46 protein-coding genes and 1 tRNA gene (1 of these 47 running past the window's edge) are annotated in these 57,671 nt (G+C 44.6%); 19 read left to right on the top strand and 28 right to left on the bottom strand.

Annotation, left to right across the window (positions count from 1 at the left end):
* The 4 genes from ACO1R6_RS12460 to ACO1R6_RS12445 form a co-directional block, all read right to left on the bottom strand.
* Positions 1 to 498, bottom strand: partial view of a deoxyguanosinetriphosphate triphosphohydrolase gene (locus ACO1R6_RS12460; protein WP_486265188.1) — the 5' end (the start) only. It extends 870 nt beyond the left edge of the window; the window shows 498 of its 1,368 coding nt (coding positions 1-498); it begins with the start codon at positions 496 to 498; the stop codon falls past the left edge of the window.
* Positions 499 to 684: 186 nt separating this feature from the next.
* On the bottom strand, positions 685 to 2,826 hold the full coding sequence (locus ACO1R6_RS12455) for a T9SS type A sorting domain-containing protein (RefSeq protein WP_486265187.1): 2,142 nt from the start codon (positions 2,824 to 2,826) through the stop codon (positions 685 to 687).
* Between the two features lie 724 nt (positions 2,827 to 3,550).
* Positions 3,551 to 3,676, bottom strand: coding sequence for a hypothetical protein (locus tag ACO1R6_RS12450; RefSeq protein ID WP_486265186.1), 126 nt, complete (start codon positions 3,674 to 3,676; stop codon positions 3,551 to 3,553).
* A 32-nt stretch (positions 3,677 to 3,708) separates the two neighbouring features.
* Complete coding sequence (locus ACO1R6_RS12445; RefSeq protein WP_486265185.1) at positions 3,709 to 3,882, bottom strand: hypothetical protein; 174 nt, start codon at positions 3,880 to 3,882, stop codon at positions 3,709 to 3,711.
* A gap of 407 nt (positions 3,883 to 4,289) precedes the next feature.
* On the opposite strand from ACO1R6_RS12445, the gene ACO1R6_RS12440 reads away from it, so the two are divergent.
* Positions 4,290 to 4,916 (top strand): DUF2939 domain-containing protein, encoded by a 627-nt coding sequence (locus tag ACO1R6_RS12440; RefSeq protein WP_486265184.1) that lies wholly within the window; start codon positions 4,290 to 4,292, stop codon positions 4,914 to 4,916.
* 72 nt (positions 4,917 to 4,988) lie between these two features.
* Here ACO1R6_RS12440 and ACO1R6_RS12435 read toward each other — a convergent pair whose 3' ends face one another.
* Positions 4,989 to 5,477, bottom strand: a complete 489-nt coding sequence (locus ACO1R6_RS12435; protein ID WP_486265182.1) for a DUF4112 domain-containing protein — start codon at positions 5,475 to 5,477, stop codon at positions 4,989 to 4,991.
* A 169-nt stretch (positions 5,478 to 5,646) separates the two neighbouring features.
* On the opposite strand from ACO1R6_RS12435, the gene ACO1R6_RS12430 reads away from it, so the two are divergent.
* A complete protein-coding gene (locus ACO1R6_RS12430) occupies positions 5,647 to 6,642 on the top strand; it encodes a lipid A deacylase LpxR family protein (protein WP_486265180.1) in 996 nt (331 codons plus the stop codon).
* A gap of 154 nt (positions 6,643 to 6,796) precedes the next feature.
* Here the strand turns inward: ACO1R6_RS12430 and galU are convergent, their stop codons facing one another.
* The 3 genes from galU to ACO1R6_RS12415 form a co-directional block, all read right to left on the bottom strand.
* Positions 6,797 to 7,678, bottom strand: coding sequence for a UTP--glucose-1-phosphate uridylyltransferase GalU (gene galU, locus ACO1R6_RS12425; RefSeq protein ID WP_486265178.1), 882 nt, complete (start codon positions 7,676 to 7,678; stop codon positions 6,797 to 6,799).
* A 145-nt stretch (positions 7,679 to 7,823) separates the two neighbouring features.
* Positions 7,824 to 8,819: a mevalonate kinase family protein gene (locus ACO1R6_RS12420; protein ID WP_486265177.1), complete on the bottom strand. Its 996-nt coding sequence runs from the start codon at positions 8,817 to 8,819 to the stop codon at positions 7,824 to 7,826.
* A gap of 353 nt (positions 8,820 to 9,172) precedes the next feature.
* Positions 9,173 to 10,213, bottom strand: a complete 1,041-nt coding sequence (locus ACO1R6_RS12415) for a DUF6929 family protein (protein WP_486265175.1) — start codon at positions 10,211 to 10,213, stop codon at positions 9,173 to 9,175.
* A 244-nt stretch (positions 10,214 to 10,457) separates the two neighbouring features.
* Here ACO1R6_RS12415 and arfB point away from each other — a divergent pair, with 244 nt between their 5' ends.
* A complete protein-coding gene (arfB, locus tag ACO1R6_RS12410) occupies positions 10,458 to 10,862 on the top strand; it encodes an alternative ribosome rescue aminoacyl-tRNA hydrolase ArfB (protein ID WP_486265173.1) in 405 nt (134 codons plus the stop codon).
* Positions 10,863 to 11,017: 155 nt separating this feature from the next.
* On the opposite strand, the gene ACO1R6_RS12405 is transcribed toward arfB, so the two are convergent.
* From ACO1R6_RS12405 to ACO1R6_RS12370, 8 genes are all read right to left on the bottom strand, one after another.
* Positions 11,018 to 11,230: a DUF5615 family PIN-like protein gene (locus tag ACO1R6_RS12405; protein WP_486265221.1), complete on the bottom strand. Its 213-nt coding sequence runs from the start codon at positions 11,228 to 11,230 to the stop codon at positions 11,018 to 11,020.
* Positions 11,231 to 11,353: 123 nt separating this feature from the next.
* On the bottom strand, positions 11,354 to 11,431 hold the full coding sequence (locus ACO1R6_RS12400; RefSeq protein WP_486265220.1) for a hypothetical protein: 78 nt from the start codon (positions 11,429 to 11,431) through the stop codon (positions 11,354 to 11,356).
* 201 nt (positions 11,432 to 11,632) lie between these two features.
* Positions 11,633 to 13,036, bottom strand: coding sequence for an NAD(P)(+) transhydrogenase (Re/Si-specific) subunit beta (locus ACO1R6_RS12395; protein WP_486265172.1), 1,404 nt, complete (start codon positions 13,034 to 13,036; stop codon positions 11,633 to 11,635).
* 14 nt (positions 13,037 to 13,050) lie between these two features.
* On the bottom strand, positions 13,051 to 13,344 hold the full coding sequence (locus ACO1R6_RS12390; protein ID WP_486265170.1) for an NAD(P) transhydrogenase subunit alpha part 2: 294 nt from the start codon (positions 13,342 to 13,344) through the stop codon (positions 13,051 to 13,053).
* Positions 13,345 to 13,559: 215 nt separating this feature from the next.
* Positions 13,560 to 14,699: a Re/Si-specific NAD(P)(+) transhydrogenase subunit alpha gene (locus ACO1R6_RS12385; RefSeq protein WP_486265168.1), complete on the bottom strand. Its 1,140-nt coding sequence runs from the start codon at positions 14,697 to 14,699 to the stop codon at positions 13,560 to 13,562.
* 167 nt (positions 14,700 to 14,866) lie between these two features.
* Positions 14,867 to 16,207, bottom strand: coding sequence for an MBL fold metallo-hydrolase (locus ACO1R6_RS12380; protein ID WP_486265167.1), 1,341 nt, complete (start codon positions 16,205 to 16,207; stop codon positions 14,867 to 14,869).
* A 239-nt stretch (positions 16,208 to 16,446) separates the two neighbouring features.
* Positions 16,447 to 16,683: a heavy-metal-associated domain-containing protein gene (locus ACO1R6_RS12375; protein ID WP_486265165.1), complete on the bottom strand. Its 237-nt coding sequence runs from the start codon at positions 16,681 to 16,683 to the stop codon at positions 16,447 to 16,449.
* A 191-nt stretch (positions 16,684 to 16,874) separates the two neighbouring features.
* A complete protein-coding gene (locus ACO1R6_RS12370) occupies positions 16,875 to 19,127 on the bottom strand; it encodes a heavy metal translocating P-type ATPase (protein ID WP_486265163.1) in 2,253 nt (750 codons plus the stop codon).
* Between the two features lie 260 nt (positions 19,128 to 19,387).
* Here ACO1R6_RS12370 and ACO1R6_RS12365 point away from each other — a divergent pair, with 260 nt between their 5' ends.
* On the top strand, positions 19,388 to 20,203 hold the full coding sequence (locus ACO1R6_RS12365; protein WP_486265161.1) for a cyanophycinase: 816 nt from the start codon (positions 19,388 to 19,390) through the stop codon (positions 20,201 to 20,203).
* A 1-nt stretch (position 20,204) separates the two neighbouring features.
* Here the strand turns inward: ACO1R6_RS12365 and ACO1R6_RS12360 are convergent, their stop codons facing one another.
* The 3 genes from ACO1R6_RS12360 to ruvX all read right to left on the bottom strand — a co-directional run bounded on the left by ACO1R6_RS12360 (position 20,205) and on the right by ruvX (position 22,027).
* Positions 20,205 to 20,660: a hypothetical protein gene (locus ACO1R6_RS12360; RefSeq protein WP_486265159.1), complete on the bottom strand. Its 456-nt coding sequence runs from the start codon at positions 20,658 to 20,660 to the stop codon at positions 20,205 to 20,207.
* A gap of 387 nt (positions 20,661 to 21,047) precedes the next feature.
* A complete protein-coding gene (gene def, locus ACO1R6_RS12355) occupies positions 21,048 to 21,614 on the bottom strand; it encodes a peptide deformylase (RefSeq protein WP_486265157.1) in 567 nt (188 codons plus the stop codon).
* Entirely contained in the window at positions 21,611 to 22,027 is a 417-nt protein-coding gene (gene ruvX, locus ACO1R6_RS12350; RefSeq protein WP_486265155.1) for a Holliday junction resolvase RuvX, read from the bottom strand. Before ruvX ends, def begins: the two co-directional genes overlap by 4 nt.
* Positions 22,028 to 22,239: 212 nt before the next feature.
* Here ruvX and ACO1R6_RS12345 point away from each other — a divergent pair, with 212 nt between their 5' ends.
* The 5 genes from ACO1R6_RS12345 (at position 22,240) to ACO1R6_RS12325 (ending at position 27,428) form a co-directional block, all read left to right on the top strand.
* Complete coding sequence (locus ACO1R6_RS12345; RefSeq protein ID WP_486265154.1) at positions 22,240 to 22,398, top strand: hypothetical protein; 159 nt, start codon at positions 22,240 to 22,242, stop codon at positions 22,396 to 22,398.
* 435 nt (positions 22,399 to 22,833) lie between these two features.
* A complete protein-coding gene (locus ACO1R6_RS12340; protein WP_486265152.1) occupies positions 22,834 to 24,489 on the top strand; it encodes a S41 family peptidase in 1,656 nt (551 codons plus the stop codon).
* A gap of 285 nt (positions 24,490 to 24,774) precedes the next feature.
* Complete coding sequence (locus tag ACO1R6_RS12335) at positions 24,775 to 25,209, top strand: DUF1801 domain-containing protein (protein WP_486265150.1); 435 nt, start codon at positions 24,775 to 24,777, stop codon at positions 25,207 to 25,209.
* A gap of 339 nt (positions 25,210 to 25,548) precedes the next feature.
* Positions 25,549 to 26,436 carry a hypothetical protein gene (locus ACO1R6_RS12330; RefSeq protein ID WP_486265148.1) on the top strand — a complete coding sequence of 296 codons (888 nt, stop codon included), beginning with the start codon at positions 25,549 to 25,551 and terminating at the stop codon, positions 26,434 to 26,436.
* A gap of 59 nt (positions 26,437 to 26,495) precedes the next feature.
* On the top strand, positions 26,496 to 27,428 hold the full coding sequence (locus ACO1R6_RS12325; protein ID WP_486265147.1) for a glycosyltransferase family 9 protein: 933 nt from the start codon (positions 26,496 to 26,498) through the stop codon (positions 27,426 to 27,428).
* 311 nt (positions 27,429 to 27,739) lie between these two features.
* Here the strand turns inward: ACO1R6_RS12325 and ACO1R6_RS12320 are convergent, their stop codons facing one another.
* Positions 27,740 to 29,128 carry a Coenzyme F420 hydrogenase/dehydrogenase, beta subunit C-terminal domain gene (locus tag ACO1R6_RS12320; RefSeq protein WP_486265145.1) on the bottom strand — a complete coding sequence of 463 codons (1,389 nt, stop codon included), beginning with the start codon at positions 29,126 to 29,128 and terminating at the stop codon, positions 27,740 to 27,742.
* Positions 29,125 to 30,234, bottom strand: coding sequence for a polysaccharide pyruvyl transferase family protein (locus ACO1R6_RS12315; RefSeq protein ID WP_486265144.1), 1,110 nt, complete (start codon positions 30,232 to 30,234; stop codon positions 29,125 to 29,127). The genes ACO1R6_RS12320 and ACO1R6_RS12315 overlap by 4 nt, the downstream gene beginning before the upstream one ends.
* A 579-nt stretch (positions 30,235 to 30,813) precedes the next feature.
* Between ACO1R6_RS12315 and ACO1R6_RS12310 the strand changes: the two genes are divergently transcribed.
* The 3 genes from ACO1R6_RS12310 to ACO1R6_RS12300 all read left to right on the top strand — a co-directional run bounded on the left by ACO1R6_RS12310 (position 30,814) and on the right by ACO1R6_RS12300 (position 38,193).
* Entirely contained in the window at positions 30,814 to 31,416 is a 603-nt protein-coding gene (locus ACO1R6_RS12310) for a histidine phosphatase family protein (RefSeq protein ID WP_486265142.1), read from the top strand.
* Positions 31,417 to 31,612: 196 nt separating this feature from the next.
* Positions 31,613 to 32,119, top strand: coding sequence for a hypothetical protein (locus tag ACO1R6_RS12305; protein ID WP_486265140.1), 507 nt, complete (start codon positions 31,613 to 31,615; stop codon positions 32,117 to 32,119).
* 248 nt (positions 32,120 to 32,367) lie between these two features.
* Positions 32,368 to 38,193, top strand: coding sequence for an alpha-2-macroglobulin family protein (locus tag ACO1R6_RS12300; RefSeq protein ID WP_486265139.1), 5,826 nt, complete (start codon positions 32,368 to 32,370; stop codon positions 38,191 to 38,193).
* 21 nt (positions 38,194 to 38,214) lie between these two features.
* Here the strand turns inward: ACO1R6_RS12300 and ACO1R6_RS12295 are convergent, their stop codons facing one another.
* From ACO1R6_RS12295 to ACO1R6_RS12285, 3 genes are all read right to left on the bottom strand, one after another.
* Positions 38,215 to 39,237, bottom strand: a complete 1,023-nt coding sequence (locus tag ACO1R6_RS12295) for an FAD:protein FMN transferase (protein WP_486265137.1) — start codon at positions 39,235 to 39,237, stop codon at positions 38,215 to 38,217.
* 194 nt (positions 39,238 to 39,431) lie between these two features.
* Entirely contained in the window at positions 39,432 to 40,772 is a 1,341-nt protein-coding gene (locus ACO1R6_RS12290; RefSeq protein ID WP_486265135.1) for a Gfo/Idh/MocA family protein, read from the bottom strand.
* A gap of 39 nt (positions 40,773 to 40,811) precedes the next feature.
* Complete coding sequence (locus ACO1R6_RS12285; RefSeq protein WP_486265134.1) at positions 40,812 to 41,834, bottom strand: formylglycine-generating enzyme family protein; 1,023 nt, start codon at positions 41,832 to 41,834, stop codon at positions 40,812 to 40,814.
* Positions 41,835 to 42,193: 359 nt separating this feature from the next.
* Between ACO1R6_RS12285 and ACO1R6_RS12280 the strand changes: the two genes are divergently transcribed.
* The 4 genes from ACO1R6_RS12280 (at position 42,194) to ACO1R6_RS12265 (ending at position 47,045) form a co-directional block, all read left to right on the top strand.
* Entirely contained in the window at positions 42,194 to 44,146 is a 1,953-nt protein-coding gene (locus tag ACO1R6_RS12280; protein WP_486265132.1) for a PAS domain-containing protein, read from the top strand.
* Between the two features lie 86 nt (positions 44,147 to 44,232).
* Complete coding sequence (locus ACO1R6_RS12275) at positions 44,233 to 44,508, top strand: ArsR/SmtB family transcription factor (RefSeq protein WP_486265130.1); 276 nt, start codon at positions 44,233 to 44,235, stop codon at positions 44,506 to 44,508.
* Positions 44,509 to 44,559: 51 nt separating this feature from the next.
* A complete protein-coding gene (locus tag ACO1R6_RS12270) occupies positions 44,560 to 45,603 on the top strand; it encodes an LLM class flavin-dependent oxidoreductase (RefSeq protein WP_486265128.1) in 1,044 nt (347 codons plus the stop codon).
* A 98-nt stretch (positions 45,604 to 45,701) separates the two neighbouring features.
* Positions 45,702 to 47,045, top strand: a complete 1,344-nt coding sequence (locus tag ACO1R6_RS12265; RefSeq protein WP_486265126.1) for an APC family permease — start codon at positions 45,702 to 45,704, stop codon at positions 47,043 to 47,045.
* 131 nt (positions 47,046 to 47,176) lie between these two features.
* Here the strand turns inward: ACO1R6_RS12265 and ACO1R6_RS12260 are convergent, their stop codons facing one another.
* The 3 genes from ACO1R6_RS12260 to ACO1R6_RS12250 all read right to left on the bottom strand — a co-directional run bounded on the left by ACO1R6_RS12260 (position 47,177) and on the right by ACO1R6_RS12250 (position 49,006).
* Complete coding sequence (locus ACO1R6_RS12260; protein WP_486265125.1) at positions 47,177 to 47,947, bottom strand: pseudouridine synthase; 771 nt, start codon at positions 47,945 to 47,947, stop codon at positions 47,177 to 47,179.
* A 157-nt stretch (positions 47,948 to 48,104) separates the two neighbouring features.
* Positions 48,105 to 48,638 carry a YceI family protein gene (locus ACO1R6_RS12255; RefSeq protein ID WP_486265123.1) on the bottom strand — a complete coding sequence of 178 codons (534 nt, stop codon included), beginning with the start codon at positions 48,636 to 48,638 and terminating at the stop codon, positions 48,105 to 48,107.
* Positions 48,639 to 48,934: 296 nt separating this feature from the next.
* A tRNA-Arg gene (locus ACO1R6_RS12250) sits at positions 48,935 to 49,006 on the bottom strand.
* 250 nt (positions 49,007 to 49,256) lie between these two features.
* Between ACO1R6_RS12250 and ACO1R6_RS12245 the strand changes: the two genes are divergently transcribed.
* Positions 49,257 to 50,420, top strand: coding sequence for a DUF2652 domain-containing protein (locus ACO1R6_RS12245; RefSeq protein ID WP_486265122.1), 1,164 nt, complete (start codon positions 49,257 to 49,259; stop codon positions 50,418 to 50,420).
* Between the two features lie 177 nt (positions 50,421 to 50,597).
* Here the strand turns inward: ACO1R6_RS12245 and ACO1R6_RS12240 are convergent, their stop codons facing one another.
* Complete coding sequence (locus tag ACO1R6_RS12240; protein ID WP_486265120.1) at positions 50,598 to 51,785, bottom strand: Pycsar system effector family protein; 1,188 nt, start codon at positions 51,783 to 51,785, stop codon at positions 50,598 to 50,600.
* A gap of 407 nt (positions 51,786 to 52,192) precedes the next feature.
* Here ACO1R6_RS12240 and ACO1R6_RS12235 point away from each other — a divergent pair, with 407 nt between their 5' ends.
* Positions 52,193 to 55,978 (top strand): metallophosphoesterase, encoded by a 3,786-nt coding sequence (locus ACO1R6_RS12235; protein ID WP_486265118.1) that lies wholly within the window; start codon positions 52,193 to 52,195, stop codon positions 55,976 to 55,978.
* Positions 55,979 to 56,090: 112 nt separating this feature from the next.
* Positions 56,091 to 57,158: a DUF6268 family outer membrane beta-barrel protein gene (locus ACO1R6_RS12230; RefSeq protein ID WP_486265116.1), complete on the top strand. Its 1,068-nt coding sequence runs from the start codon at positions 56,091 to 56,093 to the stop codon at positions 57,156 to 57,158.
* The last annotated feature ends 513 nt before the right edge of the window (positions 57,159 to 57,671 follow it).

Raw genomic sequence — 57,671 nt, 5'->3', positions numbered from 1 at the left:
CCGGAAGCCGGCCGCATTGCCTTCAAAATTTTGCAGGTCGGCTTTTTGAGTGGCGGTTAAGTTGTTTAAAAAAGGTTGCGCTGCCGTGCTCTGGAAATAAGCCGAAATGGCATCTTCGCCGGAGTGGCCAAACGGTGGATTGCCAATGTCGTGGGCCAGGCAGGCGGCGGCCACTATATCGCCAAAATTTGCCTCATTAATATAGTTAGAGGTTTTCAGGCCCGGGTAATTGTGTAAAATTTGTTTGCCCACCAGGCGGCCCAACGAGCGGCCCACGCAAGAAGTTTCGAGGCTGTGGGTTAAGCGGGTGTGTACAAAATCGCTTTCGGGCAAAGGCATAACCTGCGTTTTATTCTGAAGCCGCCGGAAAGCCGAAGAAAAAACAATCCGGTCATAATCGCGCTGGTACTCGCCACGGGCCCACTCATCCGAATCAGCTAAAAGCTGCCCCTGGTATCTTTTCCGGGAAAGCAGATTTTGCCAGTGCATTTGCGTCATAAAAAGCTATAATATTTTAGCGGGCAAGTAAAGCGATAATTTTGGAAAGTAAAACCGAAGAGAAAGAATAATCCAAAATAAATATACAACGCCACCCAATCCCAGCGGTGCCACAAAAGGGTAGATGGCGTTGCGTACTGATTAAAAATAAATTTTTAATCGCTTACTATTAAATACCGGGTTTAATTAATATTTAATAAATTTTACCTGTTTTGTGTTTTTGCCCTGCACTATTTGTAAGATATAAAAGCCTTTGTTTAACGGTGTAATATCTAAATTAAACGGATTATTCCCCGACGAAACATCGCGGCTGATAAAGGCATGTTCCCGGCCAATATAGTCGTAAACGGTAACCCACAGCCGGCCGCCGGTTGGCGTAAAATAATCGAAGTAGAGGTTGTTGTCTAATACCGGGTTGGGATATAATTTGATGTATGCGGTTAGGCTATTTTCGGAGCCGGTTTGCCGCACCGGCGAGTAAGCGTATTGTCCGTTGGTATTTACCAGCCGGAGCCGGTAATACGTAAAACCCTGGTTCGGCTGTGGGTCGGTAGTAGTGTAATTACCTTGGCCATTAGCCGTAACGCGGGCTATTTCGGACCACTTTACCCCCGATAAACTTTTCTCGACTACGTAATACGCCAGGCCGGTTTCGGGGGAAGTTGTCCAGTTTAGTTGGGCTGTGCCGTTGGTTTGCAAGGCTGCCACAAATGCGGTGAGTTGGGGCGGTAAATTACAATCGGTCGCAACTGCGGGTACCATGCGCGTAGAACCACAAAAATTACTCAGGAAACTGCTGCTAATAATGCGGGAACCGCCATCTACATCGTTGCGGCCGCTTAAAGCGCGGGTAGTTTGTCCGCGGGCAATAGAATAATGCATAACGGCCCGCGGCTGAATAATATGAGCCAATTGGTGGGCGTGGCCTAGTTCGTGCAGGGCAGTGGTTTCAAAGTCGAATTGCAGAGAAGTAGCGGTGGCGGGGCCAAATTGCCAGGTTACGGTATTGTTGAACTCCATATCAAATTCGCTTACCCAATAACTTTGGCTGTTGCCCAGCCGGCAGCCTTCGTAGCGGCTAATGGTGCGGCCCAATACATTGGCCGGTAAATCGGCGGAGGGTGCAAACCGGATCAGGTTTACTTTATCTTCGGCGGGGGCGGTAACGGTGGCTGTACCGCTGGCCTGCCAGTTAATGGCCGTATAACAAGACCAGGTTTGCATGGCGCGCATAAACGCATTGCGGGCCGCTGCCCCAACGTTGCCAGCAAATTGCAGCGTATAACCGCCAGCCTGGTTGGTGTTGGTGTGGTATGGCTGATACGGTAATCCTTCGCGTAAAACGTTAGTAAAAGCATAGTTTACTACCAGGCTTTGGGTGCTGGTTACTGTATTGGGGTCGTTGTTGGTTACCCGTATCTGGCCATTGCCGGCTACGCCGGTGCCTCCTTCGGTTAGCGACGGCACCTTTACCTGAATCATGTCGTCGCGCCACAAAACGTAATCCGATGCCAAAGGGCTGATATAGGAACTGCCCCCATCGTTGGAGTTCTTGAATTCTACAAAACCATTGCCGCGCGTAGCCCCAAAATTAGACCCGGTAATGGTTAAAATAGCGCCGGTTCCGGCTGTAATGCTATCGGGGCTAAAACCCAAAATGGCCGGTATACCGTAGGTGCGGGCTGCGGGGTGCGGCGTGGTAATTATTACCGGGTTATTTTTTTTTAAATCGGGGTTTTCTTTTACCGTGCGGAGGTTTATTTGTGGATAGGCTTGTAAAGCTGGGTAAAGCTCGTTGGGAATGCTGGTATACGTCCGGAACGGATCCCGGGCACCCCGGTGAGGTAACTGGTACTGAATAAAACCTTGCTGACTGCTGTAAACGCTGTAAACCGGCCGGTTGGCTAAGGCTTCGTTGGCGGCAGTTAACCGCGATGGTTCCAGAAAAAATATACCCTGCTGGCCGGTTTGCAAGCTTAAAGTAGCCGAAAAAACGTGTATTTTATTATCTAAAGCGCCGCCTTCGGTTATTACTTCTACCAAAGCCGGATTACTTATATTACCTTTAAATATTTTATATACTTCTAGTTTGTTAGAGGTATAAATATTTTGCCGTTTGGTGTCCCAAAACGCTTCCTGGGCAATTACTTTCCCTTCCAGAATTACCGTGGCTTGTTCTATACGTTGCGACAAGGGAGCCGGTACCAGCATACAGGGTTCCTGCGCAAAAACCGGATGTAGCCAAAACAATCCTGCTACTATAAAGGCTACATGTTTGTATCCCGGCCATCTTTTCTTTAACAGCTCTTTTATATTTTTCCAGTACATGCCAGGTTCGTAAATTTTAGTAAAGTAAATCTGTTTACGTACATTTTGTTATTGTTTTAATTTATTTTTTAGAAGCCGCTGGAAAATATTTTACCGGACCAATCAACCGGATACCTGCCCCACCATTTACCAAATAAATGAAAGAAAGGATTTAGAGCTATTGGGGAAATAAATAGAAATTTAGGCCATAATTTAAGTAAAAACTTCTGTTTGTTGTAACAGCAACCGGTAAATATTTGCGCTTAAAAGTTGTTTAGCGGTATTTAACTTATTCCAGTAGGAATTACCAGACAGCCCAATATTTAGGATAAGGAAATAGCTATTTATACTGGGTAGATAATGGGTAATGCCCTTATTTGATAGTTATTAGAGCTTAAACAGTAATCTTATCTGCATCCTGTTGCATAGTTCTGGCCTAAATTAACCGGATAGCTATAGTAAACGCAAAATTACTTAATGGCCAGGTAAAATGCTGGTGCTTGGTAGTGAGTTGAGAATTTTTTGGGTAGAGGCGGGAAGCAAAAAAAACGCTGCTCCCAATAGCTTGCAGCCCTGCATAGGCTACGTTCCAGAAAAAAGGATTCCGGGCTATTATAAAGAGCAGCGATTTCAAAAATTATATAAACGGGTAATTTTATTACCCAACGGGTATCTTTTAAATGGTTTTACTAACTACCTGAATTTTCACTTAGTTAGAAAAAAAGCCGTAATCTGGTTATAAATATCAATTATTGGCCTGGAAATAATTAAAACGGAAAGCTTTAAACCGCCGGAAAAAGAAATAGCAGCAGCCAAAAAGGGCCAGTTCCAGAATTGCTTCTAATAAAATGGTGATAATAATGGTAGACATGTTTTTTTATTAAATGGGTTAGGGCTTACTTTTTAGGAATTAGGGTTTCTGAAGATAGAGGTAGAAGCAGGAGAAACTGTTTGTTTGCTTAGGTAGGATGAGTTGCGCAGTGCGGCTAGTAAAGTAGCCGGCGTAAGAAGTAACCGGGCACCAAAAGTTAAAATGATTCGGGCCGCTACATAGTTGGTGGTAATAGTTGATTTCATAGTTTTAATAATAGGTCGGTAGTAATATTTAAATGGTTTTGCAAAGTTTCTCAAAGCTCATTTGGGTAACCTTACATTTCATTATTTTACAAGAACTAGGCCAATTTTATAATTATTGAATATTGGATATAATTAAAGTAATTTCGGGTATTCTGTTTATTAAAACTGTCCGGTTTTAGAACAAGTGTACGGTTTTAAGCTGTCCGGCTTTGATACACTTTACTAACCGGGTAAAAATGCTGTTCAACCTACAAGATTCAGAATAAATGAAAATGGTTGCGTGGTATCAGAAAAAAATAAAATATTTTTCTAAACAACTCACTTTTATGCCCTAAGACCAGTATTTGCTTTGCAAATGAAGACCAGTTAGGCTAGTTTTGCTGTGCAAAATTTGTTTAACTTATTTCATGAAAAAGGTTTTAATTATTGTTGTCCTGCTGGGTTTAATAGGTGGGTTCTTGTACTACCGTAACTTTGTGTCTTCGCCTAAATATTCGCTGCTGCAGGCCCATGAGGCTATGCAGGAACACGACCTGGAACAGTTTCAGAAGTACGTAGATGTAGAAAGCGTAACCGGCAGCCTGGTAGACCAACTGGCAGCTAACCAAAGTATTATTAGTGCCATCAATCCGGGAAGTTTGATAACCAAGCAGGTGCTCCGGTTTATGAAACCACAACTAACCCAGGTAGCGGGCAAAGAAATTCAGAAATACGTAGAAACCGGCGATTTTAAAAAAGATCCCAACGCGCCCCGGCGTAAAGTAGATATTTCGCTTTCGGGCTTATGGCACAAAGTTGTAAGCGATAGCGCTGATTTTAAAGGGGTAAAGTATGTAAATGAGCAAGGCGAGACCGCTTTGGTGGGCCTGGAGTTTACCCAGCCCCGCTACGATACTACCCTGGTACTGGAAGTTAAAATGCAGGATAAAGGCGATTATTGGCAGGTAGTGCAGCTTACCAATACCAGCGAATTGCTAAAACACACCTCACGGCTGCAAAAACAGCGTATTGCCCAAAAGCTGCACCTGCGCTAATATTCATTATAAAAACTACCTGCGCGTAGCACCTGGCAAAGCGCAGGTAGTTTTGTTTTAGGTATAAGGCAACTAATACAAGGCTATTAAATATTGGATTAGTTGCCAGGTGCCGTATACCACCAGGAAAAGCAGGGCCAGTATTACCAATACAATTAAGGCAATTAAACCGTTGCCGCTGCCCTGGTATTTACCCTCCTGGTAATGTTTGCGTAATAAATTTACGTTGCGCTGGTTGGCTTTAAAAGCAAAATCGAAGATGGTACCAATAACCGGAATACTCCCGAAAATAGCATCTAAAGCCAGGTTGCCCAGCATCATAATCCAAACTTTGCGGCTTACACCGTGCTTAATCATGGTTAAGAGTAAACCCGACGACACGGCAAAGCTGGCAATGCTGCCGCCAAACGGAATCAGGCCCAGAATGGGATCCAGGCCAAACCGCAGGTTGGTACCCGGTACTCTAAACTGGTTATCCATAAACCGCGAAATCAATTCGATCCAGCGGAGCCGCTCATCGGCCGCCAGGTTTTTAGGAGCGTCTATATTGTTATTAATCATATAAATAATTTCGGTTGTTAGCTGTAAATAATAAACTCTTGTTTTAATAAAGAGAAATATTGGCCTGATAAACAAATATTTACCTTGCTATATTCCTGTTGTTAAGCCTGCATACGTGCAGGAGCGGTGCCAGGGTATAAACTTTTCAATCGCTAAACTTCTTTTGGTCTTGCATAAATTATTCAATTACTTATTAAGCTATATTCTTTTACTGACGGTATTGCCTTTTCCCTTGCTAGCGGTCAATCCTACCGATAGTATAACTACCGTAAGTTCCGATAAAATATTAGCTGGTATTTTTGCCAATGATGCTACTTTCCGGACCGATTATTATTATACCCAGGGTTTAGGCGTTAACCTGGTGCACCCGGCGCTCCAAAAATCGCCGGTTACTAAAATATTGTTGCCGGCGGCGGTGGGTAGCACCCGCTTTTACGGTTTGCAAATCCGCTACGATGGCTTTACGCCCTTAAAGATTTTAGAAGCCAATATCCGCTACGGCGACCGGCCTTACGCGGCCTATGTATTTATAAAAAGTTACCAGGTTAATAACCAACCCCAAAAAAAACAACGCTTCACATCCGGCCTCGACCTGGGTTTTATGGGCCCCGGTGCAGGCGCTAAAAATTTCCAGATTAAAGTGCACGAGTGGTTAAATTCGCCGCGGCCTTTGGGTTGGGATAACCAAATTCAGAACGATATAATTCTGGGCTATACCCTCGACTACGAAAAACAATTGCTGGGTTTGGGCAGAATTTTGGAAATAATGGGTAATGCTGGTGCTTCGGCCGGAACATTGTATACCCATGCCAACACCGGTTTATTTATTCGGGCGGGCAAAATGAACCCATATTTCTGCAATCTGGGTATAACGGCCCGGGAAAACCGGAGCAGCTTACAAAAGTTTCAGTTTTATGCCCAAGGGCGATTAACCGGTAAACTGGTAGGCTACAATGCAACGCTACAAGGCGGACTTTTAAATCGGGATAACCCCTATACCCTGTCGGCGGGGCAAATTTCGCGGACGGTGCGGCAGGAAACAGCGGGTTTAGTTTGTACTTACGGTGGTATTAGTTTCGAGAGTTCCGTAGTATGGCAATCGCCGGAGTTTGAACATGCCCGCCGCCATAAATGGATGTTTTTTGAATTGCGGTTTACCTTGTAAGCTTTGGAATAATTAACTTAAAAGCTAAGTTAAGCGATAGTTTGTATTAAGAAGCCACCGGAACTAATCCTCATAAACATAAAGAAGGCGGAGCCGAAATATTATTTCGGCTCCGCCTTCTTTATACAAATAAAAATTGTTTTGGGTGTAGGTGCTATTTGTTGCCGTTGCTTTGGTGCGTGGCTATAATTTCCTGTAAAAACTGGAAAAAGGGTGCTGCAAATTCTTCGCGACGTAACGCAAATTCAACGGTTGTTTTCAGGAAATCGAGTTTATTGCCAATGTCGTAGCGCTGGCCTTCTATGGTATGCGAATAAATTTGCTCGCGTTTTAATAAATTGAGCATGGCATCGGTAAGCTGCAATTCGTTGTTTTTACCTTTGGGCGTTTCTTCAATGGCTTTAAAAATGCCGGGTGTTAAAATATACCGGCCGGCAATAGCCAGGTTAGAGGGCGCCGATTCAATGGCTGGTTTTTCTACCAGTTGGTCTAGTTGCAGAATAGAATCGCTTAGTTTTTTGCCGCCTACAATACCGTAACGGTTTACTTTGTCGGCCGGTACCGTTTCTACGGCAATTATCGTCGATTGGTATTGGTCGTATAAATCGCTGAGCTGTTGCGTTACCGGAATAACCGAACTCATAACGGTATCCCCCAGGAGGACCGCAAATGGCTCGTCGCCGGTGTGCTGGCGGGCGTAGTAAATGGCATCGCCTAAACCTACAATTTCTTTTTGCCGGATAAAGTAAATATTGGCCATATCCGAAAGCCGGCGCATTTCTTTATACAGCGCTTCTTCTTTTTGTTGCAGCCGTTCTTCCAGTTCAAAATTGCGGTCGAAGTGGTCTTCAATGGCGCGTTTGCCTTTACCCGAAATTATTAAAATATCTTCTATGCCCGAGTCTACCGCCTCTTGCACCACATACTGGATGGTAGGCGTATCTATAATCGGGAGCATTTCTTTGGGCTGCGCTTTGGTGGCCGGTAAAAAACGGGTGCCCAATCCGGCGGCAGGAATTACGGCTTTTTTTATCATAATATTGGTTTACGGTCTATGGCAAGTGGCCATAGAAATAGTAAAAAAGTTAATCTTAAAAGGGAAATGAGGTTCTTCGGTATTTATTATAAAGAATCCTTTAGGTTATGGCGCACAAGTAAATAACCGACTGAACGCTACAAAACTAAATAATTGTGGGTTTAATCACGCGGGCATTCAGCTTTTTAAATTCAACTATTAATTTATTTAACATGCTGTCGCCGTAATATAACCCAATAATAGAACCACCTGAGCCGGTAAAAGTTGCCGAAGCACCAGCCGCCCGCGCCGTATTTATTAATTCCATGTTGCTATCGCTTATTTTCATGATTTTGCAGCGCAGGTCAAAGTTTTCGTTCATTAAGTCATGCAGCAATTTATGATCTTTCTGCAAGATAGCGTCTTTTCCTTGCTCGGCCAGGGATGCAATATTGGCCAGGGTTTCTTTTACAAAGGTATCGCCTTGGTCGTAGCGGGTGCGCACATCGTTAAGTACTTTGCCCGATACTTTACTCAATTCAGTTTTGTAGGCAATAAATACATTGGGTAGCAACGTGGGGTCTAAGGGTTGGTAAATGCCGTGGCCCTTCGTTTTAATTTGTTCTTCGTTAAAATCCATGTAAACCAGGCCTTCATACACCTGAATTACGCGGTCTTGCAGACCGGCATTAATGCCTAATTCATCTATTTCGGCCGATAGGGCCAGACTGGGAAAAATTTCCTGCGGTATGGTTACGTTGTAAAACTGCGACAGCGCCCGCATGGTGGCAATAATAATAGCACTGGAACCCGCCAAACCCACCTGCCGCGGAATAGACGAACTGTACCGGATGGTAAAGTTTTTATTGGCCAGGGTAATATTACTTTTCTGACAGAATTCGCAGAACTTTTTAATAGCGGCTTTAATAAGGGGTATACCGCCGTGGTAACCCGTTAAACTTATTTGTTCGCAGAGTTCATGAATATTTTTGTATTGGTGGCAGTCTTGCTGCTGCGGCGCTATCTCCAGTTCGGGTGTTTGGTAAAGCTGAATGTGTGCACCATAATTTTTAACAATCAGCGAAATAGTCTTGCCAAAATAGCCATCCGAAGGGTTACCCAGAATAGCAGCTCGGGCATACGCCCGGGTTTCAATAATCATGTAACTAGTATTTAATTAGCCGTCCCAAAATAATCGGGTATCGGGCAAAAGTAAAAAATAAAACCAGAAAATTTATACCTTAACGGTGGAATAAATATTTAGTTTTCTTAATATTTATTTGGCTATATATTTTTTTACCTGATTACATTTTAAAGTTTACCCCCACGCCGGAAAAACGCCGGTCCCTATTAGGAATTGCAGCGCCAGGAATACCCGGATAACAGCAAAGTAAAACCGGTTGCGCATCATAAATACTGGTTTAAGCCCAAAGCTACCAACCATATATTAGGACACTTTAAAGCGCAGATTATTTTTTTGTGAATGTTGAGGTAATTACAACAGGCCGTGTGGTTTTATAAAGTAATTTGCAAGGTTAATAATTCCGATTCGCCGTTGTCGTTGTCGGTAATGGCTAGGGCCCGGAAAGTATGGCTGTTTTCGGCTGACTCAATTACAATCGACTCAATCTTGCCCTGGTAAGTAGCGCCATTAACTTCCTGTATTAAAGCTGTATAGAGGGTTTGCGGCGTAGCATCGGGTTCCATAGCCGCTGCTGGCACATAACCCACAAAGCTACCCAAAACTTCGCCGTCCTGAATAGCATCAGGTGTGTTTTCTACGGCGGCGGTAAAAAATAAGGTGTTTTTATAAGCAACTGCTCCCGAAAAGCGCGCGCTTAAACCTTTGATTTCAGGTAAATCGAACTGGGTAAGTGTATAGGCCGGTATTTGGTTTGTAGGTTTTACCAGGCTTTGCAAAAAATTGGCGGCATTAAACCGAAATACCACATTAGGACCGGTTACCGCCGAGCGTTGCCACAAAAACAAATCTCCGGCTGAGGTGGTAGCGGCGGCTTCCAGGTTTAATAAATCGCCGAGGAGCAGTTCTTTATTTTGTTGCAGGGCTTGGTAAAGCGGCGCGAGTGAAAATTCCTGTACTACGGCCGGGTCGCCGGTAACTTCGGGTAATTTAATCAGGTAGCCTTTTTGCCGGTTGGGTGCCGAGCCTGAGCCCAGGGCCAACAGGTGTTCTTGCCCGTTTATGGTAAGGGTGGTTAAACATTCCAGATCGGGTTTAATGGCTTTTGGAATTCGGCCGGTGTTAAAGTTGCTCGTGGCAAATAACGCAATGGTATCGGTGAGTTTAAAACTTGGTAAATCCAATACGTACAAATAAGGCGAATCGTCGCCGATAACGTAAACTTTGCCGTTTATAATTTCAATGCCGGAGGCCGACGGAATATTGGAAAAACGGATTTTATCCAGGATTTTAACTTGCATCTTAGCGGCTTTATCAGGGGTTTGCACCGGCGCTTGCTTTTGCCTTTGCTGGCACGAAAACACAACGGGAATAAAAAAGCAAAACAGGCCCAATTGCCAGAGTCGTGTAATCATTATGGGTATTAACTTTACAAATGCTATTATTTCAGGTTACTATAAAAGCAACCAAAATTATTAAGCTTGGTATTGTTACGACCAGGCTATTAAAAAGATTATTTTAACGAGCGGTTACCAGGCTAACCAATGACCAGGTTGCTTTTTAAGTAAGGCGTAGGTTTTATAATAAGGTACATTTTAATTTATTTAACCTGCCGTTTACTAGAGGATTGTACTAAATACTAAGGCTTGTAATATTTATATGATTGATTTTTCGAAAGAATTTGAATACCGTACCTCCCGCAGCGGCGGCCCCGGCGGCCAGAATGTAAATAAGGTTTCTTCTAAAGTAGAATTGCGGTTTCAGGTAAATAATTCGGAGTTGCTAACCGAAGAAGAGAAAGCATTGTTGCACGAAAAGTTGGGCAATTATATTACCCAGGAAGGTTACCTGCAGCTTACCTGCCAAACCGAACGCAGCCAGTTAGCCAATAAAGAACGCTGTATTCAGAAATTTTACGAGTTGCTGGGCAAAGCTTTTACAAAACAAAAAGCCCGTAAAGCCACCAAACCCTCCAAGGCCTCGCAACAGGAGCGCATTGCTTCCAAGAAAAAGTTATCCGATAAAAAAGCCAACCGCGGCCGCGTCCGCTCTTCTGATTATTAGGGTATACCGGCTAATTTTAGCAACACTAAGATTTATAAATCTGAGGGGAGTAAGCTAGAGAAACCAGAACTTACTGGCATTATGGCGCAAGTTTTATCAATTCCAAAATTTCGTTTTCTTCTGAATTTAAGAATTCCTGGATAGCTTCTATATTTTTATGAAGTAACTCTGCTATGGATTTGGTGTTTATAATTAGCAGTTCTTAACCAAATTATCTTTGAAGGAAAGCCCCTGATTACATTTAAATCAACAAAATCTGAGTCTAAGGTAACTATGGCAAAATTGTGCTTTTTTGCATATTCGAAAATTTCGATATCAAAGGCATTTTCTAAAGCAAGCTGCCGGACCTGCTTTGCTGCAGAAAATATGTCTGCTAATTGCTAACCAGCTTTGGTGAAATATTCTGGTCGAATAACAGGGTCAAGAGGCAATCTTAAGTTTATGTTCTTTATCCGCCGCAAAAGCAAGACAGGCATTAATCATCTCTTCGTTTAATTCTGCAAAATCTGAGATAATTTCTTTTTAGACATACCAGTTGATAGCCAATTTAACACGTCATAAACCGCTATTCTTGTGCCTTTAATGCATGGCTTGCCAAATATTTTATCCGACCGTATCTCTAAATACTCCTGATAATCTATAATTGAATAGACTATAATTCTGGATAAAATGGTTTTATGAAGGCATTAAAGGTGTAGTATTCTATTATAAAAAAATCCCGAATAACTTTCTAGCTACCCGGGATTTTACTTTATCAGATTGGATTGATATTACATCTCTTTCAACTCTCCTACCATTTTAGTGATAGTAGCTTTGGCATCGCCAAAAAGCATTAAAGCATTAGGGTAGCCAAATAATTCGTTTTCGATGCCGGCGTAGCCCGAAGCCATACTGCGCTTGCTGATAATTACGGTGCGGGCCTTATCGGCATTTAAAATAGGCATGCCGTAAATAGGGCTGGCCGGGTTGGTGCGGGCAGCCGGGTTTACCACGTCGTTCGCCCCAATAATTAAGCACACATCGGTGTTAGAGAACTCATCGTTAATATTTTCCATTTCAATGAGCTTGTCGTAGGGTACGTTGGCTTCGGCCAGGAGTACGTTCATGTGGCCCGGCATCCGGCCGGCTACTGGGTGAATGGCAAATTTTACCGAAATATTCTTTTTTTCGAGCAACTCGGTCATTTCCCGTACAATGTGCTGCGCTTGCGCTACGGCCATACCGTATCCCGGCACAATAATTACCGACGAGGCCGAATCGAAAATCATGGCAGCTTCTTCTACGCCCACTTCTTTTACCTGAATATCGGAAGCACCTCCGGCCGCGGCGGCAGCGCTGCCCTGGCCAAAACCCCCTAACAAAACACTTACCAAAGAGCGGTTCATGGCCTTACACATAATCTGGGTAAGAATAATACCCGATGCGCCTACCAGCGCACCCGCAATAATGAGTACCTGGTTGTTCAGCACAAAACCGGTGAAACAAGCGGCTACACCGGAGTAAGAATTCAGCAAAGAAATTACCACCGGCATATCGGCCCCACCAATTGGAATAACCGTAAGAATACCCAGCAGTAAACCAATGGCCAGCACCAGCATCATGTACAAATCGTTATTCGGGTCGAGTACCAGGAAAATACTGGCTACCAGCATGGCTAAGAACAAAATAGCATTTAAGGCGTGCTGGCCACTAAAAGTAATGGAATTGCCATTTACTTTGCCCGACAACTTGCCGTAAGCCACCATGGAGCCGGTAAAGGTAACGGCACCAATAATAACACTAAGCACTACGGATACACCAATAATGGTGGGCATAATTACCTCGGCATCGTGGGCCATACGCCAATATTCGGAGGTAGCTACCAACACCGAACTGATACCACCAAAACCGTTGAAAAGTGCCACCATCTCGGGCATTTGGGTCATTTCTACTTTTTTGGCCACGTACGTACCTGCCGCCGAGCCTACTAAAATGGTAACGAAAATTTCGGTATAGCTTAAAACATCGCGTACCAGTAAAGTAGCCACAATGGCAATAAACATGGCTACCGCCGAGTAAATATTACCCTGACGGGCCGTGTGGGTTTTACCCAGCATTTTAATGCCTACAATAAAGAGCACCGAAGCCACCAGGTAAGCTAACTGAATAATAATAGTGAGTAATTGCTGATTCATGTGGGGAGCCTCCTTTATTTCTTTTTCTTGAACATCTGGAGCATGCGGTCAGTAACCACGTAGCCGCCTACCACATTTAGGGTCGCAAAAAACAAAGCCACTATCCCCAATATTTTACTCAACGGGAACTCGCCGGGCAGCGGACCCGAACAAATAATAGCCCCTACAATGGTAATACCCGAAATAGCATTAGAACCTGACATCAAAGGTGTATGCAAGGTAGGCGGCACTTTGGCAATCAGTTCAAAACCTACGTAGCTAGCCAGTACCAGTACGTAAAGCAGTACAATTAAATTTTCTATCGACATGATTTGAATGTTGAAAAGTTGTAAGGTTATAAATTGAAAGGATTTTTCTTACAAAGAAAAAGGCGTATCAGGCTGATTTGTGCTCTTTACTGATTTTAATAATGAACCTGATTGTAAGTATTAAGTACTCTTTTGTGACAGATAGCCGTTAAGTAATGGTAAAACCATTTTTAAAACAAAATTTGATTATCACATTACCACATTACCACAATTATTTAAGCGGTGGCTTTTTCCAGGATATTTTTGGTAAAGGTATGTACCAGTTGGCCCTGATGGGTAATTAACGAGCCTTTCGTAATATCTTCGTCCATTTCCCACTTAAAGCCATCTTTGCTACCCAGGTGCAGCAGTAAGGTACTAATGTTGCGGGCGTAGAGTTCGCTAGCATTTACGGGCAGCAAAGCCGGTAAATTAGATTCACCGATAATGGTTACGTGGTGCTTTACTATTATTTGGTTTATTTCGCTTAAAGCGCAGTTACCACCCGATTCTACGGCCATATCCACGATAACTGAGCCGGGCTTCATGGCGCGCACCATTTCTTCGGTAACCAGCAACGGGGCTTTTTTACCAATAACCAAAGCCGTTGTAATTACCAGGTCGGCATCGGTAATGCGGCTTTTTATTAATTCCTGCTGCTTTTGTAAATATTCCGCCGATACTTCTTTGGCGTAGCCGCCTTCGGTTTTTACGCCTTCGTCGGATTTAACTTCCAGGAACCGGCCACCCAACGATTCTACTTGTTCTTTTGTTTCGGGGCGCACATCGGTTACTTCTACTACGGCACCTAAACGGCGGGCGGTGGCAATGGCCTGCAACCCGGCTACACCGGCACCAAATATTAAAACTTTAGCGGGGGTTATGGTACCGGCAGCGGTCATCATCAGCGGGAATATTTTGCCTAGATGGTTGGCCCCAAGCAACACGGCTTTGTAACCGCCCAGGTTGGCCTGCGAGCTGAGGGCATCCATTTTCTGAGCTCGCGAAATACGGGGTACCGCATCCATCGAAAACGCCGAAATTTGTTTTTCGCGCAGTACCTGTATTAGTTCCGGTACGGTGTAGGCATACAAAAAGGAAATAAGAATAGCCCCGTTTTTCATTAAGCGGGCTTCGGCAGGGGTGGGGGCGTTTACTTTCAGGACAACGTCGGCCTGGCCGTACACTAAAACCGGATCGGCTAGTACAGTTGCACCTGCCTGGGTGTAAGCTTCGTCCAGGAAGTTAGAATTGATGCCCGCATTGGATTCGACGGTACATTGAAAACCGGCTTTTTGCAGACTTTTTACCACATCGGGGGTTATGGCTACCCGGTTTTCGTACAGCTTGGTTTCTTTGGGGATAGAAATTTTCAAAGCTCTTATGCGTTAAAGATATAAAGCAATATTACTCTGTGCCCAATATAGATATATTAATTATAAATTTCCCAGCCCGGCAAACCGATAAAAGCAAATAATCACCCAATAGGCGCTTGTATTAAATTAAAAATGCCTGTGGAGGGTTATTAAATAGGTAAAAAACGTTAACTAAATTTTTTGATATCTTCGCCTAAGTCGTAAACCGGCTGATTTTTTATTTTTCGGGCCAGTAAGCTGCTACCCGCCGCCGACCGGTAACCACCGGCGCAATGTACCATAATGGGTTTATCGGTAGGTATTTCGGCAAAACGGCTCCGCAATTCGGGTAAAGGAATGGCCAGGCTATTCGGGAAAGGTTTGTGTTCTTTTACTTCGTTAGCATTGCGCACATCTACAATGGTAAATTTTTCCGGATCTTTTTTTAAGTTAGTAAAATTAGCGAAGTTGTTCCGGGCGCTGGTTTCGGTTGCGCCAACCGGGTTTATTAAAGTACCCAGAATATTTTTCTCGTACCCGATTTTGGCTGTTTTTGCGATTACTTCATTCTGGCTTTCCTCATCGGTGCATACCAGGTAAATTTTTTCGTCGGGTTTAATAACCGAGCCCAACCAGGTTTCGAATTTAAGTTCGTTTTGCAGGTTTATGGCGCCCGGTAAGTGCCCTTGTTTAAAATCAGCAGTTGGCCGGGTATCTATAATTAATGCGTTTTTTTCCAGGCTGCAATCTGGGGCCAAAAACGGTACCCGCGAGATACTGGCTTTATACTCGGGCGCACCGGTTTTATTTAACTTTACATCGAACGGAAAATAAGCCGGTACAAAAGGTTGGTCGGCCAGAATGTAGTTAATAAATTCCGCTTCAGTCATTGCCTGCAGGGCCGGGTTGCTTTCTTTTTCGGCACCCAAAGTGCTGTTCGGAGCATTGCTAATGCCTTTGCCGCACAGCGAACCCGCACCGTGCGCCGGGTACAGTACCAAATTATTGGGTAAGGGCATTATTTTTTCGTGAATAGATCGGTACAGGGCCTGGGCTAAAGCTTCGCGGGACGTGTTGATACTACCGGAATCGTGTAAATCGGGTCGGCCCACATCACCTACAAAAAGTGTATCGCCAGAAAATAAAGCATACGGTTTCCCTTTTTCGTCGTGTAAAAGCACACAAATGCTGTCGGGGGAGTGGCCGGGGGTATTCAGGGCGTGTAAAGTAACTTCGCCTAGGGTAAAAGAATCCCCATCATCGAAAGGAATATGGGGGTAAGTGGCACTGGCCTGTTTGCTGGTGTAAATGGTAGCTTCTTTGGTAGCGTTTATTTCAAAATGGCTGCTTACAAAATCGGCGTGGGCATGGGTTTCTATTACGGCCACAATTAAAGCATCGTGCAAATTCGCAAACTCATAATAAGGTCTGGGATCGCGGGCCGGATCAATCAAGGCAATTTTGCCTTCGCTCATAATGGCGTATGCATAATGGGCCAAACCTTCGTCTTTAAACTGTTCTATGATCATGGTGCTTGCGGTTAAAAGCCGGCAACCATTTTACCGGCAACAGTAACTACGAAACCCAAGGGGAAAAGTGATTTTTAGTTGTTAGTGATTAGTAGTTAGTTTTTAGAAAAATAATTTACCAGGCTTGATATGTGCCAGAATAAGCTTTGTGCAACGCACTTCCTTAATGATGCTTACTTATTTTCCATAACAGGAAATAAGCCAAGTGTTCCTAAAAACTAACTACTAACCCCTAAACACTAATTAAACAGGTTGCTTAGTAAGCCTTTCTTTTCTTCAATTTTATAACCGGCTTTGGTTACGTTCTGGATAATATTTTCGGCCGCCACTTCGTCGCCTTTTACCGTTAATATTTTATCCGGGTTTTTAGTATCTACCTCCCAGCCTTGTACATTTTTTACGGCATCAAGATATGGTTTAACGCTGGCTACACAAGAAGAACAGTTTATATTGGTTTTAAATTTTAGCGTTTTCATAATTGTTTAACTTGGTTTAAATGGTATGGTTATAACGGTTTATTTAAATAAAATGATCAGGTTAAAATAAATTTTTAGTCTACAAATTTTCTGCCTGGGGTTAACCGGGGTCAGAAAACGTAAGTTTATTTAAGGCAAAGGAGTGCGATTAAGGCAGTCTTTGCACTTGGTTTATGTTTGCTGGTAATATTTTACAGTTTAAGATTGCGCAACCGCAAACTGTTGGTTACCACCGATACGGAACTTAGCGCCATGGCGGCCCCGGCCAGCATAGGATTAAGCAAAAAGCCGAAGAACGGATACAGTACACCGGCCGCTACGGGTATGCCAATCAGGTTGTAAATAAATGCCCAGAATAAATTTTGTTTAATGGTGCGTACCGTGGCGTGCGATAACCGGATGGCCGGTACAATGTGCCGCAAATCAGATTGCATTAAAGTTAAGTCGGCGGCTTCCATGGCTATGTCGGTGCCTTTGCCCATAGCTATGCCTATGTCGGCCTGGGCTAGCGCCGGCGAGTCGTTTATACCATCGCCCACCATGGCTACCGTGTGGCCCTGGGCCTGCAGTTGCTGCACATAACTGGCTTTTTCGGTAGGTAAAACCTCGGCGGCAACGTGGGTAATATTTACCTGCCGGGCTACCGATTGGGCCGTTTGCTGGTTGTCGCCGGTGAGCAAGTGCACTTGCAAGCCCAAATTCTGGAGCGATTTTACCGCTGCTGCCGAGGTTTCTTTGATGGGATCGGTTACAGGTAGTAAGGCCAATACTTGTTGGTTATCGGCAATAAACAAGATAGTTTTGGCCAAAGCTGCCTGCGTTTGGGCCATTGTTTGCACCTTTTCGGGCACTATAATCTGCATTTCCTGCATTAAATGGCGGCTCCCGATGTAATACGTTGTGCCGGCTACCGTAGCTTTTACTCCTTTACCGGTCAGGCTTTCAAAGTTTTGAGTCACGGTCGGCAGCACGTTTTCAGCCTCTAATTTCCGGATTACAGCATCGGCGAGCGGGTGCTCCGATTGTAGCTCAATGGCCAGTACCGCGCTTTTAACGGCACTTTGGTTTACCTGCGGCTGCGCCCAAATAAAATCTTCGGCTTCGGGTTGGCCTTTGGTAAGCGTACCGGTTTTATCCAGCACAATTACGTTGGCTTTATGGGCTGTTTCCAGACTTTGGGCATCTTTTACCAGAATACCATTTTGGGCGCCTTTGCCCACCGCTACCATTATGGCCGTAGGCGTAGCCAAACCCAAAGCACAAGGGCAGGCAATAATTAAAACCGTAATTAGGGCTTGTAAAGCAAAAGTTAAGTTGTTCTCTACCCCCGAAAAATACCAAACAACAAAGCTGGTAAGGGCAATCAGAATTACGACCGGTACAAATATGGCCGAGATTTTATCGACCAGTTTTTGCACGGGTGGTTTACTGGCCTGGGCTTGTTGTACCGTTTTAATAATTTGGGCCAGCAAGGTTTGGTCACCGGTTTTTTGCGCCAGCAGCTCAAAACTGCCTTTCTGGTTTACGGTTCCGGCAAATACCTTGGCACCCGGCTTTTTCGGTTGCGCTACGGGCTCGCCGGTAATCATGCTTTCGTCTACAAACGACTCGCCCTGGTGCACCAAACCATCCACAGGAATTTTTTCGCCGGGGCGGATGCGAATCCGGTCTTGTGGCTGCACCTGCTCCAAAGGTATTTCTACTTCGGTGCCGTTGGGGTTAATAATTTTAACGGTTTTGGGTTGCAAGCCGATTAATTTTTTAAGTGCCGCAGAAGTACTGGCCCGGGCCCGCTCTTCCATTAATTTACCCGCCAGAATAAAGGCAATAATAGCCGCCGCCGATTCAAAATAAACCTGCGGTGCTAAACCGCGGCTAAGCATAAAGCTGGGGTACAACGTATTAAAGGCGCTAAACAAAAAAGCTACGCCGGTACTTAAAGCCACCAGGGTATCCATATTGGCCGATAAATGGCGCGCTTTTTTAAAACCACTGATAAAGAAATCGCGGCCAAACCAGAAAATAACTACACCGGTTAGCACCAGCATAATGTAGTTAGAACCCGGAAAGCCGTGGTGAAAAAACATGCCTATAACTATAACCGGCAAGGCTAAAGCAAAAGCAGCAATGGTCCTGGATTTTATGCTTTCATAATGTTTTTTTTCGGCGGCTTCCAGTTCAGCGGCCGCGTGGGCGGTATCGGGCAGCAGTTCGTAGCCAATCTGGCTTACAACCTTCTGCATGGCTTTTAAGTCAATTTTTGCGGGTTGGTATTCTACCTCGGCCGATCGGTTAGGGTAACTTACGTTTACGTTCTGTACTCCCGGTTGGGCCTTTAACATCGACTCCACGCTAACAGCACAGGCGGCGCAAGTCATGCCGCCCAGCGGAAAGGTAGCCTTTACCGTGGTGGGGGCAACAGCAAGTGTTTCGATAGTTTCCATAGTAAATTCTTTTACTTATTTTATCGATACAAAGATATTTGCGTATAGGCAGGTTCGTGTTACAGCATCCGGCTTAAATGTTATAAGATTTTGTCGGGGACCTTATCCCCAGTCCCTTCTCTACCAGAAGAAAGTAAGTCTGGCTAATGAATTATTTTAAGTAGATGTTTTTAGCTGAATTAAGTCCTCTGCCTGCAGGAGGAGGATTTAGGGTGAGGTAAACTGAAAAAAATAGATGGAAAAATATTTACATTAAACGCATGAAGAATCCAAAAGGAACCCTGATCGCTTTGGGTGGCGGCGGCGACGATGTGCTGATTAAGCTGATTCACTCAGAATATTGTCATCACAAATCGGTGGTGGAGGTAATTACCACGGCGGCACCGGAGCCGGAAGAATCGGGGCAGGCTTACGTAGAAGCTTTTGAGGAGTTTGGGTTGCCTAACGTGCGTTTTATGCACATCGACGAGCAAAACGCCGCCGACCAACCCGAATATTTAGAGCGAATTAAAAAAGCCGATGTTATATTTTTTACCGGCGGCGACCAGCGGCGGATTCTTAAATTTTTGAAAGGTACACAGGTGCATAAACTCATGAAGAGCCGCTACCAAACCGACGAAATATTAATTGCCGGTACTAGTGCCGGCTCGGCGGCCATGTCGGACCGGATGATTTACGAAGGCTACGGGCCGTACTCGCTGGAGAAAGGCCGTACCAAAACCAGCGCCGGTTTATCTTTTATCCGGAACATGTACATCGATACGCATTTTACTGAGCGGGGACGGTTTGGTCGGTTGTCTATTGCGGTTTCGCAATGCCCCGAATATATTGGTATTGGGTTGGGCGAGGAAACGGGTGTTATTATCCGGGAAGGTAGTTTGTTAGAGGTTTTTGGGATTGGTGTAGTAACCATTATTGATGGCGCCGAGATAAAATATTCGAATATTCATGAAGTGCCGCACGGCGCGCCCATTGCGGTAGAACACCTGGTAATGCATTTACTGGTAGAAGGTAACCAGTTTTGCCTGAAGACTAAGAAAATTAAGTTTGCACCAGCAACTGCGGCGCAACCTTAATTTATACTTTAAAATTTCTAATCCAAGTTTCAGCCAGCGTAGGATTGGTAAAGAAATGCTCGTTTTCTTTGCCAAACATACTTTCGTACTTCTCTATTTTGGTTTGGTCCTGATGTATGTGGGCGGCGGCTACGCATTGTATGCCCCGGGTATTTTTTAGTTGCATAGTAGCGCCTTCATCAAACAGGTTTACGTAGCCGGTTTTCCAGTTGTAATTAGCCAGGGTTGCCGGCACAATTACCCTGAATTTTTTATGCGCTGCTAAATCGGTAGCCGTAAAGCCGTGCAGGTTAATCAATATTTTAAAGTGCCCGTTCTCCTCTACCTGGCTCAAGGCCTGCTGGAGCGATGCTTCCCACTGGTCGACGGCAGCAGCATCTACATCGCCGCTTAACTGGGTAATTATTAGATGCTGTTCGGGGTACCACTTAGTCTGGGTAATATTTGTCTTTGCCATAATAGATAAGATAATTTATTAAACGTTATTCTCTGGCAAATGTAAGTTATATCGTGTATTTCTGAGCCTAGGTGATTATATATCAGAAGTATATACCAGGAAACCACCTGGCTAAAATTATGCAATCAATCCTTAATGTTTCAGATATATCCAGTGATTGCCGGAAGCGGATGCTGGCGGTGCTCTACCCAGGTCTGTGCCCTCACAGACCTGAAGCATAGCTTTAACCACCGGCTTTCTTTCGATTTGTAAGAGCAAAAACCGAGTACGGGGAGTAAGTAATTACAGAACTTCTCTTAATAGCATTATAACAGCTTGCCGAAAAAACCACAATCACTTATGTTAGTGGTTGTGGTTTTTTCGGCAAGCGCAGCACGGTCAGAAGTTTTACCGTTTGGCACCGGCAAATTTCATGCGGTAATCGGCGTCTACGTCGCCTTTGGTTATTTTGGTAAGCCGGCCTTTGAGCAATCGCTTTTTTAAACCCGATAAGTGGTCGGTAAATAAAATGCCTTCAATGTGGTCGTACTCGTGCTGAATAATCCGGGCTACCAAACCATCAAACACTTTTTCGTGTACTTGCCAATCCAGGTCCTGGTACCGGATAGTAACCCGCGCCGGGCGGTATACGTCTTCGCGCACGCCCGGTATGCTTAAGCAGCCTTCTTCAAAAGGCCACTCTTCGCCTTCTTCTTTGATTATTTGGGGGTTAATAAACGCTTTTTTTACGGCCAGTTTCTTTTTTTCTTCGTCGTCTTCAAAAGGAGCCGAATCGATTACAAAAAGCCGGATGCTTTTACCAATTTGCGGTGCCGCCAGGCCCACGCCGTGGGCGTTGTACATGGTGTCGTACATGTCGTCGATTAGTTTGGACAGGTCCGGGAAATTCTGCGGAATTTCTTTGCCTTTTTCTTTTAAAACCGGATCTCCGTAAGCTACAATGGGGTAAATCATAGGTTGTTCTGCGCTAAATAAGATTGCAAAATAATAGTGGCACTTACTTTATCTACGGTGGCTTTGTTTTGCCGGTCTTTCTTTTTTAATCCACCGTCTATCATCGCCTGAAAAGCCATGCGGGAAGTAAAGCGCTCATCTATGGTATAAACAGGAATATCCGGTATTTCTTTTTTCAGTTTCCGGACAAATCCTACTACGGCACTGGTAACATCGGTGGGGGTGTTTTCAAGCGTACGGGGCATGCCTACCACAAAGGTTTCTACGGGTTCTTGCTGCGCATAAGCTTTTAAAAAAGTTATGATGTCTTTGGCATGTACCGTATCCAAGGGGGTGGCAATAAGTTTAAGCGGATCGGTAACAGCTACCCCCACTCGTTTATTCCCGTAATCAATCGCAACAACTCGGCCCACCGTAATTATAATTTTTCCGCAAAGGTACGCAGTATTTTATTAGTTTTTGTAACCTGACCTTGATTATCGCAGTTTGGCTAGGGAAGCAAGTTCTTTAAGCCCATTTATAAACCATAAAAAAGCAGGCGCGCAAAAACAAAGAACCTTTACGGCTTGTTACCGAAACTTTTATAAATTTATTTAAGCCTTGCGGCAAATAATTTATACCGCAAATGGGTGAAATGATTTTTGGTTACAAGAACCCATTTATGCTGCCTAAAAGCCCTGTCCGCGGAAGTAAAAGTGGAACCGCCGCTTTTGCAGGAAAATTCAAAAAAGGTCTGCGCCAGCCCGTAATCTGGTGGTTTAAGGCGGTACGCCTTGTTACCTAAAAGTAAATTTAAACGTATTGACATTCTGCTTTTTACGTTTAAATAGATATATTATTGTAGTTAATTTTGGCCGTAGCGCACAGATTTATTTATTCGTATTTGTAATATTTTATAGAACAGGTAAGCTTGTTTTAATTAAAACACTTTGATTAACTATAAAAATTAGTATGTTTTTTAACTGCGGATAAATTTGGTTAGGTGTGTGGGTGTGTTGGTTATTTTACATTGTTGTTTCTTTTGTAGATTAGGTTAAATGTAAGGTGTGTTGTGTTATTTTGTGCATTAAAGTAAGAATAATATAGGATTTGTATGAATATTTACGTTTAATCCAAATATTTAAAAGATTTACTTGCTATAAATAATTATATTTTAGATATATTTGTCCAGGTAAAGGTTTTAACTGCCTCTGGGTGTGTAAAATTATATTTTTCTGGTATGAGTAAAAATTCTACTAATTCTATTTTTCAAGTACGATTACCGCTTTTCTTATCGGTTGCTTTGGCCGCCGGTATTTTAATTGGCTCCAGTAGTTTTAAAATATCAACGTATAATGCCCAGGCTACCGCCAAAGGTTATCTTAAATTCCGGGATATTTTAAGTTATGTAGACCGGGATTACGTCGACTCGGTAGATGTAGAAGAGCTCTCGGACTTTGCTATTTCTAAAATGCTGGAAAAGCTAGACCCCCATACTACTTACATACCAGCCAGCGAGATGGATATGGCCCGCTCTTATTTAGAAGGCGAATACGTAGGCATTGGCGTAGAATTTAATATTTTCCGGGATACCATTCATGTAATTGCACCTTTAAGTGGAGGGCCGGCCGCGGCGGCTGGTTTGCAGGCCGGCGATAAAATTTTAAAAGTAGATGGCGCCAATATAGCCGGAAACGGCGTAAACACCCAGCAGGTTTTTGAACGGCTACGCGGCCAGAACGGCACCAAAGTAAACTTAACCGTTAAACGGAAAGACAAAAAAGGCTTGCTTAACTTTGTACTTACCCGGCACCGCATACCCAACTCCTCGGTAGATGTAAGTTATATGGTAGATGATTTAACGGGTTATATTAAAGTAAACCGGTTTGCTGCCAATACCTTCGATGAGTTTAAGGCTGCTTTAACCAAACTGAAAAAAGCGGGTATGCAGCGCCTGATTCTGGATTTGCGCGGTAACCCCGGCGGCTACATGGACCGCGCCACCAAAATGGCCGATGAATTTATTCCGGGTAATAAAAAAATTGTTTATACCGATGGCAAAGGCACCAAGTACGATTCTGAGACCTACGCCCGCGTACCCGGCGAATTTGAAGAAGGCTTGCTGGTGGTGTTGGTAGATGAAGGGAGCGCTTCTGCTTCCGAAATATTGGCCGGTGCCCTGCAAGACAATGATCGGGCCTTGATTATTGGTCGGCGTTCGTTTGGCAAAGGGCTGGTGCAAATGCCCATTGCTTTAAACGATGGCTCGGAACTGCGCCTGACTATTTCGCGGTATTATACGCCTAGCGGCCGTTCTATTCAGAAACCCTACAGCACCGGTGCCGAAGATTACGAGTTAGACATATCTAAGCGGTACGAACGCGGCGAATATTTTCATCCGGATAGCATCCGGTTTGTAGACTCGCTCAAATACAAAACCGCTAACGGACGTACGGTTTACGGTGGCGGCGGTATTATGCCCGATGTTTTTGTGCCGCGCGACACCGCCCAGCTGACCAATTACCTGAACCAGTTAAACGCTAAAAACCTGGTACGTGAATTTGCGCTCAATTATTATCGCGACCACCAGAAAGAATTACAAAAAATGACTTTCCAGGCTTTTAAAGCTTCTTTTAACATAACCGATAATATGTTGCAAGGGCTGGTGCAAGAAGCCAATGCCTTAAAAATTCCTTTCCGGTCGCAGGAGTTTAATCGTTCTAAGAACCTGATTAAAAATAACATTAAAGCCTACGTGGCCCGCAGCGCGTTTGGTGCCGAAGGTTTTTACCCGATTATGCACGACCAGGATACCGAGTTTCAGCAGGCCCTGAAGCAGTTAAACCAGGCCGAACTGCAACACCGGCAATTTGCTCTTTTAAAAGATTATAAATAGCCCGCGTATCCCAGTAAAGTACAGCAGATTCAAAAACCAACCTGTTTCACTTACATGAGAAATAGGTTGGTTTTTTGATTAATGGACTATAATGAAATAATTAATCCTTATTCTTGAAACCCCAATTTTAATGAATAACCCGGTTAAAAATTTAAGGTCTAACCGGGCTGGTGTAGCGCAAATATTTTATTGCACTACGCTTGTAAGGCAATAGATTGGGCTTCCATGTAAATCTGCGGTAATTAGTTATATTGCTGGCGTATTACACCACCAAAGCGTATTCACATGACCGTTAAAGCTACTACAAGCCGCACCAAAGCAGGTAAATTATCGGGGCCGGAGAGCGTCAAACAGTTTTTAGACCAGCTGGAGCATCCTTTTAAACCCGAAATTTTAGCTGTACGGGAAATAATTTTAAACGCGAACAACCAGCTAACCGAACATATAAAATGGAATGCCCCTAGCTTTTGTTTAAACGGGGAAGACAGAATTACTTTTAACCTCTACAATAAGAATAATTTCCGGCTTATATTTCATTGTGGCGCCCGGGTAAAAAATGCGCAAATTCAGCCGCAATTTACCAGCGACGATGCCAGCAATCTCTTAAACTGGGTTGCTCCCGATAGGGCCGTGGTGCAACTTACCAACCAACAAGATATACGCGAAAAAGAGGCAGCCTTGGTACAAATAATAATTAAATGGCTGCAATGGGCTAATTAGCGCGTATTGTTTTTCATTTATCGGCAGCGCACTCGTACAATATCTATCCTGGGCAATTACCAGCAAGCTATCTGGCGTTCTCCGGCAAAATATTAAACCTGTTTTGTAATAGCTACCAGGCAAATATCTAAAGAATAGTAATGCAGATTGGTATGACTGGATTATGCCATACAAATGTGTACTTTTTTTAACCTGCCGATGGGCTACATGCCCCGCTTACCAGTAGTTAAATCCAAGCGCAACCAAAAAAAGTTATTATTATTTTCCTTCGTGCCCAACTGATGGGGGGTACTGCCCGTAAGTTTACCCGGCATAAAAAAATACATACACTCCTAAAATATGATTGAAGCAGTTAAGTTTTGGAACGAACCGAATAACAAATCGCATTGGGCTTTTGAAATTGACCCGGAATGGCAAATTTACGCAGCTATGGTTAAAATGGCTGCCGCTGCTGTTAAAGCCGAAAATCCGGGTATTTTGCGGGTACTCGGCGGTATATCACCCATCGACCCGCATTTTATTAAAACTTTACAAAAACAAGGCGCTCTTGACGATTTAAATGCCGTGGCTGTACACGGTTTTCCGCTCGACTGGAACTTATGGTCGATTCATGAATGGCCGGAAAAAATTGCTGAGATCGAAGCTGTTACCAATTTGCCGGTGTGGGTTACCGAAGTAGGGATTTCGAGTTTTGGGGCCGAAGAAGTGCAGGAATTTGGCTTGCGCCGCACCGCCGAATTATTATTGGGCCGGGTAGAACGGGCGCATTGGTACAGCCTTTACGATTTGCCCCACACCTGGGAAGCTACCACCCGCCACCGCGAAGCCGAAGGTTCCTCGTACTACCGGCATTTTCACATGGGCTTATTACGCGAAGATGGCACGCCCAAGCTGGCTTTAAAGCACTTTTCGGATTATACACCTGAGTTTGGCATTTGCCAGTGGTTTCATTTTGAAGATCACCGGCTCGATCAGGCCGTAGATTGGTTGCGCAAATTGGGCGTGAAACGGTTGCGTACCGGCCTGAGCTGGGCCGATTGGCTGCGCCCCGACGCCGATAAATGGTTTGACCACGTCATGAAAAAGCTGGAGGAATTTGATTTAACCGTAACGTTTTGCTTTACCCCCGAGTCTAAAGGTATTCAGCCGCACCACACCAGTCCGCCACAAAACATAGAAGAGTTTGCCGACTTTTGTGTAACCATGATGCGCCGTTACGCCAGATAACTAAATGTATAAATTTACCCAACTATCACCAACCCAATATTACGCCGCCTAAGTACTGTATGAGTGCTGATATGCCCGAAGAACCTGTTAATGGGTGGATGTACCACATGCGGCGCGGAAACTTTGCCGAAGCCTGGAAAATTACCGATGCGGATGTACAAGCCCGCGCTGGTAAACCGTGCTGGCATTGGCCGCGTCATTTGCAATATATCTGGGAAGGAACCCCACTAACCGGTAAGCGCGTGCTGGTACGCTGTTACCATGGGCTCGGCGATACCATTCAGTTTATCCGGTACGCGCCGCTGCTAAAAGCTATTTGCCCGGAAGTAATGGTATGGGCGCAGCCGCCTTTGTTGCCGCTTTTACAAACCGTAGCCGGTATAGACCAAATATTGCCTTTGCACGACGGCTCCCCCGATGTAAGCTACGAGGCAGATATAGAAGTAATGGAGGTACCGCATTATTTCCGGACCACCCTCGAAACCATTCCGGTGCAAATACCTTATTTGCACGTGGTACCCAAGCCTTTGGCTACCGGTAAAGAAAAATTGGCGGTAGGGTTGGTTTGGCAAGCCGGCGATTGGGACCAACGGCGCTCTATTCCTTTTGCGGTGCTGGCTCCGTTAGCAGAACTGGCAAATATTCAGCTTTACATACTGCAGGCCAATGCCACAGCGGCAGGCTGGCACGAAGGGTTTGGGATAAACCCCGGCGAATTTAGTTTAGCAGAATACGCACAGGTGGTAAAAGGCTTGGATTTATTAATTACGGTTGATTCTATGCCGGCACATTTAGCGGGTGCGTTGGGGGTACCGGTCTGGACGTTACTACACGCCCAAGCCGATTGGCGTTGGCTGGATAACCGATCCGACAGCCCCTGGTACCCAACCATGCGGTTGTTCCGGCAAACGCAGCCCGACGATTGGGCCGGCGTTATTTTCCAGGTGATTGCCGAATTAAAAGAATGGCGTAAACCCTTAGAAACAAAATAATGATTTGCGATAACCGGCATGCTCTTACCTGTTAACATCTGGTAAATAGCTTATGCTGATGGTTATAACCGAAACAAATATTTTAATGGCTATCGCAGGGGCTTAGCCGGCGATAGCCATTATTTAAGCATATAACTGTCTTATTTTAATACAGTCCGTACTGGAATTTGCGGCAAACGCACCAGGGTAAAACACGTTTTAAGAGGCATTTATTACTTAATGAGTTATATAATTTTTATCTCTTTACCCCAGTATTTAGCGACTTAAAAAGATGTACTGGGCCAGACCAGACCTTTCCCAATACTTTTTTTCTAACCACCTTTTAGTTGGGTTAAACGTTTTCGCATTTCACTTACTTTGCCTTGGTGGTAAGCCAAACCATGGTAAATGGCCGCTACCAAGCGGGCCCAGGTCAGGTAAAGCGCCGGCTTTTGTAATTGCCGGGCCAGCCTAAAAACCCGATGACTGCCGGCGGTAATAAAATTCCGCATCCGGTAAATAAGTTTGCGTTGCCGGGTAATTGTTTGGGCATCGGGTGCTACGCGTTTGCGGGGCTTTACGCCGCTTTTAGCCCACGTAAGCCGGTAAGCTAAGCCTTCGCGGCGTTGCCGGAAACCAGCGGCTTGCGTTTGCTCTACAAATTTGCTGTCTACTTCCTGTAATTGTAACCGGCCGGCCTGAATGGCATTGTCCACCAATTGTTGTACCAGCGGCGATCGTACCACCACCACGTTGGTTCCGCGTCCGTCCGACGAATAAGGTTCTACCCAGGCATCGCCAAAAGAAATATCTGATGTTTCGGCCACTACATCATCGCAATAGTTACAAGCGGAGTTCATGTAAAAGCCGGCACCCCAATCGCCGTCGGCCAGGTGCCACCAATCGCGGTTAACCTGGCTGCCGTCGCGCATGGTTAGTTGGGCATTATACCAGTTAGCGGGGCGGTTAGGGTCTTTCTGGCGGTATTCTACCCGCGAAATCTGGTTATCAGGCACTTGCATTTGCCAGGCAAAGCTTTGTACAAACCGGGCACTTTTCATGTGGCCGCAAAACAGCCCCAAGGTAAATTGAATGCGTTCCCGGAAAAGCGGGTCTTCCTGGCGCAGCAGGTGCACGGCTTTAATAAAACACGGAATACCTACTACGGCGTAACGGCCCGGCACTTCCCGAATGGTTTGCAAAATTTGCGATAACTCAATGGGGTAATAACGCGATTTGGCACCTTCCCGGATTTCTTGTTCGGTGCGGGCTATGCGGTAACGGAAATACCGGCCATCGGCTTGCGGATCCTGGGTGGCAACTACGTGGGCTACACCATCAATTAAGCCCTGGCGCAGTAATTCGGTAGCTACCCAGGTAACCATGCCCCCAGAGCTGCCCTGCATCCGGAAATCTTCTTCGCCCACGTGGCCCACATACGCCGCCTGAAAGCTGCCTAAAGCTTTATCGCGCTGTTCAGGTGCAGGAAAAAGCCTGGCCGCAATTTGGTCTTCGTTCTGGGTTTCCGGCGAAAAAGGGCAGGTACGGGTAAAGCCGGCCGAGGGCTGGCGAAACCAATCCGAAGGGCCTTGGGGCTTTAGTTGGCCGTAAGCATCAAACGCCATTTGGGTAGCCGGCAAGTTGGCTTGTGCCACGCAACTACCACAACCAATACACAACCCCGACCCAACAATATCTTTAGGACTTAGCAGCTTGCTCATGCCGATTCTAGTGTTTTGGTGGTTACTGCGCGATCTAAATAAATTTGCGAAGTCTGGCGCAGCGCTTCGATTTTTTGTAAAATACCTGGCTCTAGCGGCTCGCTTAATCGGGCCGTGTAAACCGCTGTAGGCGTGTCTTCGGGTAATAAATGTTTTTCGCCGCCTATTTTGGCCATTAAACCCTGGAGTTTATACCGCCGGTAAGGCGTGGTTTCGCACACAAAGGGTTTGGCGTTGCGCAGGGCAAACACACAACCATGAAAAAAGTTGGTAGCTACAGCCTGGGCTTTAGCCATAAAATGGGCAAAATCATGCGGATCGGCGGTTAGCCATTGTTCATCGGCCCAGTCGTTGCGGTACCCAATGCTAATAAGCGGCAAATTATTTGCCTGCGCATACTGCCTGATTTCGCGGGCAAAGGCAGCGGTAAAGTTATGCCCGTAAACGGCCATGTAAGCTTTGGGTAAATGGTCGAGGGAACGGGCATCGGGCATAACCGGAAATTGTAAACAAGGATCCAGCACCATTTCGGGCTGGAAGCCCAGCGCATTTTTAATAATATTTTGGGAGTTTTCGTCGCGTACCGAAATCATATCAAACTGCCGCAGCTTTTCGGCCCAGGCAGGCTCCAGCCCCCAGTTGGCATCGTAATTGCCAAAACTGGCCGCGTATGAAATTAGCTTTTTGGCTTTGAGACCATCGCCGTAAAAAATAGAACAGCCACCAAACCACGGGTGCGATAAATTCCAGACCTCATCGCTACCTACCACCACCACATCGTAGGGTTCCATTTCGGCCGGCTCTTCTAATGCGAAGCGCTTCGAAAGGGGTAACGTTTTAAACGTGCGGAAAAATTTTAAGATTTTTTCGCGGTAAAGCGGATAGTCTGATTTGGGTACGGGCGTGGGCAGCACCGGCTGGAAAGCACAGGTCCATTCTACTTTATTTACCCGTTCCGAATCGTGATCCAGGATAACAGCCTGGTGCCCGCGGGCCTGCAGCCCTTCGGTTAAACAGCGCGCCTGCCAATAACTTCCGTAGTTAATACAACGGTGAAATGTTAAAACCCCAATCTTTAAACTGTTTGGTTTATTTATGTGCTCCAAAGTATCTCTTAATTTATTTAGATAAATATTTTGCTTAAGTACATTTGTTGGCCAACCATAATATTTTTAAGGTTCACCAAAAGAACTTAAAGGTGGTTTCTGCCAACGGGATAAGCCCGGTTTAGGTTCTACTTTGTTCTACTGTTTCTGCCCACTAAAATTCCTTTTTAAAGGATTAAATAGTTGTTTTGTAATGATTTATATTTTAGAGAAACGACATATTATCTAAAATTTTTATATTTCTGATTTAACCGGGAAATTATTTGCCGAAGCCCTGAAGTGCGCATTTACCAAAAGTGACGACCTGAAGAGAAACGCAAGCGATTGCTATACCGTTAAAGGGCTCTGTTAAATGAAAGCATTTAGCAGCGTGTATTTCCGGTGCAATTATCAGAACCTCATTTGTATTTTTAAAAAGTTACCAGCGGCTCTTGCGGAATGTTTTTACGGGTAAGCCAAACAGGTATAGCAAATAACGGGCGGTAATAATATGAACGCCTACGGTGGTTTAACAGCTTTTTAAGTATGCTGTTAAACCCCGTTCTATTTTTAAACTAATAATATTTAGAAGAAAATTACATGACCAAGTTTTTACTTATACGCCACGCCACCACCGACGCGGTAGGCAAACACCTTTCCGGGCGAACGCCGGGAGTACCTTTAAACGCCGCAGGGCAGGAGCAGGCCCAACAGTTGGCCCACCAAATGGCTGGTTTACCTATTGCGGCTATTTATAGCAGTCCGTTAGAACGGGCGCTCCAAACGGCCCAACCATTGGCAGAACAACTGCAACTACAACCAATTATTAACAATAATTTTCTGGAAATGGATTTTGGTGATTGGACCAACCGCGCATTCGCCGACTTGCAAAACGAACCTGAATTTAAGCTTTTTAACTCGTTTAGAAGCAGCACCCGGGTACCCGGCGGCGAACTTATGCTGGAAGCGCAGGCCCGGATTGTGGCGGGGCTTCAGCAATTATATCGGCAACATCCAAACGAAACCATAGCCGTAGTCAGCCATTCTGATTTAATAAAAGCAGCCGTAGCTTATTATGCCGGTATTCACCTCGACCTGTTCCAGCGCCTCGAAATTAGCCCGGCATCGGTAAGCATTATTCAGTTTTACGACGAAACTGCCCAAATATTGCAAATTAATTATACCGGTAAGCTACTTATTTAACCGCAGCCGCAGAGCCATTTCTTACCGGCAATTATTTACAAGAAGCGCAAAAGAGTAGCCATCCGGCAGAATCTGGCCGGTAATACTATTTTTTACTAGAGCCTTTTAAAAATTAATGAGAAATATCTAATAAAGATTTATGTAATTTTTGGGTAAACGGCATCTGGCTGGTATAAGACTTTAAGAGAAGTATTCCATGAAAAATATTTTCTTGCTGGTGTGCTTGCTAACGGCCTGTAGCCACTTTGTTTTTAGTCAGCCCGGAGCCTTTTCTCCGGTTCCAAAAACAATAATCGGGATTATTTCGGTAAAGCAGCCTTTACTTTTAATTGGCCATTTAGAAACCAACATCAATTCTTTGATCATCCGGCCAGAGAACCTGCAAATATTAGCCAGGTACACCGACTCGCTGGCATTAGTACCTTTCGGCGATAAAGGCCGGCAAGGCATTGTAATAGCCAAATTAAAAGAACCGGTTCCGCTTTTCAGGCTACCCGAGGTGTTGGATTATTTTAAAGTTCCGGCCGAAAACCGGCATTTAAAAGTACTGGTAGATAACAGGCTCATTAACCCGGAGCTGTTCCTGGCCGATATAAGATTGATTAGAAAAATAGAAGTTACGCAGCAAGCCGTTACCAGTTTTATGCGGTACAGTTGGCAGGCAGATGAGCTGTTTTTAAATATCTTAACTGCGCAGGAATAAATATTTTCTATTGCTCCTGTAAGAGGTAATATTTAGCCGGTTAAAACAAACTTTCTCAATTGAGCTTAACCCATATTTACCGGTTTGCTGGTAATTGCCTTAACTAAAATAATAGCCTTGCCCGCCCTATAAGTACTTTAAATTTATTCTGACCCCAAAGGCAGCATTTTAGCTAAGATAATAGTGCCGGTTTAGGCTTAAAATAAATAATATAGTATTTTGTGAATTTATAAATTCTCGGTCCGGCTATGCTGAATAAATATGTTTTTTGCTGCACTTTATTCTTTTTCCTGACTTATAGCGGTCGGGCTCAAAGTAAATTAGCCAGATCTAAGCAACGAAGCCATTATACCTATATTTTTCAGGTAAATACCCAGGAAGCCCGGCAAATAAATGCTAAAGGACCTTTTGTAGTAAACCAAACTTTCTTCCACACCCTTATCGATTCTTTTGCGGTAAACACAAATTATAATAAAATATTACCCCAGGGTCACTACTTGTTTGTGCACAGCAACGGCCCGGATTTAGATTATAAGCTCCAAACTTACTCGGCTCTATCTACTAAAATATTAGTCGCCAAGCCCGGTTTAGACATTTTGGTACACGACACGCTGGGCAACCTGGTTACTGATGCCCAGGTACAACTCAGAAACAAGAAAGCCCGCTTTGAGCCGCTTACCCAAACTTACCGGTTTAACAAAGCGCCTAAAAAAGGTTTGCTTGCCGTACAGCACAAGAATTTTACTTTATTTGAATATTTAGAAACTGAAGATAATTATACTGCCCAGACCAGTTTTATAAAAAAGATGGTCTGGCTACCGCCGGTAAGTTATATCTGGCGGCCTTTTTATGATTCTTACCGTACCATTAAATGGCACCACCCCCAAGGGTATATCAGAAGTTTGTTTTCTTTATTTAGCAGCCAATATCGCAAAAACCGGATGCATCTATACCCAAGTTTCCTGGTTACTAATAAACCTAAATACCAGCCCGGCGATACCGTTAAATACAAAGCTTTAATTTTAAAAAATAATGGCAAACCAGTACGGGGCAATGCACTGCTGCAATTAAATAATTATGGCAAGCTAAAAAATATAGATACCGTGCAGCCTTTTAGGAGCGGAGCTTACGCGGGCTATTTTGTTTTAAATGATAGCTTAAAACTACAACTCGACCGCACGTACACGTTGAGTTTGCGCAAACCCGGCAAACGTTCGCATACTTATGTTAATGGTACTTTCTCTTTTGAAGATTACGAACTAAAGGAAAACGACTATAGCCTGACCTTAAAGCAGAAAGAACACGTTTGGGGGCAAGAGAATAGCTTAATGGTGCGGGGCACCAATGCTAGTGGTTTAAATTTGCTGAATGCCCGCGTGGAGGTAGCCGTAATTACCCGGAAGGTTGGGTTAAGCACGGAGCCGGTCTTGTTTGTACCCGATACGTTGTGGGTGCATCAGCAACCTTTAGATGCCGTAGGTGCAACTACCATTAATATTCCGGCCTCGGTTTTTCCAAAAGCCTCGCTAGATTATACTGTAAAGGCAACTTTCCTGGACGCCAGCAACGAACGCAGCACCCAAAGTATAAATGGGAGTTATATTTATCAGGAAAGCCATTTAAAGTTAACCTTGCTGCAAGATAGTTTGTGGGTGCAGTACCTGGAAAATGGCCAGGAAAAACCAAAGTTGGCAAAATTAACAGCGTTTACTCCTGATTATGATGATTTTGGCTCACTTAAACTAGCATTGCCGGCGCGGGTACCTTTAAACCCTTATGCTGCGGGTTACGATGTTACGGCTGGAGATTTGACCGCTGATCTGGATTTATCGGAAAAAGAAGCTTTGATCTCGCTTGATGCAGCACGTACGCCTGATTCGGTGACCTTTGCACTCCAGAATCCGCGGCGGCTGCTGTACTGGTATTATGTTTACCGCGGCGAAAAATTAGTAGCCAGTGGTAGCGGGAGAGAATCTTATTTTACTTTGCAAAAACCGGCTACAACAGAGCAGCCTTACTTTGTAAACGTACAGTACCTTTGGGCCGGCGAAGTGCACCAGTTAAACCAGGATGTTCCTCTACGTAAGCATTTATTAACCATAAACCTGGAGGCACCGGCCGTAATTTACCCGGGCCAAACCGCTAACCTGAAAGTGGCGGTCAAAAATGCCGCCGGCAAACCAGTACCCAACGTAGATTTAACAGCGTATGCTATTACCTCTAAATTTAAAAATCAGGTTATTCCCAGTATACCGGGCTGGGATAAGTATAAAAAGCAAAAGCCTTACCGCAAGCTTTTAAAAGAAGATAATAGCCTAAGCGGTAAAACTTCATTAGATGGCGCTTACTGGCCTCGTCGGATGGGACTGGATAGTATTACTTTTTACAACTTTTTGTACCCCTCAGGCGGTACGTTTAAAGAATATAGCCTTACCCAAAACAAGATAACGCAGGTGTCGCCGTTTGTAGTAAAAGCCGGCAAAGTAGTGCCGGTACATGTGGTATACCTAGATGAAGTGCCGGTTTACGTTTCCTGGACAGATGTTTTGCCCGCTTACGCTTTTGCCGCCGATAGTGGTTTCCATACGATTAAATTACGCACCGCCGATAAATTAATTACCCTCGATAGTTTATACCTGCAACACCAGCATAAACTTATTATTAGCGTGGATATTACCGACCAGAATAATTTGTTGGCGAAAGCCGCAGAAAAAGGCCGGTTAAGCCCTTACGAGCAAAATACTATTTCCCGCTATTTGCTCCAGGTAGAACAAAATACCAACGATGCTCCGGCTTACTTACAACAGGGCAACCGAATTCAGTTACTGCAGAAAAACCGGCCTGAACGGCTAAGCTATTACACTCCCAAACATACCCAAATAATTACCGCCGGGCCTTTTAGTCCGGACTGGTTGCAGTATGTTCGCTTCAATAGTTTTACAACTAACTTCCGGTTAGAGCCAGGTTACCTTTATTCTTTTGCGCCCGATTTGCTTAAAATGAAAGAATGGAAACTCCCGGCAAAACCAATTACACTTTCTTTGTACAACCATTGGGGGCCACAGGCCGCATTGTTGCAGCAGGAGGTACTAACCGATCAGAAAATTCAGAAAGATTGGGAAGCCGCACAATATAAACAATGGCTGGCCCGGTTATACGCGGTTAATAATATTCCTTCCCACCCGCAAAGTACGGGTAAAGTAGGCTGGCGTTTAACACCAGCTGTTAAAGAACCGGTAAACCTGGTGCTTTTACAGCCAGCTGATTATCCCGATTCGCTTTTGATTTATGCGCCGGAAAGCACTGTTTTATATAACCTCCAACCGGCCAACTACATTTTAACCTTAAGCTTTAAGAATGGCAGTTTTGCTACCAAACCTGTAAGAGTAAAGGCAAATAACCAAACGCAGGTGTTCTTTAATATGCCCGATGTTGCAGCACCAACCAGCCCAAATAAGTACCTGTTGCAGGTAATAAATAAAAAAATAGCCCAGCTTAAAAAAGCAGATAAAGATAAGGTGCAGAAGCAGCAACAGCAACTCCAAACGGCCAGAGAAATACCTTTCATTTTTACCGATGGCTCGGAGTTATACAACCATTTGGTTACTGGTGTGGTAACCGATGCTGCGGGAGGAGAGGCTTTGCCGGGGGTAACGGTGCAGGTAAAGGGAACTAAAATTGGCACCCATACAGATTCTGGCGGCGGTTTTAAACTATATGTACCCAGCGAAGGCGTACTGGAAGTTAGTTTTATTGGTTATATTAACACCGAAGTAAATATAAATAAACGCGATTTTGTTACTATAAAGCTCGCCCCCGATGCTAAAATGCTTCAGGAAGTGGTGGTAGGCTATGGCGTTCAAAAGAAAATGAGCCTGACCGCTTCTACTTCTACCGTATTGCAAGGACGTGTGGCCGGGGTAAATATACGGGGCCTAAACAGTGTAAAAGCCGAGGATGCCAGGCCGCTGGTGATAGTTGATGGTATGCTATACAGCGGCGAGCTATCGGCCTTGGCCGGAATATTATCGACGAAAACCTTAAAAGGCGCTGCCGCCACCGCCTTATACGGTGCGGCTGGAGCTGCCGGAGTAATTATTATTACCACTAAAAATGGTAAGTCTTTAGCTTCGGAATCCTTGTTCGCGTCGGCTAATACTATCCGGAATAATTTTTCGGATTATGCTTTCTGGCAACCACGCCTTCTGACCGATCATAAAGGAGAGGCCAGTTTTAAAGCTACCTTCCCTGATGATATTACCCAATGGAATACCTCTGTAATAGCAGTAGATTATAAAAAAAATAGTGGCTTTTTTAATACCCAGATAAAAGCCTTTAAGGCTGTTATGGCTACCCTGCACCTGCCGCGGTTTTTGGTAGAAGGCGACCAGACACAGGTTGTTGGCCAGGCTTTAAATTATTTAACCGATTCTACTACCGTAACTACTAAATTTGAGCTGGCCGGTAAGCCCCTAAAAGTAAGAAATAAAGCGCTGCAAAGAAGTTTTACCGATACCCTACAGATAACGGCTCCTACGGCTGCGGCTACAGATTCTTTAGCAGTACTCTTTAGCTTAAAACAGCAAAATGGAATGGAAGACGGCGAAAGGCGGTATGTGCAGATTTACCCCAAAGGAGTAGAAGAAAATATCGGGCAGTTTCTGGCGCTCACTTCCGACACCACCTTTACCCTGCATTTTGATCCAACAAAAGGCCCGGTTAGGCTGCAAACCCAAAGTGATTTATTACAGGTAATGCTCGACGAAATAAATTACCTGCATCAGTATCCCTATTGGTGTACCGAGCAGGCGGCGTCTAAACTAAAAGGTTTGCTACTGGAAAAACAAATTCGTGTAAAATTAGGGCAGCCGTTTGCGCATGATCTGTTGATTAAAAAACTAATCCACCATTTAGAAAAAGCCCAATTAAAAGAGGGTGCCTGGACTTGGTGGCAAAACGGACCCGCGTACACCTGGATTTCGGGCCACGTAACCGAAGCTTTAGTGATGGCCAGGAATGCCAGGTACCCGGTGCAACATCAGGAGCAGAAATTAATTGATTACCTGGTTTACGTTTTAGAAAAAGGGAATTATTACGATAAGTTAACTGCCCTGGAAACCTTGTACCTTTTACAAGCCAAAGTAGATTATAACCGCTATTTAAGTAACCTGGAAAAAAAAGTTAAACTTAACCTGGAAGAGCAACTGCGCATAACACGTATGCGGCAGCAACTTAAATTGCCGGTGCAGTTAGATACCATTCAGAAATATCAGCAACAAACTACGTTGGGTGGCATTTACCTGGGCAAGGAAAAAAATAGCTTATTTAACAACCATATTTCAAATACCTTGCTGGCCTATCAAATTTTAAAAACGGCTGGCAATCAAGAGAAAAATTTAAATCGCATAAGAACTTACCTGCTTAGCGAACGCCGCGCCGGCCATTGGCGCAATACGTACGAATCGGCCAGAATCCTGGAAGTTTTATTACCTGATTTGTTGGAAAACGCTACAGATAGAACCGGGCTGCCGGAAAATAATTTGCATTTTGCCGGACCTTTAAACTTTACGGCCAAAGAATACCGTATCGATACTACTTTTGCAGGGACTACACCGTTGCTGGTAAAAAAGAGTGGTAAGTTTCCGGTTTATTTAACAGCTTACCAAACAACCTGGAACCCAACACCGCTGGCGGTTAAAAAAGATTTTGTTGTAAGTAGCGCCTTTACTGGGTTAGGCAAAAACGCAATTTTTAAAGCCGGTACCCCGGTAGAAATGGTGGTAGCGGTAGAAGTAAAAGCCGATGCCGAGTATGTAATGATTACTGTACCTATTCCGGCCAGTTGTTCTTATGAGGCAAAAGCAGGAAGCGAAGCATACGAAGTACACCGGGAGTATTATAAAAACAAAGTAAACATCTTTTGCGACCAATTGCCCAAAGGGAAATACACGTATAAGGTAAAACTCCTGCCCCGATATTCCGGCTCGTATACCCTAAACCCAGCTAAAGCAGAACTCATGTATTTCCCTACTTTTTTTGGCCGCACCGACATAAAACAGGTTTTGGTAAAGTAAGTAGTTACATAATGCCTTGCGCTAGAGCAGTAACTTCTGCCGGGTATATTTTTTATGCTTACCAAATCGCCATTCAATCGGAGTGGGCTCACTGGCTTTCTGAATAAACGCGGCGGCCTTCTTTTCTTTTTTTAATAAGGCTTGTCCGGCGGCTGAGTCTAATACGCTCAGGGAAGTAGAGAGCCAATCGGCAACGGTAGCGTTTTTAGCAATAATACTAACCCGGCTACGGTCGGTAAGGCCTAAACCGGTAAACGGGTTAAGAATATGGGAGTAACGCAAACCATTTATCTCTACATATTGGTACAAATCGCCGGAGGTAGCTACGCCCCGGTTCTTTAATTTTATTTTTAAACTCTGGTTTAGGTTGGTGCCGGTAGCCGGTAAAAGCTCTATTCCCCAACCCTGGCCCCCGGGCGGGGCTTGGCTAACCAGAATATTGCCGCCGCCATCTATTAAAGCCGATTTTATTTTATAGCTTTTTAAAACTTTCATGGCTTCGTCTACGGCGTAGCCCTTGCCAATAGCGCCCATATCTAGTTGCATACCCGGTACCAATAATTGGGCGGTGTGGTTCTTGAGATCGAGCTGTACATGTTGGTAGCCCACTGCCGCCTTGGCTGCTGCCAGCGCCGCTGCTGGTGGAAGTTCGTGCTGGCGCCGCGCGCGACGCCACAACTGCACCAGCGGGCCCACGGTAACATCAAAAGCGCTGTTGGTTGCCGCCGAAATTTGCAACGACTTGTGCAGGAGGTACCACAAATCCGGGCTTAGTTTAACTACCTGTCCGGTACCGGCCGTAGCCGATAAGCGGCTAAGTTCGCTATGGGGGAGGTAATCACTTAAAATCTGGTTTAATTCGGCTACACGGCTAAACGCGGCATTGGCTGCATTATTGGCGGTTTCTTCATTATCAGCATATAATATAATCCGGAAGGTAGTGCCCATGTGGGGCTGGGCGTACGCATAGCGTTGGGGTGTGCCGCCCCCGGCAAAGAGCGGGAAAAACGAAAGTAGAAGAACAAAAAGTAGAGGAAACTTCAATATATTGTTAAGATGCGTACTGGTACTAATAATAGATAGACCATTTGCCTGTATTTTATTCTGATTAATTACAAAGGCGTATATCTTTTATCGGATTACATTATAAAGCTAAAAGGAGCCTAATAAATATTGGGGCGTTTATCTCTGTAACAGAAACAAACGCCCCAATAACACTTTCTAATAGTTAGTAAACCCTAGATTACTTTGGTAACGCCAGGCGTAGGAATCGGATAAAAGCCGTTCGCATCGGGTTTGGTTGGCGTTTCGGCATCCCAGGCAAATGTTTTCGGCATCAGGCTCAGGTCGGAGTTAAGGGCATCGTCCCATTTCACTACCTGACCAGAATAAGTTGCCATGCGGCCCATAATGGCGGTCATGGTACTCTTAGCCGCAATCTCGGCGTTGTTATATGGTTTATTTCCCCGGATAGCGGCAAATAAAATATCGTGCTCGGTTTGGTACGGATTCGGATCGTCTTTGCCGCGGTGGTTATAAATAACATTGCCTTTCAGGTCGGTAATAATGCCCTTGCCATCGCCGGAGAGGGTAGCCCGGCCTTTGGAGCCCGAGAAAGTTTCTTCTACGCGGTTCATGGTATTGGGTATGTGGCGGCACTGGCTATTCAGGATGGTGCCATCGGCGTAAGTAAACTCAACAAAGTGGTGGTCGTAAATTTCGCCGTGGTCTTTACCGTTACGTACCTGCCGGCCGCCCATACCCTGGGCACTTACCGGATAGCCGCCTTTTACCCAGTTTACTACGTCTATGTTATGAATGTGCTGTTCATTGATGTGGTCGCCGCAGAGCCAGTTAAAGTAATACCAGTTACGCATTTGGTATTCCATTTCGGTTTGGCCGGCTTGCCGCGGACGGACCCAAACGCCCGCATTGTGCCAATAAGCCTGGGCGCCCACAATATCGCCAATCGCACCGTCGTTCAGGCGTTTAATGGTTTCGAGGTAAGCATTTTGGTAGCGGCGTTGCAGCCCCATAACCACTTTCAGGTTTTTCTTTTTGGCTTCTTCAGCGGCCGCCAGTACCTGGCGAACCCCTGGCGCATCGGTGGCAACCGGTTTTTCTAAAAATACGTGCTTGCCGGCTTTTACGGCTTCTTCAAAATGCATGGGCCGGAAACCAGGTGGCGTAGTCAAAATTACAACATCGGCCAGGGCAATGGCTTTTTTGTAACCGTCAAAGCCGGTAAATTTATTTTTCTCCGGTACATCTACCCGGCCTTTATCGCCTTCAAATTTTTTGGAAATATTACTATAACTCTCGTCTAAACGGTCCCGGAAAGCATCGGCCATGGCTACCAGCTTTACACTGCCTTTGGTGCTTAATGCCTGAATAACTGCCCCGGTGCCGCGGCCTCCGCAACCTACTACAGCCAGTTTCAGGGTGTCGCTACCAGCCGCATACGCGCCCATAAAAGGCAATTGGCTGATAAAGGCTCCTCCCACCAACGCGGCCGAGCCTTTTACAAAATCGCGCCGGGTAAAGCCGGCTGGTAATAAAGAGTCTTTGTTCTCGCTCATAATCAGTACGTATTTAGGTTTTTATTTCTGGTGGATAAATTAACTTCCAAAATCTTTCATGGGCTCTGACCAATATTTAGCAATTTCTTCGGCCGATGGTTGCTTTAAGGGGCGTACTACCCGAAAACCAACAAACGGGGCATCGGTAAACCACCACTGGCTTTTGGGTATTTGCGGATCACGCTGTTTCCAGACCGGTTTAGAAAATTGCCGGGCGGCGCTGCGCAAAGCTTCGGGGTCATCGTCCCAGGATCCGCCGCGCAAAGCGTGTGGGTACAGTTGTGTAGGCTTTAACCAAGGGTTGGTAGCGGTACCTTTGGCGAATTTTGCGTAATAGTTGGCATCGTACTGATCTAAAGTCCACTCGGCTACGTTGCCGTGCATATCGTACAAGCCCCAGGCATTGGGTTTTTTGCTGCCTACTTTTTTAGTGCCCGCCTGGCTGTTGTTGTAGTGCCAGGCGTATTCATCTAGTTTGGCTTTGTCGTTGCCGAAGGCATAAGCGGTAGTAGAACCGGCCCGGCAGGCATATTCCCATTCAGCTTCGGTAGGTAAGCGGTAAAAATGGCCGGTTTTGGCCGTGAGCCACTTGCAATAAGTAAGTGCCGCAAATTGGGTCATGTTTACAGCCGGAAAACCGTTTTTGCCCATACCAAAAGTCATATCTAAATACGGGGGGCTGGGGCGCGAAACCGCATCGGCGGCGCTGGTCTTCGTCATGGAAGAAGCATTCATCGACTGTTTTTCAATTTCGCGGTACACAAAAATTTCAAATTCGTCCCAGGCTACTTCGTGCTTACCCATCCAGAAAGGCTCAATTTTTACTTTGTGCTGTGGGCCTTCGTCGGGCTTGCGGCCAGCTTCGGCGGCCGGGCTGCCCATTAAAAATTCACCGCCCTGAATAGGCAGCAACTCAAAGCCCACGTTAGTACCCGGTATTAGTTCTTTATAAGCTTTAAAATCGGCCGGGGTAGTTTGGGCAGCGGTATTTGCCGGACAAAACAGACCTATAAGCAAAACAGATAAAAAAGTAGTTAAGTAATAATTCTTTAAAAAATACATATTAACTTAAAGTTATAAAATTAATTCCATTATTCCGGGATTTTTTTAAGTTTCTGCTATAACCAAGTATAATAGCCTTCCTCTTTTTGTTAATTAATGACCCGGCAAAGTTTATGTTTTGGTTTGAAAGCTTTAAAAGTTAAACATAATAAATAAAAATAAATCTGCCTGCATGTAAGCTGGTTAAGTATTTAACAAATTTTGTTGGCCCGGTAGCGCAGTAAAATTTGTTAAATAAACAAAAACTAAAGTGCCTGATTATCTGGATTGGGGTATATTAGTCAAAACCTGCTTATTCCAAAGAATTAAATAAATCTTGTAGCCAGCCAAAAGCGTAGGTACAACTTTAAAGATCCTTTATGGAAAGTAAACCAGGCACAATCCCAGAACCATTTAACCAGCAAAATGCACCGTCTGAAAATAGAAATTTAGTGGTACCCCAAAAACCAGAAATAACAAACAACCCCAACGAAGTAGCCGGGGAAGCATGGCAAAGACAAATGGCCGAAGCTCAGGAGTACTTTGGGCCGGCACTGGCTTTGTCTTGTTTGAGTAGTATGGTCATTAATAGCAATCTGGAGATTGTGCTGGCAAACCAGGCTTTAACGGTTTTGTTGGAGTACACCGCGCAGGAGCTAATTGGTAGCAAAATAACAGCCTTTGCGCATCCCTATGCGGCAGAAGAATGGCAGGCATTAGCCAAAAAACTTATAAATGGAAAAATTCCTGCCCAGGAGCAAACCATTTGGCTGATAAAAAAAGATGGGGCGGTTATCTATTGCAAACTGGTGGTTATTCCTTTTGTGGGGCAGCAAACGGCTTGGGGGTACATAAGCCTGGAAGAAGTAGCGGAGCAAATAATTTCAACGGATAAACCCAAAGTTCACAATTCCTTATCTTCGGAAAACCAGGAAGTGGCCGAATTAAGTTCTTTTGTGGTAGAAGTAGAAGCAGGCAGGGTGCACGCTACCCCCAAACTCAACCGTATACTTGGCTTACCCGAAACCGAAGAATATGTCTCTTTAGATACTTTTTTCGGCATCATCCATCCGGCAGATCGGGCTGCTCACAAAAGCCTCATGGCCGATGCTGTTGCGCAAAAAACAGCTTATTCGGCCGAATACCGGATATTGGTTAACAACCAGCAAAAATGGCTGCGGGAAAAAGGCGAAATCCGGCTGGATGCTCCCGACAGTAAAATGCGTGTAATAGGAGTAATTCAGGATATTACGGTCAGGAAGGAAAAAGAAGAAGAATTCCGGCAAAACCAAGCCATGTTACTCGAAAGCCAGGAAATTGCCCGCATGGGTTCTTTTCAGTGGGACGAAGCAATGACCGAAGCCAAATGGTCACCAAATTTATTCCGGTTGTATGGCGTAGAACCGGATTCGGTAAAAATATCCCGCGAATATATTTTATCTATTATTCATCCGGAAGATAGAGAATGGTTTTTGGCCCATGTAACACCGGTCATGAAAAATGAGAAAGAATATTATTCTGTAGAATACCGGATTATATTGGCTAACAATGAGCTAAAACATTTGTGGGCACGAGGTCGCAAAGTGCAAGGAAAACTTACGGGTACCGTAATGGACATTACCGAACGCAAAGAATTAGAACTAAAAAATGCCCGGTTGGCCGCCCGCAACGAAGAACTCGACCACTTTGTGTATACCACGGCTCATGATTTACGCTCGCCGGTAAATAACATCGAAATGATTGTTAATTTTCTTAAAAATGAATATAAAGGTCAGGAAGAATACATTGAAAGATATTTAGATTTTTTGCAAAAATCGGTTCGCCATTTAAAAAATACCTTGCGGGATTTAACCACCATTACCGAGATACACCAGGAAGAGCAAAAAGGCTTAGTTAACTTAAACGAGCTGATAGAGGAAATAAAATCGGCACTTCACCAGGAGATAAACGAAGCAGCTGCTCAAATTAATTTACAATTAGAAATACCTTTTCTGGAAATTCCCCGCAGGCACGCGCGCAGCTTACTGTTTAACCTGGTTTCAAATGCGCTTAAATTCCGGGCAAAAGATCGGCCGCTAATTATCACCATTACCTCGGGTTTACAGAAAGATTATTTCCAATTAAGTGTTCAGGATAATGGTTTGGGCATAGGTGAAGCAGACCGGGCTAAAATATTTAAGATTTTTGGTCGGGTACACACCAATATTCCCGGCCGGGGAGTGGGTATGTACCTGGTAAAAAAAATAGTAGATTTAAATAATGGCACCATTCGTGTGGAAAGCGAAGAAGGGGTTGGTACTACTTTCCTGGTACAGTTCCCGATGCTTAAATAACCGCTAACAGCAGTACCGATGTTTTTACCACTGCCTAAATTTAAAAAATATATTTATACATTTGCATTTATCAATGGATTATAATCATGGAATTAAAACAGGTTGAGAAAATTGCAAAAGCACTGGGCGATATAAACCGGTTGAAAATTTTACAGCACATGCACCAAAACCAGGGCAAAATTGAGTGTATGGAGATTAGTAATATTCTTAATCTGGCCCAGCCTTCTATTAGCCACCACATTAAAAAATTAATTGAAGCCGATTTAATTCAGCCGCAGAAAGATGGCCGGTACTATATGTATACTTTAAACCAGGCCATCTGGCAAGATTATATTCACGTAATGCAACATTTACAGGTATAATTTTTTTTAACAATCAATCGAAACTTTTAAATATATAAATACAATTTAAAGATGTCAACGCAAAAAAAACTTTCCGATATAAATTTATCCATTCTGGATTTAGTAACCATAACCGCCAACAGTACCCCGGCCATTGCTATGAAAAATAGCCTGGATTTGGCGCAACACGCCGAAACCTGGGGTTACAAACGTTTCTGGCTCGCCGAGCACCACAACATGAAAAGCATTGCCAGCACGGCTACCGCAGTTTTAATTGGGTATATTGCAGGCGGTACTTCAAAAATAAGAGTAGGTTCGGGCGGTATTATGCTGCCCAACCACGCACCTTTAATTGTAGCCGAGCAATTTGGTACCCTCGAAACGCTTTACCCGGGCCGGATTGATTTGGGTTTGGGTCGGGCACCCGGCACCGACCAATTGACGGCTATGGCATTGCGGCGTAACCTGCACGGGTCGGTAGAAGATTTCCCGAATAACGTAGCCGAACTACAAAGTTATCTGGGGCCAGTTAATCCGGCAGCGCGCGTACGGGCCGTACCCGGCGAAGGCTTACAAATACCTATCTGGTTACTGGGTTCCAGTACGTTTAGCGCCCAATTAGCGGGTATGCTGGGCTTACCATTTGCTTTTGCCAGCCACTTTGCGCCTACTTTACTAGAATCGGCTTTAAAAATTTACCGCGATAGTTTCCGGCCTTCTGAAAGTTTAGCAGAGCCCAAAGTATTGGCTTGTGTAAACGTAGTGGCCGCCGACACCGACGAAGAGGCTCATAAACTTGCTACCTCGTTGTATTTATTTGCTTTAGGCGTAGTACGGGGTAAATCTATGCCGCTGCAAGCACCCGTAGACGATTTAGACGAATACTGGGATGGTGCCGAACAGTACGCGGTACAGCAAATGTTCCGGTATGCATTTGTGGGCGGCCCCGAAACGGTTAAGCATAAGTTGCAGGATTTCTTAGACGTGACCCAGGTAGACGAATTAATGGTCGTTTCGCATATATACGAACATACAGCCCGCCTGCGGTCTTACGAAATCTTATCGCGGTTAAAGCAAGAGCAGCAGGTAAAAGCCAGCCTGGCTAATCTGTCGTAAATTATTTAAGAAAAGCGGTTTGGGTAATAATCCAACCGCTTTTCTTAATTGTGCACCTTTTTCTTTAAACCGGTATTTACCAAACCAACCAGAGCTATATGCCTACAACTACCCTCGAAAGACGTTTAAACCTGGGCCAAGCCACGGCCATAAACATGATTGACATGGTGGGCATTGGGCCCTTTATAACCTTGCCCATGGTTATTGGCATGATGAATGGTCCGTATTTTTTGTATGCCTGGGTAGCCGGGGCGGTGCTTTCTTTTGTAGATGCTATGATCTGGAGCGAATTGGGTGCTGCCTTCCCCAAAGCCGGTGGTTCCTACAATTTCCTGAAAGAAGCTTACGGCAAAAATAGCGGGGGTAAGTTAATGAGCTTTTTGTTTGTCTGGCAAACCATGATTCAAGCCCCTTTGGTTATTGCTTCGGCAGCTATTGGGTTTGCTTCTTATTTTTCTTACCTGGTGCCTTTAAGTCCGCTGGCGGCAAAAGCGGTAAGCGGCGGCGTAGTACTTTTAATTGTATTGTTGCTTTATCGTAAAATAGAAGCTATTGGCAAAATAAGCGTTTTTTTGTGGGGCGGCGTTATTTTTACCTTGCTCTGGATTATTGGCGGCGGCCTGGCCCACGGTAATTTTAGCCAACCTATCCGGGATATGAACGAGGGCTTAACCGTAAATTATGCTTTGGTAACGGCTATTGGTTTTGCCAGTGTAAAAACCGTTTACAGTTACTTAGGTTATTATAATATTTGCCACCTGGGCGGCGAAATTATCGATCCGGCTAAAAATATTCCGCGCAGTATGTTTTTGTCTATTGCGGGGATAGCGGTTTTGTACCTGCTCATGAATATTAGCGTGGTAAGTGTAATTCCGTGGCAGCAAGCCAAAGAAAGTGCTTTTGTGGTTAGCGAGTTTATGCAGGTACTCGCCGGCGATACGGCTGCTAAAATTGTGACGGTACTTATTTTATGGGTGGCTTTCGCGTCGGTGTTTTCGGCTACGTTGGGCTATAGTCGCATACCATACGCCGCTGCCGCCGACGGTGCTTTCTTTAAAATATTTGCCACTTTACATCCCACCAAACATTTTCCGCATATATCCTTGTTGTTTTTAGGGGGCATAGGATTTGTATTTAGTTTATTGTTTAAGTTAAGCGATGTAATTAGCGCCATTTTGGCTATGCGTATTTTAGTGCAGTTTATTGGCCAGGCGTTTGGCTTATTACTTCTCCGAAAAAGCCGTACCCACACCCAGTTTCCGTATAAAATGCCTTTGTTTCCGTTGCCGGTGTTTTTAGGTATTGCACTGTGGCTCGGCATATTAATTTCCACGGGTTTAACTTTGGTACTATCCGGTTTATTTGTAATTGGCCTGGGGGTAGTAGTGTACTTTATCAAAGCCAAACTGAATAAAGAATGGCCGTTTTTAATAGAAGAATAGTTCCCTAAGTTTTTATAGTCTGCTAAGGTTTAAAGCACTTCTTCCTTTATCATTTTAGAACCTAAGCGTTACTTCTGCGCCAGAGGGCTGCTGGTTTAAATAAATATCACATTTTTCGACTGCAAAAAATATTAACTGGCTGGAGCCGTGATTGCTTCAACTGCAACCACCGGCACCGGCTGCGGTAGCGTTTCTTGCGCGGCCAGTACCGCGCCCCAGGAAAACTGCTGACAAAGGCGGCGCATATTTTCGGGCATTTGCGCCTTTATCTGAATTATTTGGCTGGTAGACGGATGCACAAACGTAAGCGTGGCGGCATGCAGCAACAGGTCCGGACTGTTTAACTCATCCAGAAACATACGGTTGTGGCGCCAGTCGCCGTGCTTTTTGTCGCCGACAATGTAGTGCCGCAGGTGGGCAAAATGTTTACGTATTTGGTGCATTCGGCCGGTTTCGGGCTTAATTTTAACCAAGCTATAGCGGGCAGTGGCGTAACGGCCCACCGGAATAGGTAATTCTACTGTGGCAAGCCGGCTAAAATGGGTAACCGCCTCCTGGGCTTCTTTGTGTTGGTGGTCTTTGTCCGGGCGAATAGGACTGTCGATGGTGCCGGTTTCCGGAGCGTACCCCCTTACAATGGCAAAATACGTTTTATCGGGCTGCCGTTCCGCAAATGCTTTTGTTAGCGGGGCAGCGGCTTCAGATGTTTTGGCAAAAAGCAATACGCCCGAGGTGCCGCGGTCTAGGCGGTGCAAGGGGTACAGGCGATAACCCAACTGATCGCGCAGTAATTGCAGGGCAAACTCTTTTTTTTCTTCGGCAATGCGGGTACGGTGTACCAACAAGCCATTGGGTTTATTAATGGCTACATATTGCGCATCGTCGTAAATAATCTCCAGCACTTTTATTCTAACTTATTATTGCTGCAAATTACAGAAATATTTTTTACCACAGCCCTAAGAACGTTTATAGTACCGCCGCCTAAGGCATTTTACCAGAAAACAAAAGAGGCTGTTTATTTATTAAACAGCCTCTTTTGTTAAAAATAGTAGCGGTAAGTTAGGCTTGTTTTACTAACTGTACTTCGCCTTGTATTTTTAATTCTTCTCCTAACATTACACCACCTGTTTCAAGGGCTGCATTGTAATTAATACCCCAATCTTTGCGGTTAATTTTACCGCTGATAGAAAAACCGGCTTTTAAGTTACCCCAAGGGTCAGTGGCCAGACCATTGTTTTCAACGGAAAGTTTGATAGGCTTGGTGGTATCTTTTATGGTTAAATTGCCATAAAGATGGAAGGTGTCTTCGTCTACTTTTTCTACTTTGGTAGAAACAAACTGCATGTTCGGATGGGCTTCTACGCCAAAAAAATCAGCATTACGCAAATGCGCATCGCGTTGTTCATTGCTAGTATCAATAGAAGCTACATCAATATTGGCAATTAATTTTGCCGCTGAAAAATCATCACCTTCGGTTTCAGCCGCTACGTCAAACTTGGTAAACTTTCCGGTAACATTGGAAATCATTAAGTGCTTAATTTTAAAGCTTAATTCACTATGCGAAAGGTCTAAAGACCATTTGGTTGCTGCCATTTTTAATCTAAGTAAATTTTATAATAGTAATAATAAATTTTGTGTATGTTATATAATATAACACTGTTATTTTTGCAAACATAATCAAGATTTCGTTCCAGACAAAGAACAAGTGGTTAAATATTTATAATTAGCCTGAAATTTTATTATTTGCTGCTTTAGCGGATATAAAAAAACGGCTTAGAGTTTTTCCTAAGCCGTTTTTTTATATTAACGTGTGTTTTAGCATTGCCAAAAAGAGCAGCGAATGTTTTTAAATAAAAAACCTGATAACACTTTGGTTATCAAGTTTCTAGTAGCCGCGACGGGAATCGAACCCATATCAAAAGTTTAGGAAACTTCTATTCTATCCATTGAACTACGCAGCCGGCTTGCTGCCAGCAACAAGTAGTACAAATTTATTTAAATATAAACCAAATACCAAAAGCCATGGTAAATTAGGCGTTTGCAGTAACACAAGCCCGGGTGGTTACGTGTATATAGCTGCTTTGTTAAACCTTACCGGTGGGGCGTAGTTTAGAAGAAGGATTAATATTATTTAAAATTAAGCCAAAGGCGTTAGTTAATTTTTGTTTTTACCGTAATAGCTACATCTAAGTAAGGATAACGCCGGCAGTAATGGGCATTTTGAATAAGCAGTTAAAAAATTTATCTCCCCAGGTTCCGGCTCCTAACAACGCCGATGATACCCAACCAGCCCTGATTTTTATTCCGGATATTAGTGGCTTTACCAAATTTGTAAACGAAACCGGTATTAGAACCAGTCGCAATTTAATTGCCGATTTGCTCGAAATAATTATTGAAGCCAATATTCTGGATATGTCTTTGTCGGAGATTCAGGGCGATGCCGTTTTGTTTTACCGGCTGGGCCCGCCGCCTACGGTACAGGAAGTAATAAACCAATGCAAGCAAATATTTGTCGATTTTCAGAATTACCTCCGGATTGTAGAGCGCGATACCGGTTCTGAGTTAGGCGCTTCTTTGTCGGATAGCCGGCTTACTTTAAAAGTGGTGGTGCATTACGGCCAGCTAAGCGTAACTCAAATCCGGGAATACATTAAGCTCATGGGCAAAGATGTAATTATTGCCCACCGCCTGCTTAAAAACGATATAGAAGGCGATGAGTACGTGTTGCTGAGCGAAGATTACCTGAAAACCCAACCCGAAGAAACCATTAAACCCAATTTTAGCTGGACGCAGTTACGTAAAGGTTCTACTTATTATGAGCACCTGGGCCAGATAGCGTACCGCTACGCTTTTTTAACGCCGTTGCGCTTGTTGGTTACCAGTAGCCGGCCCATAGAAGGTAAAAACAAATACCCCAACGTGTATGCTGCCAGCATTACCATTAAAGCGCCGGCCCGGTATATTTTGCGCATTATCAGCAATTTTAGGCTTAAACCCGCCTGGATGGTGGGCATGACCAAAGTGCACTTTGATACCACCAAAGCCAACCGGCTGGGCCTTTCGTATAAATGCGATTTAAACCGGGGCCAGATTGATATGCAAACGATTCAGAGTTTTATTGGCGAAGAGCGGATTGAGTACGTCGAGAAAATTTCTAATTTCCGGATATTTCCGAATGCCTTACTGTTTTTTTACCTGACGGTGGTAGACCGGGAGCATACCTTTGTGCAGTTAAAGTTTCATTACAACCCTACGGCCGTGGCTAGTTTCTTCCACGCATTCTTCCTGCGCCGCCGCATGAAAATATTCCTGGGCAAATCTATCCGGAACCTCAAAAGCCTCTGCGAACGCATGTACCAGGAGCATCCGCGGTAATTTCGTTAATCGTTGCTCGGATTCGGGAATTTTCATGTTCGAAATTCAATTATTAGATACATGTTATTGGGGCTGATTATTTCCCGCAAAATATTTGGGTTTAAAGCAACCCCGCTCCGGCAAGGCAATACCCTACTAACCACTAACCACTAACCACTAACCACTAACCACTAACCACTATCTTACTATCGCTACAATAAATGCCAGTACGGTTAAGATTAAACCAATCATAAAAATGGTGTACGAGATGCGCAGTAAACGGTATTTTTTACTTAATACATCGCCCAGGTAATAAATATCAGTAATCATGTTGTTGTAAAGCGTATCTTTTTCCCGCATGAGTTCGTGCATACCCGCCTGAAAGTCTTCGAGGGGGAGCTTGGTAAAATTACCGAAAAACAAAATATTTACCTTTTTGCTTTTTACCTTGTTCGGGCGAATATTAAAGCTGGTAACCTCGGGCTGCGCCGACATAATAGCCGAAACCACCGAGCCTAAGGTCGTAAGAATAAGAATGCCCACCGGCACCATTAAAATAGGGTTACGGGTAAACTCAGTACCCAACACCGATGTTTTTGCGCCCAGATATGTAATAATTACCGACAAAATAATGGCATTCAGACTTATCATCATGTTGGCTTTGTTATCGGCAATACTACTCAGCGACATATGGTTTTGGTACGTAGAGTTGAACATGGTTTCGATACCTCGTTTGGGCTGAGCCAAGGTTTCGCGTTGTTTCTTATTCTTTTTCTTCTGGTCTTTCACCAATACCTCGTGCCGGTTGCGCTGCTCCTGAATATTGGCTTTAAGCTGCTCGCCAAATTGCTGCCGGGCAGCTTCGGTTCTGAACTCCTGGCCAGATAAAAAATCGAGTTGGTACTGCGCCCACTCGGCATCGGTAAAAAATTTATTTAAAAATACTTCCCATTCTACCCGCAACAGCTCGGCATTCGAAAAAAATATTTCTTTTCCAATATTAGATATATCGGCATCGGCTAAAATTTCCTGGAGCAGGGTAGTAGTAGGTACATCGTGTTTTGTGGCCATAATGCAATCTGTTACCACCTGTATCCGATCGGCGGGGTAGCCATTATCTTCCAGGAAAGCCGTAGCAAATTCTACGCTTTTTTCTTCGTGACCCGTGTAGGTATCTACGTAGCCGGTATCATGAAACCAGGCCGCCAGTTCCAGGGCTTCCAGGTCTTCGGGGGGCAGGTTGTAGTTTTGCGCCAGACTACGCACTTCTTTGGCCGTTTCGGCGGTATGTTTGTAATTGTGGTAAACTAACTTCCGCGACAAGCGCTCCTTAAATAAAGTAAAAACATAGTTACTGGCTTGCGGTATAATTTCCTGATCTTTCATAATTGTGCTAACACAAAGGTTGGTTCTAAAGGAACCATTTAGTAAACCCGTTATGGGTTATTTTGTTAAAATAATGGTTCGGTATGCTTTCCGGGTTTTGAAACGCATTTAAAACCCGAAAGTTTGCTGAACGGCATCTTAGTACGCGCCGACCTGTTACTTTTGGAGTGCCTATTTATGCTGGTGTTGCCGGTAATATAGTTAAGTTCTATTATTTAGCGCTGCTAGCAAAACATTTAAGGTTAATCTACGTCAGATACCAGTAACTCATTTATCTGTAACCCAAATAAAATTTACCGCCTGGTGGTGCTAACTTATTACGTATTTAACGTATTAAGGCAGCGGTAGGCTTAAACCAAATGGGATATTAATTTTTATCCGTTAGAAATACCTATTACCCTATTTCCATGAAGCATCGATATCTGGTTTATTTATTATCTATAGCTCTAATATTTTTCGCCAATGCCTGCGCCCTATATAAACCTTATTACAGCAATGAGGTTGCCAACTGGAAATCTGTACAGTCGCCTGATACCAGCAAGATAAGATACACTATTTTTTTGATTGGTGATGTGGGTGCTCCCGAAAAGGAGCCGCTGGAACCCTCGCTTAAATTACTGGAATCGCAAATAAAAGCCGTTGGGGCCAACAGCGCCACCATTTTCCTGGGCGATAATATTTATTCTTATGGTTTAACCGAAGCCGGCTCGCCGGGCCGTAAAACCGACGAAGAGCGCCTGATTACCCAGCTCGACCGGTTTAAAGGCTACAAAGGCGAAAAGTATATGATTCCGGGTAACCACGATTGGGCCCAAGGCTTGCCGGGTGGCTTACGGTCGGTAATCCGGCAGGAAGTATTTGTAGAAGAGTATCTCCGCGACACCACTTTTGTATCGGGAGGGAATTTTTTTGTGCCCGATGAAGGCTGTCCCGGACCTTACGAAGTGTTTTTGCAGGAAGATATTGTATTGATAGCCTTAAACTCGCAATGGTGGCTGCAGGATGAAGAACGCCCCTATGGCGCCAATAATTATTGCGATGTAGCCGATGAGGTAGAGGTACTGGCCCAAATAGAAGATATTATTAGCCGCAACAAAGGCAAAAATATAATGGTAGTGGGGCACCATCCTATTTTTAGCAATGGTTACCACGGGGGTAGGTTTACGGTGTTAGACCACTTTTTTCCGCTTACCGCTTTAAAGCCGTGGTTGTTTCTGCCAATGCCGGTAGTGGGGTCTATTTACCCCTGGGCGCGTAAATACGGTGGCATTAGCCAGGATATTTCCCATCCCAAGTACCAGGCGTATGCCCAGGGACTTATGAATATTTTTCAGCGGTACCCCAATGTGGTGTATGCGGCCGGCCATGAGCACAGCATCCAGCATTTTGTTACCGGCAATGTAAATACCATTGTGAGCGGTTCGGGTTGTAAAATACAGCACCTGAAAAGAGGCGGCGGCGATGCGGTTTTCGGCCACGAAGCCAAAGGCTACGCCAAAGTAAATTATTACAACAACGGCGAGGTTTGGGTTGAATTTTGGGAGCCTGTAGGCGATGGTTCCAAAGGCGAAATAGTTTTCCGGACCAAAATGTACAACCAGGCAAGTGGGCAGGTGGCTCAAAGCCAAACTCAGGATAAAACCCCGGCCTTGTCTACGCGCAACTACCGCGATAGTACCATAACTTTAGCGGCCAATACCAATTACCTGGCTACAAATTTTAAAAAGTTCTTTTTAGGAGAGCATTACCGGCCTGTTTGGGCTACTCCGGTTAAAATGCCTTACCTGGATTTACGCACCGAAAAGAAAGGTTTGCGGCCGTACCGCGTGGGTGGTGGTAAACAAACTTTGTCGTTGCGCCTTCGCAACGAAGACGGCGAAGAATATACCTTACGTTCGGTAAACAAAAATCCGGCCCAGGTATTGCCCCTGCAACTCCGCGAAACCATTGCCAAAGATATTTTACAGGACCAGGTATCGGCCCAACACCCGTACGGCGCCCTGGTACTGCCCCCTTTGGCCAAGGCGGCCGGTGTTTTCCATGTTAATCCCCAGTTATTTTATGTGCCCACCGACCCGGCCTTGGGGCAATATGGGCCTTTGTTTGGCAAGACCATTGGTATACTCGAAGAAAACCCCGACGAAAATCACCAGGATGTAGCCAGTTTAGGTAATGCCCAAAATCTGGTAGGCACTGATAAAGTATTGGAGCGCAAAATTGATAACAACGACAACGAGGTAGATGAACTGGCCTTTGCCCGGGCCCGCTTGTTTGATATGCTTATTGGCGATTGGGACCGCCACGAAGGCCAGTGGCGGTGGGTAGAACGCAAAACCGATGATGGCCGTATTTTTGTTCCGGTTCCCAAAGATCGCGATGTGGCTTTCTTTAAAGTAGATGGCTTGCTGCCTTACCTCGCTACCCGCAAATGGGGAATCCGCAATTTCCAGAACTTTGGCTACGAATACAACGATTATATTGGCCTGAACCTAAGTGCGCTGGCCAACGACCGTACTTTTTTATCGCGGGTAACCAAAAAAGAATGGGTAAGCCTGGCCGAAAAACTTAAAACCGATGTAAACGATGCCGTAATTGAAGAAGCCCTGAAGCGCTTTCCCCAAGAGGTATACGCCATGTCGGCTCCCGAAATTGCGGCTAAACTTAAATCGCGCCGCGATTTATTGCCCCAACTGGCCGCCGATTATTATACGTTTCTGTCTAAAACGGTGGATGTGGCCGGTAGCAACCGAACCGAATATTTTACAGTTAAACGCCTGAACAACCAGGAAACCGAAGTAACGGTACGCAATATTAAAAAAGACGGTACCATTGGCCGTAAGTTGTATAACCGCACTTTCCAGACAAACGAAACGAAAGAAATACGGCTGTATGGCCTCGACGGAAAAGATGTTTTTGAAGTAACCGGCGAAGCCAAGCGCGGCATTTTAGTCCGGATTATTGGCGGCAGCGACCGCGACAGCATTATAGATAATTCGCGGGTAGGTGGCCTGCGCCGCAAAACACTTGTGTACGATACCCCCAACGATAATTTTTTCCAGTTTGGCCCGGAAACGAAAAACCGCACCGAAACCGCCGGCGAAGTAAATGTATATAACCGCGACGACCACCGTATTGCTTACCTGGGGCCCCGACTGGCTTTGCAGTACAACGCAGACGACCAGCTTTACCTGGGTGGTGGCCTGGTTTACCGAACCTTTGGTTTCCGGAAAGATCCTTTTGCTTCGGAACACCATTTATTAGGCAATTATGCTTTTGCTACGGGCGCTTATAACCTGCGTTACCGGGGTATTTATACCGGCTTGCTCCGGAAGTGGGATCTGGATTTTAACACCAGTATAAACGGGCCGCAATTACTCTCTAATTATTTTGGGCAAGGCAACAATACCGAAGCCAACGAAGAAAACATCCGGGATTACCGGGTGCGGTTTCACCGGTTTATTCTGGCCCCGATGCTTACCCGCAATATTTTCCACTTTCTGAAAATAGGTATTGGCCCTACTTACGATCAGTTTCAGGTAGAGCGGGAATCTACAGGTGCCCAGGCACGAGCTTTAATTGCCGCTTCCGAAACCGATGCCAGTTCTTTCCGGACAAATAAATATTTGGGCGTTAAAGCCTTCATGCATTTGGTTGCCGTAAATAACGAGGTTAACCCTACTATTGGTATTAAATGGCTGAATGAGGTATCGGTAAACCGACAGTTGAGCCAGGAACAATTAGCGTTTACCCGTGTTGCCTCGGAAGTCGTTTTTTATCTGACCCCACAGTTTCCGTTTCAGGTAACCTGGGCGGGGCGTATTGGCGGCGCACATAATTTCGGCGACTACCGGTTTTACCAGGCAAATAGCCTGGGCGGTACTACCAACTTACGTGGTTATCGTATAACCCGGTATGCCGGACGCAGTACCGTTTACGCCAATGCCGAAGCCCGATTGCAGTTATTTCGGTTTAACATGTACCTGTTTCCGGGCAAATTTGGGGTACTGGGCTTAATTGATCACGGCCGGGTATTTGCCGATAACGACACCGATAGCCGGTTATTTAGTGGGCTGCACCGGGGTATTGGGGGCGGCGTTTGGTTGGATATTTTGCGCAAAGCCGTAGTCTCGGGCACTTACACCGTTGGCGAAAAGGAAAAGCTATTTAACTTAAATTTTGGATTTTTATTTTAAAAGAATAAAAGTTGGAGCGCCGGACCGGCACGTACGAGTAAACTAGTTATTAAATAAATCAAAAGCAGTTTACCGGAAAGAAGAAAACTCAGGCTATAAAAATAATCTATACATGAAAGGTTGGGCAAAATATTTAGGGCTTTTTCTGCTGTTTTCAGGGTTTACGAGTTGGCAAGCGTGCGCCCAACCCGATACCCTAAATACCCAAAGTCATCAGCCCGACGAAAAAGAATTTGCCAATCCGTCGGTACTGGGAATGGGTAAAAGCAAAGGCATTATTATAAACTACGAGGTACTACCCGATTTTGGCATTACTTCTACCTCGCCGCAAGCCGGTATTGGTAATAAAAAAGCCGAAGTACGCCGAAATAATAAATTAGATATTAAGGCGTATGCCCCCTTGGTAAATAATCCGCATTTTAAACTAGTAGCGGGCTTTAACTATTTTTTCGAGGAGTTTAATTTTGAATATCCGTTTCCGCCGGAGTACGCTTTTTACAACAACATCGAAGACAAAAATCTAAAAACCATTAGTGGGCAACTGGTTATGTTGCGGCCCATAAACGAAAAGAATTTTTATGTTTTACGGGCTAAAGGCGAGCTCAACGGCGATTATTCTTCTAAAGAAGTGGCTATTCCGGATTATTTAAAAACCACTGTCGAGTTTTTGTACGGTTGGAAAAAGAGTCCGGCTTATTCTTACGGATTTGGGGTGCAGTTAGGGTATGCTTTGGGACGGCAGCGTATTTACCCGGCCTTTTTATACAACCGTACTTTTAATCCTAAGTGGGGCATTGAAGCTATTTTACCCGCCAATGCCGATTTGCGTTACAATGCCTCGGAGCGTTCGTTGTGGTTTGGTGGCTTTTCTGTAGATGGTGCCAGCTATAATATTAACATTAATAACCCTGAATTTGCCGGTTTCGAAACCCTGGAGTTGCGGCGCTCCGAAATACGCGGCCGTTTGCGGTGGGAACGTGAAATTTATGATTTTCTGTGGTTTGGCGCGGAGGCGGGTTACCGGTTAAATTTAAATTTTAATGTTTTTGAGAAAGATGCCAACGATGGCTTTATATTCGCTAAAAGAGAAGAGCCGCTTATCCGAAATAAATTAAAAGGAGCGGCCTTGTTTAACCTGGAAATATTTCTGGTACCGCCCCGTCGTTTTCTGAAGCAATAAAAAGCAGCTTTTTTGCTATTGATGACCAGGCTAAATACATTCAAAAAGCGGCTGTATTCGTATGAATAAACTGTGCAAAAAAAGGACCTGGTGCTTGGGCATCAGGTCCTTTTTTAATTTATGCTTAAAAATATTCCTTCTTTTCTAAGAACCTGTTTAGCGTTTCTTCAAAAGTGCTTCTGGTCGCCATTGGTGGGGTTATCACCGCCAATCTGTTAGCTTCAATCTAACTTTTTGCCGGTGAAAACAAATGGCAAAGTCAGACTTCTATGAAATTTTCAAAACGCTGGTAGGTTCTAATTATTTTTTAGGTAATGCGGCCCTACCCGTATTTAGCTGAAGGTATTATTTACAGGAATAGCTAAATATTAACTAAACGGTTCCGTGTATACCTTAATTAAATATTACCGGCCAGCAATATCTAATATTTTGGTGTTCTTTTTTAAGGTCCTTAAAACCAAAAATAATACCAGGCCAATTACAAAAATTATTTGCCAGAGTTTATCTACTTCT

It is taken from the genome of Adhaeribacter sp. (genome assembly GCF_057359045.1).
The sequence above is the reverse complement of the archived record's forward strand: the minus strand, read 5'-3'. Positions and strand labels throughout refer to the sequence as shown.

Coding starts and splice junctions, on each gene's coding strand:
- ACO1R6_RS12450 (WP_486265186.1), bottom strand. CDS start 3,676: ATGTCTACCATTATTATCACCATTTTATTAGAAGCAATTCTGGAACTG.
- ACO1R6_RS12395 (WP_486265172.1), bottom strand. CDS start 13,036: ATGAATCAGCAATTACTCACTATTATTATTCAGTTAGCTTACCTGGTG.
- ACO1R6_RS12280 (WP_486265132.1), top strand. CDS start 42,194: ATGGAAAGTAAACCAGGCACAATCCCAGAACCATTTAACCAGCAAAAT.
- def (WP_486265157.1), bottom strand. CDS start 21,614: ATGATTTACCCCATTGTAGCTTACGGAGATCCGGTTTTAAAAGAAAAA.
- ACO1R6_RS12285 (WP_486265134.1), bottom strand. CDS start 41,834: ATGTATTTTTTAAAGAATTATTACTTAACTACTTTTTTATCTGTTTTG.
- ACO1R6_RS12340 (WP_486265152.1), top strand. CDS start 22,834: ATGAGTAAAAATTCTACTAATTCTATTTTTCAAGTACGATTACCGCTT.
- ACO1R6_RS12325 (WP_486265147.1), top strand. CDS start 26,496: ATGAGTGCTGATATGCCCGAAGAACCTGTTAATGGGTGGATGTACCAC.
- ACO1R6_RS12375 (WP_486265165.1), bottom strand. CDS start 16,683: ATGAAAACGCTAAAATTTAAAACCAATATAAACTGTTCTTCTTGTGTA.
- ACO1R6_RS12440 (WP_486265184.1), top strand. CDS start 4,290: ATGAAAAAGGTTTTAATTATTGTTGTCCTGCTGGGTTTAATAGGTGGG.
- ACO1R6_RS12290 (WP_486265135.1), bottom strand. CDS start 40,772: ATGAGCGAGAACAAAGACTCTTTATTACCAGCCGGCTTTACCCGGCGC.
- ACO1R6_RS12335 (WP_486265150.1), top strand. CDS start 24,775: ATGACCGTTAAAGCTACTACAAGCCGCACCAAAGCAGGTAAATTATCG.
- ACO1R6_RS12265 (WP_486265126.1), top strand. CDS start 45,702: ATGCCTACAACTACCCTCGAAAGACGTTTAAACCTGGGCCAAGCCACG.
- ACO1R6_RS12420 (WP_486265177.1), bottom strand. CDS start 8,819: ATGATTATTGAAACCCGGGCGTATGCCCGAGCTGCTATTCTGGGTAAC.
- ACO1R6_RS12360 (WP_486265159.1), bottom strand. CDS start 20,660: ATGGCAAAGACAAATATTACCCAGACTAAGTGGTACCCCGAACAGCAT.
- ACO1R6_RS12300 (WP_486265139.1), top strand. CDS start 32,368: ATGCTGAATAAATATGTTTTTTGCTGCACTTTATTCTTTTTCCTGACT.
- ACO1R6_RS12365 (WP_486265161.1), top strand. CDS start 19,388: ATGAAGAATCCAAAAGGAACCCTGATCGCTTTGGGTGGCGGCGGCGAC.
- ACO1R6_RS12320 (WP_486265145.1), bottom strand. CDS start 29,128: ATGAGCAAGCTGCTAAGTCCTAAAGATATTGTTGGGTCGGGGTTGTGT.
- ACO1R6_RS12255 (WP_486265123.1), bottom strand. CDS start 48,638: ATGGCAGCAACCAAATGGTCTTTAGACCTTTCGCATAGTGAATTAAGC.
- ACO1R6_RS12345 (WP_486265154.1), top strand. CDS start 22,240: ATGGGTGAAATGATTTTTGGTTACAAGAACCCATTTATGCTGCCTAAA.
- ACO1R6_RS12230 (WP_486265116.1), top strand. CDS start 56,091: ATGAAAGGTTGGGCAAAATATTTAGGGCTTTTTCTGCTGTTTTCAGGG.
- ACO1R6_RS12415 (WP_486265175.1), bottom strand. CDS start 10,213: ATGATTACACGACTCTGGCAATTGGGCCTGTTTTGCTTTTTTATTCCC.
- ACO1R6_RS12455 (WP_486265187.1), bottom strand. CDS start 2,826: ATGTACTGGAAAAATATAAAAGAGCTGTTAAAGAAAAGATGGCCGGGA.
- arfB (WP_486265173.1), top strand. CDS start 10,458: ATGATTGATTTTTCGAAAGAATTTGAATACCGTACCTCCCGCAGCGGC.
- ACO1R6_RS12435 (WP_486265182.1), bottom strand. CDS start 5,477: ATGATTAATAACAATATAGACGCTCCTAAAAACCTGGCGGCCGATGAG.
- ACO1R6_RS12310 (WP_486265142.1), top strand. CDS start 30,814: ATGACCAAGTTTTTACTTATACGCCACGCCACCACCGACGCGGTAGGC.
- ACO1R6_RS12445 (WP_486265185.1), bottom strand. CDS start 3,882: ATGAAATCAACTATTACCACCAACTATGTAGCGGCCCGAATCATTTTA.
- ACO1R6_RS12235 (WP_486265118.1), top strand. CDS start 52,193: ATGAAGCATCGATATCTGGTTTATTTATTATCTATAGCTCTAATATTT.
- ACO1R6_RS12270 (WP_486265128.1), top strand. CDS start 44,560: ATGTCAACGCAAAAAAAACTTTCCGATATAAATTTATCCATTCTGGAT.
- ACO1R6_RS12390 (WP_486265170.1), bottom strand. CDS start 13,344: ATGTCGATAGAAAATTTAATTGTACTGCTTTACGTACTGGTACTGGCT.
- galU (WP_486265178.1), bottom strand. CDS start 7,678: ATGATAAAAAAAGCCGTAATTCCTGCCGCCGGATTGGGCACCCGTTTT.
- ACO1R6_RS12245 (WP_486265122.1), top strand. CDS start 49,257: ATGGGCATTTTGAATAAGCAGTTAAAAAATTTATCTCCCCAGGTTCCG.
- ACO1R6_RS12380 (WP_486265167.1), bottom strand. CDS start 16,207: ATGATCATAGAACAGTTTAAAGACGAAGGTTTGGCCCATTATGCATAC.
- ACO1R6_RS12305 (WP_486265140.1), top strand. CDS start 31,613: ATGAAAAATATTTTCTTGCTGGTGTGCTTGCTAACGGCCTGTAGCCAC.
- ACO1R6_RS12240 (WP_486265120.1), bottom strand. CDS start 51,785: ATGAAAGATCAGGAAATTATACCGCAAGCCAGTAACTATGTTTTTACT.
- ACO1R6_RS12370 (WP_486265163.1), bottom strand. CDS start 19,127: ATGGAAACTATCGAAACACTTGCTGTTGCCCCCACCACGGTAAAGGCT.
- ACO1R6_RS12275 (WP_486265130.1), top strand. CDS start 44,233: ATGGAATTAAAACAGGTTGAGAAAATTGCAAAAGCACTGGGCGATATA.
- ACO1R6_RS12330 (WP_486265148.1), top strand. CDS start 25,549: ATGATTGAAGCAGTTAAGTTTTGGAACGAACCGAATAACAAATCGCAT.